Here is a 57170-nt window from a genome sequence, read left to right as displayed (position 1 = left end):
CCCACTTGTCGGGCCGGCGGTGCTGCGCAGTCACGTTCTGTCGATGCTTTACCGCGAGGTCCGTGAGGGGTCGCTGGACGAGAGGACGGCACGTGCTCAGCTGGAGGGGATCGCGAGGCTCAAGGTCCGGTTGCTCGGCGATCGCGTCTCCCGTGCGACCGCGTGGAAGCTCGCCCGAAAACTCGACTGGGATGACACCGCACAGGCCGAGTACCTCGCCGTTGCCGTCCTTCAGGCCGATGCGTTCGTGGCCGGCGACGAGCGCATCGCTGCGGCAGCGCCTGGCATCGTCCCGCTCGCCACCTACGACGACCTCAGCCAATAGCTCCCTCCGGCTCGCGGGTCAGCGTTCGCCAGCCATCGCGCGCACGAGGGCGCGCGTGATGTTCGCGGAGGCGCGCTTGAGGATTTCGATGATGGGCTTGGGCGAGGCCCCGTCGTTCGGGACGACGACCCCGATCGCCGCATAGACCGCACCATGCGGGCCGTAGACAGGAACGGCGACTCCGGTTGAGTCGGGATGGACGTGGCCGGGGAGCACCGCACATCCGTCTGCTTGCACTCGCGCTAAGACGGCGCGGAGTTCGCTCTCCGACCTGATGGTTGCACTGGTGAAGGCGCGGAATCCGGAGGAGACCACGGCTTGCACCGTCTCATCGGAGGCGTGGGCGAGCATGGCGATTCCGAAGCTGGAGGCATAGGCGGGTATCCGGCCGCCGATGATCGTGTGGTTGATGGCAGAGTCGCGCGCCGAGACGCGCTCGATGTAGAGCACGTCTGTGCCTGCGAGCACTGCGAGCTGCGTGTGCTGCCGGACCACCGACTGGACCTGGATGAGGAACGGGCGCGCCACTTCACGCAGGCCGAACGCTCCCGGTGCTCGGCTGGCGAGCTCGTAGAGCCGGGCCCCCAGCCGATAGGTACGGTCCGGCCAGCGCTCTACCAGCCCCTCGCGGCCGAGTTCCGCGAGGAGCCGATGAGTCGTCGACTTCGGGAGGCCCGCTCGCTCGGTGATCTCCGTCAGCGTCAGATACGGCGTCTTGGCGTCGAAGGCTTGGAGGATGCGCAGATTCTTCTGCAGCGCCGTCTCACCAGCGGACCCGCGTGCCACGCAGGCTCAGTCGTTAGCGCGGTAGGTGGTCCGTGCCCACTCGTGGTAAGGCGCCGGGGCGATGGTCGCCTTGATCCGAACCTGACGGTGCGTGGCGTCGACGCTGGCCTTCTGCGACACCGGATTCTCGCCCCAGACGATCTCGACTTCGTCGCCGTTCTGCAGCGCGACGTCGAGCGTGGCCAGTGAGAGGTAGTGCTGGTCGTATGCGATGTAGCCGGCGTCGGTCGAGATTCCGACGCGCGCGCCGTCCTTGAGGACCTCGTCCATTTGGTAGAAGCCGTAGCGGGCCTTCGGGAAGTCGAGCCACTTCGCGGGCGACCCTGGGACGAGCTGCGACCGGAGCACCTCGGCGACGTCGTCGGAGTTCCAAATGAGCGTGACCTTCCGCCGTTGCGGCGCCGCGGCATGCCGCTCAAGCGCGTCGCGGCCGTGGAAGTCGTGGTCGAACTTCACCGAGCGGCCGAGTCCGAGGTCGAATGGCGTCATGTAGTAGTCATGGACCTCGGTCGAGTACAGCGACCCGCCGATCGAGCCGATCCGCTCCGCCGGGAGCCAATCGCGGTAGTCGGCGAAGTCGTCGTCGAAGACCGCCGGGAAGGGCGTAGGCACCCAGCCCGACTCGAGCGGGGTCGCGGAATACGCCTTGGCGCCGATCCGGCGGATGCCGAAGTCGGCACCGGCATCAAGGATCGCGGAGCGCACGTCCTCGCCTTCGGCGTAGGGACCATAGAACTCGAAGCCGGGCTGGCCGGCCATGCCATGGCGGAGCCCTTGGAGTCGGTGCCCGGCGATCTCGAAGTCCCCGATGTGGAAGAACTTCAGGTCCGGGGTTGCGCGACCGATCAGCTTCTCCATGATGGCGTCGGCGCGAGGTCCCTGGAGCTGGTAGCGGTAGAACGTCGGGTCCTCGCCGCGCATGTGCGAGTTTGCCTCGAGCCGGTAGTCGGCGTCCTTGCCGGCCGCCTTCGCCTGCTCGAGGTTGTAGCGGACCCAGTCGATGAGAATGTGATGCCCGATGAGGACGAGCCCTTCGGGACCCGCGTGGTTGTAGAACAAGATCCCGTCGCCGATGAGGTAGCCGTCGGCGTTCACCGAGATGAGCTGCTTTGCGACGCCGACCCGGAAGTTCGCGAAGGTGTTGGGCGAGATCGCCTCGATCGTCGCGACCACATCGGCGCCGGTCATGAACAGCTGCGTCATGTGGTGCGACTGGTCCATGAGCGCGGCTGAGGTGTTCCAGGACCGCTCCTCGTCGCGCCAGTTCGTGAACTCCGGAGCAACCGGAAACGTGAAGGCGGGCCAGTTCTGGTTCCGGAGGAGTTCGATGGGGTTTCCGACACGGGCGATCGCCTGGGAGAGGGACTCAGTCATCATCGGCCTTTCTGTGTGATGGCCGTCATACAAACACCGCGGCCCGCACCCAGCGTTGGAAGGTTCCGTTCAATGGAACCGTGAAGCGCGGGCTGCGAGCACCAAGTGATGTCTGACCCGCCGCGTGTCCGTGGTGGCGAGGCGAGACATACCTCGAAGTGCTAGGTATTATCCCTTGTAGACCTAGGGATATGGAGCGACCCGTGCACATCGACAAGGATCTCGTCGCCGCGTCGGCGACACCGCTGGTCCTCGCCATCCTCGGTGAGGGTGATTCCTATGGATACGCGATCCTCAAGCGGATCCGGGAACTGTCGGGCGGTCACCTCTCCTGGACCGACGGGATGCTCTATCCGCTGCTGCATCGCCTCGAGCGGCAAGGGTTGGTGACGGCATCGTGGGACACGGTCGAGGGCCGCAAGCGCAAGCACTACGCGCTGACGGCCGCCGGTGGAGACGCGCTGGCCGAACGGCGCCAGCAGTGGCAGGTCGTGGCCGAGGCCCTCGATCGGGTCTGGCGCGATGTCGTGCCGCCCGCCACCGCAGGAGGGATGGCCTGATGGGCGCCACCACCGACGCTCGCGTCGACGAGTGGCGCCGCTACGTGCAGCGCAGGGCGGCGATCGCCGCCTCCGACGTCGACGAGATGGAGGCGCACCTGCGCGACCAGGTCGATGACCTGGTCGCGGTGGGCCTCGACGAGGACGAGGCCTTCCTCGTCGCGGTGAAGCGCCTGGGCAACGTCGACGCGCTCTCGCAGGAGTTCGCCCGCGAGCACGCCGACCGGCTGTGGAAGCAGCACGTGGCGAGCTCGCCTGCGGACGGCGAGAGGGCGCCCGAGTTCGGCGTCGTACTTCTGCTGGGGGTCCTTGCGGCGCTCGCGGTCCGTGTCGGCATCGCCGTACTCTCCGACCAGACGGTCGTGGGAAATGCTCCGTTGCTGGTGCTGCCCTTCCTGGGCGGCTACTTCGCCTGGAAGCGGCGCGTCTCCGTCACCGTCGCCTTGACCGGCCTCGTCGCCGTGGCCGCGCTTGCGGTGGTGCTGAACGCCTACCCGTTCGACGGCTTCAAGGGCACTCACGTGCTGGCCCTGGTGCACGCGCCGGTCCTGCTGTGGTGCCTGGTGGGTGTCGCGTACGGCGGCGGGCGCTGGCGCTCGCGCCGACGCCGGATGGACTTCGTGCGCTTCACCGGCGAGTGGGTGATCTACTACGCGCTGCTCGCGCTGGGCGGCATGGCACTCACCGGACTGACCGCCGCGGCGTTCGTGGCGCTCGGCCTGGAGCCGGACGCCGCGCTCGCGGAGTGGATCGTGCCCATGGGCGCCGCGGGCGCGGTGCTGGTCGCGGCGTGGCTGGTGGAGGCCAAGCAGAGCATCATCGAGAACATGGCACCGGTGCTCACCCGGGTGTTCACGCCGCTGACCGTCGTGCTGCTCGTGGCGCTCTTCGTGGGGCTCGTGGGCGGCGGCGACCTGAGCGCCGTCGACCGGCAGCTGCTGATGGTGATGGACCTGGTGCTGGTGCTCGTGGTGGGCCTGGTCCTCTACGCCGTCTCCGCCCGTGACCCGCTGGCGCCGCCGGGCTGGTTCGATCGGCTGCAGCTCCTGCTGGTGGTGTGCGCGCTGGCGGTCGACGCGGTCGTCCTGGTCGCCATGGTGGTCCGCATCGCCGACGCAGGACTCACCGCGAACAAGGTCGCCGCGCTGGGACTCAACCTCGTCCTGCTCGTCAACCTGCTGCGCAGCCTGCAGCTCTCGACCGCGTTCGTGCGGGGCCGGCGACCGTTCGACGCGCTCGAACGCTGGCAGACCGGCTACCTTCCCGTCTACGCCGCCTGGGCGGCCGTGGTCGTCATCGCCCTGCCGCCCCTCTTCCACTGGGCCTGACAACTCGACGCACGTCACAGACTCCGACGACCGGCACGGACAGAACCGCGTTGTTCGTCAACGCACCGCTCTCGGCGCAGGCTGACGCGCGGTCCCTGGCGCCGGGTATCCGTCGGCCGCGGACAAGGTCGCACGCAGGCGGTGGAGCGGGTCCCTGCCGGGCTAATGCAGCTCGTGCGCCAGCCGATCGGCGGCGGCGCGGACGGTGTTCGCCAACCGGGCCTCGTCGTCGAGCTCGAAGACCGAGACGCCGACGCTCATCGCGGGAGAGGCGCGTCGCGGGACCGCTGCCGAGAGCCCGTAGACCGACGGGATGATCTCCGAGAACGTCCGGGCATAGCCACGGGTCCTGGTCTCGGTGACCTCGTCGCGGTCGTCCGGCGCGGCGGGACGTGTGGCGAGGATGGCCAACCCGGCCGAGCCGCGGTGGATGCTGTCGAGCTGGCCGGCGCGGAAGGCGATGTGCACCGAGGCATGTCTCGGCTCGACCACGAGGAGGGCACGGACGTGGTCCGGATCCTCCTGGACGACGAGATGGGCGGTGGCGCCGGCCGCGTCGGCGAGCTCCTCGAGCACGGGGAGCGCAACGCTGCGTAGGTCGCGTGCGACGGGTTCTGCCAGGGGCACCAGGCCGGGTCCGGGATGGAACCGCTTGGCGCTGTCGCGGCGCACGAGGCGGTGGGCCTCGAGAGTGCGCAGCAGTCGGTGGGCCACCGTGCGGTGAACACCGGCCGCCTCGGCGACGGCGCCGACGGGAAGCCCACTGGGCGTGGCGCTGAGGATCTCCAGGATCACGAGTCCGGAGTGAAGGGTCTTCGACATGCCCGCGTCGAGAGTGACCGCCTCGTCGGGCCTCGGGCGGAACCGCTCGGCGGCGTGCCCTGCTGCTGGCATGCGATTTTCCCTCCTTGGTGATCGGGCTCACCCGAAGCCCTTGACGACCGAATTGTGACGTGTCTAACGTGACGCCCGACTTTAGCACGTGATGTCCGATTATCGCACTAACGAGAGGGTGGCTCATGGCGACGCAACAGCCGTTCGGCGGCGTAGATCAGATGACCGCGGTCGTCGTCGCGGCGGCGTACGCGCGCCAGTCCCGGCTGATCGACAGCGGGGAGGCTCGCGGGTGGGCGGCGACCTTCACCGCTGACGGCGTCTTCGACTCCCCGTCCTACCCCGAGCCCGTCATCGGCACAGAGGCCCTCGAGCGGTTTGCCCGGGAGTACGCCGACCGGGCGCGCGCCACGGGCGTCGTGATGCGCCACGTAGTCAGCAACCTTGAGGCGCTGGCCGGTCCCGATCCGGCCCGCCTCATGGTGCTGGGCTACCTGCAGATCGTCGCCACGCCACGCGGTAAGGACAGCCGGCTCGTGCGCTTCACGACCATCGAGGACGACCTGGTCCGCGACGAACGGGCCCCATCCGGCTGGCTCATCGCCCGTCGCGTCGTCCGTCGCGACGACGCCGGCCCCGAGGTGGTCCTTCGCGTCGGCCACCGACCAGCACTCTCGTTCCCGAACCACACAACCGCAGCACCCGAAGACCAGGAGATCGCACCACACATGAGCACCGTCACAAGCCCCGCCGCCCGGTCCGCCCTGAACGGGAGCGACCATCCAGGCCGCGTCCAGGGAGCCCCGATGGAGGTCGTCCACCCCGACCTCGCCGGCAAGGTCGCCGTCGTGACCGGAGCCGGACGTGGCATGGGCGCACGGTTCGCCGCAGCACTCGGCCGGCGCGGCGTGCACGTCGTCGGCGCGGACATCGACTCCGAGCTGATGTCGGGCACGGCGAGCGCCCTCGCCGAGGAGATCGAGCAGGTCGCGGGTGCCGGCGAGATCGTCGGGACCACCGTCGATGTCCGGGACCGGGAGGCGCAGCAGCGCCTGGCCGAGCTCGCGGTCCAGCGCTTCGGCCAGATCGACCTGTGGATCAACAACGCCGGGATCTTCCCCGAGGCGCCGGCCGCCGACATTCCCGTCTCGCAGATGCAGGCCACGCTCTCCATCAACGTGGAGGGCGTCCTTTACGGCGCCCAGGCGGCCGCCTCGGTGATGAAGCCCGGCTCCGCCATCGTCAACATGGCCTCGGTCGCCGCCGTACGGGTGCGCCGCGGCCGCGCGGCGTACTGCTCGTCGAAGGCCGCGGTCGCGCACCTCACCGAATGCCTCGCCGTCGAGTTCGGCGACCTCGGGATCCGGGTCAATGCCATCGCGCCGGGCTTCGTCGACACCGAGATGACCCGCTGGGTCCAGGACGACCCCGAAGCGCTCGCCCGCGCGCTCGACAGCGTGCCGCTGCACCGGCTGGGTTCGCCGGAGGAGATCGTCGGGCCGATGCTCTTCCTGCTGTCCGAGAGCGCCCGCTACGTGACGGGCCACATCCTCGCCGTCGACGCCGGATCGCGCCATGTCTGAGACCACCACCGTTCCCAGGGTCGTGCTGGTCACGGGCGCCGCCTCGGGGATGGGCGCGGGCCACGCCCGAGCGCTCGCCGCGGCCGGTTGGCGGGTCGCGCTGGCAGACGTCAGCGATCCCGGTCCCGTCGTCGCGGAGATCGAGGCCGCCGGTGGGCAGGCGTCGCGGCACGTGCTCGACGTCACCGAGCCCGAGCAGTGGACGAAGACGATCGACGAGGTCACGGCGGCGTACGGCGCGCTCCACGGGCTGGTCAACAATGCCGGCATCTCCCGCCGAATGCGGTTCATGGACACCTCAGAAGAGGTGTGGCGTCAGGTTCTGGCGATCAACCTCGACGGGCCGTTCTACGGCATCCGCGCCGCGGCACCGCTGATGCGTGAAAGCGGCGGCGGCTCAATCGTCAACATCTCCTCGATCTCCGGCCAGATCGGCTACTTCTCGCCGTCCTACTCCACCTCCAAGTGGGGCCTGCGTGGTCTGACGAAGTCGGCGGCCGGCGAGCTCGCCGGCTGGGGCATCCGCGTCAACTCGGTCCACCCCGGCCTGGTCGAGACGCCGCTGCTCGCCGGCGCGGACGGGTTTGTCGAGAGCGCCGTGGCGAGCGTCCCGCTGGGCCGGATGGCGAGGCCGGAGGAGATCACCGCCGTGGTCCGCTTCCTGCTCGAGGACGCCTCGTCCTACATGTCCGGGTCCGAGCTCACGGTCGACGGCGCGCTGGTATCCAACGGCCTCTACCACCGCATCCTCACCGAGATGGAGGGAGAACTGTCATGAGCGAGCCCGAGTACGACGTCGTGGTGATCGGCGCGGGAGGCGCCGGGCTGGCCGCGGCCGTCTCGGCGGCAGAACGCGGCGCGTCGGTGATCGTCTTCGAGTCCGAGGGCGAGATCGGCGGCTCCACCCAGCTCTCGGCCGGCATGTTCACCGCCGCCGCGACCAGCGTCCAGAAGGCGCTCGGGATCGACGACTCCGTCGACCGCTTCTTCCAGCACTACATGGACCTCAATCAGTGGCAGCTCAAGCCCGGACTGGTCAGGCGCTTCTGCGAGCTGTCCGGGCCGACGCTCGAGTGGATCCTCGAGCTGGGGGCGGAGATCCCCGCCCAGATCTCGACGAACGCCCACATGCCGGGGCTCACCCGCGCCGGCGTCGAGGACGTGTGGCGCGCGCACGTGCCCAAGGACCAGGGCTACGGCCTCGTGCAGGTCCTCGACAGGGCACGCCGTTCCCACGGGGTCGAGATCGTGTTGCATACCCGGGTCGAGCGGCTGCTGGTCGAGGACGGCCGCGTGAGCGGTGTCGTGGCCGATGGCGTCGAGCTCACTGCCGGCGCCGTCGTGGTCGCCACCGGCGGGCTCGCGCAGGACCCCGATCTCGTCGGTCGCTGGTTCCCGCGGGCTCTGGACGCCGGTGACTCGCTCTTCGTCGTCGCCGCCCCGGGTTCGCGGGGCGATCATCTCGGCTTCGGCGACCAGGTCGACGCCTCGGTCGCCGGCGACGGCTGGGGGCTGCTTCTGCCGACCGCCGAGTTCGTGCGCTACCACCACTGGCAGGCCGGCTTCCCGCCGGTCTCCCGGGTCCATGTCAACGGAGCCGGTCGGCGCTTCATGGACGAGGACGCCTCCTACGCCGTCTCGGGCGGCGAGATCCAGCTCCAGCAGGAGCTCCACGGCAAGCCGGTGTGGATGGTCTTCGACGAGCGTGCGCGCCGAGCGCTGCCGGAGGGGTACGCCGACTGGACGCCCGCCCGGGTTCTCGAGCACGTGGCCAGCGGTGCGGCGGTGGTCGCAGACTCCGTGGCGCAGCTGGCGGACCGGATCGGGGTGCCCGCCGACGTACTCGTCACGACCGTCGGCCGGTGGAACGACCAGCTCCCGGCAGGCAGCGACGTCGACTTCGAGCGCGATCGCACCCTCGCCGCCAAGGGGGTCACCGACTCGCCGGCGCCGATCGCCGAGCCGCCGTTCTATGCCACCAGACTCATCCCCGCCGAGCTGGTGTGCACCCACACCGGGCTCGAGGTCGACACCAACGCGGCCGTCCTGGACCTGCATGGACGGCCCGTGCCCGGCCTCTTCGCCGCCGGGGAAGCGGGTGCGGGGATCCTCGGCACCCGGTACGTCGGCGGCGGCAACGCCGTCGCCAACGCCCTGACCATCGGGCGTCTGGCGGGTCAGTCCGCCGCGGGGAGATAGCGCCCACGAGGCACGCGTGCATCCCCGATCCGAGAACGCGGCCGGCGTCCGCCGCACCGCCTGAACCAGGTATCAGCCCTGCCTCGGGGCAGACTCTTCAGGAGAACCCATGACCACCATCGCCCATGGCACCGGCGCCATCAGCGAGGACCACGTCCTCGCAAAGGTCCGCCGATCGGTGCTTCCGATCGTCTTTCTGCTCTACATGTTCAACTACATGGACCGAGCGAACATCGGCTACGCCCAGCTCAAGATGTCGACCGCCCTCGGCATCGACCTCGCCACCTTCGGCACCATCTCGGCGATCTTCTTCATCGCCTATGTCGTCTTCGAGATCCCGAGCAACATCATCATGAAGAAGGTCGGGGCGCGGCTCTGGCTGGCCCGGATCGGGGTCAGCTGGGGCATCGTGACGATCGCGACCGGCTTCGTGCAGAACACCACCCAGCTCTACATTGCCCGCATCGTCCTCGGGATCTGCGAGGCCGGTCTCTTCCCGGGTCTGCTGCTCTACCTGACCTTCTGGTTCCGCAAGCAGGAACGCAGCCGCGGGATCGCGGGGATGTCGCTGGCCCAGCCCGTCGCGCTGATCGTCGGCTCCATCACCGGCGGCTGGATCCTCGACCACATCGGCTGGTTCGGCCTCAGCTCCTGGCGCTGGGTCTTCGTGCTCCAGGGCCTGCCGCCGATCGTCATCGGGCTCTGGGTGCTGTTCTTCCTCGCCGACCGGCCCGCCAAGGCCAGGTGGCTCGCGCCCGCGGAGCGGACCTGGCTCGAGGCCGAGATCACCCGTGAGTACCGCGCCGAGGACGAGGGCAGCATGGAGATCGAGCTCGCCGCACTGAAGGATCCGAAGATCCTCTACCTCGCCTTCATCAACCTGCTCTACGCGGTCGGTCTCTACGGCATGACGTTCTTCCTGCCGCAGGTCGTGAAGCAGCTGCACAGCGGCTACTCGGCGACGAACATCGGACTCGTCGGCGCGATCCCCTACATCTTCGGTGCCATCGCGATGCTCCTCATCGCCCGCAGCTCCGACACTCGGGGAGACCGCAAGGTGATCGTGATGGCGCTGCTGTCGGTCGCGGTGCTGGGTCTGGTCATCACGATGGCCATGCGGCACCACCCGAACGTCGCACTCGTCGGGCTGTGCCTGCTCGCCATCGGGGTCTTCGGCTACCTCGGCCCGTTCTGGGCGCTGGCCAGCGAGGCACTCCCGCGCGCCCAGACCGCCGTCGGTCTCGCGGTGATCAACGCGATCGCCGCCGGTGGCGGCTTCTTCGGCCCGTACTTCATCGGCAAGACCTCCAAGGCCGACGACGTCACCTTCGGGCTTCTCTTCCCGGCGGTCTGCATGGCTATCGCAGTCGTCCTGCTGATCTTCGTCCGTCCCGTGCGCGATGAAGAGCTCCCGGCTGCAGCTTGAGCGCCCACCTGACGACGGCGGCTCCGGACATCCGTCCGTGAGCCGCCGTCGTCGTGCGCCTGTGTCTCCGCGCGTGCTCGCCCAGATGCGCTGACCGACCTGTTCGGTCAGCCGCGCTGCCTTGGCCTGACGACAGTAGTGATCTCCGTGGCCCTGCCGGACGCAGTGACGTTGACGGGTCTCCTCGTCTGACGCGGTCGTCCCGACGAAGCTGGGCGCGTTGGTGGCGTTCAGCCGCGGATGCGCTCGCGGATCCCGACGAAATGGTCGTGGATCGCTCGGGCGGCGCGGTCGGCATCACGGTCCGCGACGGCTGCGTAGATGGCGGCGTGGATGTCGTAGATGTCGTCGGGGTCCAGTCCGCTCGGCGGCAGCTCGTCCGCCAGCTCGTGGTAGACGTCCCAGAAGACACGCAGCAGCTGACTGGTCAGTTGATTCTCCAACGGCGCGAAGAGCTGTTCATGGAAGGCTCGATCGGCATCATCACCGGCCTGGCCCTGTCCGGCCACCTCCTTGAGCTCCGCCAGTCGCAGGCGCAGCTCCCGCAGGTCGTCCTCGCCGATCACGCTGATCAGCTGACCCACGAGTCCCGCCTCCAGGGCTTCACGCAGGTCGACGATCTCGTAGACGTCGTGACGGTCGCCCCGCAGGGACCGGCGGCCGCGGAAGATCAGAGCTTCGGAGAAGGGAGTGAGCGAGCAGGTGCCGACGTACGTTCCGAACCCGTGCCTGATCTCCACCAGGTCGATCGCTTGCAGGGCCTTGAGCGCCTCGCGCACCGAGTTCCGACTGACCCCGAGCCGATCGACCAGCTCGGCCTCTGTCGGCATGGGGTCCCCGGCGGCCAGTCCCTCAGTTAGGATGAGCTCCTTGATCTGGTCAAGGATGTCCTGCTGAGCCTGCCGCGAGCGGGTGGCCGGGATACGACGGGCGGCCCCCTGAACACTCATCTGAACCTCGCTCTGCTGGGTGGGTGCGGATCCGATGTTCTCAGAATCGGCAAGACGCCTGCTACGCAACGCGTTGTGTCGGGACCGTCGCCGCGCCGGCGTGGTCATGAGCGCCTCTCTTCGTTCCACGACCCGTCGGACATCACCTTGCGCACGCGGAGGTCCTCGCCCAGAAGGACGAGATCTGCCCGAAGGCCTGGCTCGATCGCGCCGGTCCGCCCCGTCAGGTCCACCACTGCGGCCGGGTTGCCGGAAGCCGCGCGCGACGCGGAGACGATGTCGGTTCCGTCGTGGACAGCCCGGCGTACGGCGTCATCGAGCGTGAGCACGCTGCCCGCCAGAGCCCCGCTGGAGCGCAACCGGGCCTCGCCGTCGCGCATCTCGACGTCGAGACCTCCGAGCAGGTAGCGGCCGGGGGCGGCGCCGGCCGCCGAGATCGCGTCGGTGACCCAGACCAGCCGCTCGGTCCCCCGAGCCAGCACCTCGGTGACCACGGCCGGGTGGACATGGACGCCGTCGTTGATGACCTCACACCAGGCATCGCTGTCCAAGGCCGCCAGGACCGGTCCCGGTTCACGGTGGTGGACGGGACGCATGCCGTTGTACAGATGGGTCGCCAAGGTGGCGCCACGGTCGAAGGCCGCGCGCGCTTCGTCATAGGTCGCGTCGGTGTGTCCGACGGCGACCACGATGCCGATGGCCAGCAGGTCGTCGATGAGGTCGAGCGCGCCGGGGAGCTCAGGTGCGATGGTGACGCACCTCAGGTGGCCCCGTGCCGCGTCGACCAGTTGCGAGAGGACGTCGTGATCGGGTCGGAGCAGGTGGTCGGGATGCTGGGCGCCGCAGCGGCTGGGGGCGAGGAAAGGGCCCTCGAGATGCGCGCCGAGCACATGGGGGTCGCGTTCGGCCAGGTCGGCGACCCACGACAGCTGCTCGCACAACGACTGGACCGGAGCAGTCACCAGCGAGATCAAGGTGGCGGCGGTTCCGTGACCGCGATGGAACTCGACCGCTGCGGCCATGGCATCGGGAGACGCGGTCACGTCGTGCCCGCCGCCCCCGTGCATGTGCAGGTCGACGAAGCCGGGCAGCAGCCATCCTCCGGCCAGGTCGTGGACAACGCCGTCGGGCAGCGGTCCCGTGCCGACGGCGGCGATGTGTCGGCCGGAGGTCTGCACCCATCCTGCTGGCAGCACGCCGCTGGGTGTGACGACCCGGGCGCCGACCAACACCGTGCCGGTCAGGTCGTCGTGAATCGAGGCCGGCGCCGTCACTGCTGCAACGCCTCCGCGAATCGAGCGGTGATCCAGGCGGGATCGGTGATCGCGGTACCGACGACGACCGTCGTGGCGCCGGCGACCACCGCCCGGGCCACGTCTGAGGGCTGGTGATAGCGGCCTTCGGCGACGATGACCGCCCCGGGGAGGGCGTGTCGGAGCGCGCCGACCAACGCCAGGTCCGGTTCTGTCTGGGTGAGGCTGTGGGGGGTGTAGCCGGACAAGGTCGTCGCGATGACGTCGGCCCCGGCGTGCGCGGCCGCGAGACCTTCGTCGAGGGTCGACACGTCCGCCATCACGAGGGCACCCGCCTCGTGGACCGCGGCGACCGTGTCAGCGAAGTCGCGGCCGTCCGGACGCGGACGCTGGGTCGCGTCCACGGCCACGACCGCCGCGCCGGCCGCTACGACGGCGAGCGCCGCCGCGACCGTCGGCGTGATGTAGACGCCTTCAGTGCCGTCCTTGGTCAATCCGACGACGGGGACGTCGACGGCTTCCGCGACAGCCCGGACATCGGGTACGCCGCCCACGCCGCCGCAGCGGATCGCGGCGGCGCCACCGGCCACCGCGGCGTGCGCCATCCGTACGACGGTCGCGGTGTCGCGCAGCGCATGCCCCGCCGGTGCCTGGCACGAGACGATGAGTCGTCCCCGCACGGCGCGCACGAAGTCATCGAGCGTCATCATCACACGGCCTCCGTTCTCGCAAGCCGGTCCGTGGCGAGCAGTGCGGCGCCGACGAGCGGTGCGTCGGTCCCCAACTCCGCCACGACGACATCGACGTCCGCCAGCGACGGGAGGACCTCGGCACGCAGCGCTTCGGCGAGGGGGTCGAGCAGCGGGGGACCGATCCGTGCGGCCCCGCCGCCGACGACGACGCGCTCGACGTCGAAGGCAGTGACCAGTCCGGCGATGGCCCGCCCGAGGGTGACGGCGGCCGCCCTGATCGTCGTAGCGGCCGCCGTGTCGCGGTCGCGCAGTCGGCTCGCGACGGTGATCAGGTCCAGAGCGTGATCGCCGGTGAGCTCTGCGTACCGTGCCGTGATCGCCGGCCCGCTCGCGACGGCCTCGAGATGGTCGGTTCGCCCACAGCCACAGGCGATCGCGCCGCGTTCCGGCACGAGGAGGTGCGCGATCTCGCCTGCCGTGCCGTGCCGCCCCGAGACGATGATGCCGTCGCGCGCGAATGCGCCTCCCACCCCGGTGCCGAGCGAGACGAACAGGACGTCACTGGCGCCCCGGGCGGCACCGAACGACAGCTCGCCGCGCGCCATCGCCCGCACATCGTTGTCGACCGCGACCGGCAAGCCGAGACGGCGCTCGAGCTCGGCGCGGACCGCCGTCCCGGTCCATCCGGGGAGGATTCCGGTGGCTGACACGACGACGCCACGTCGGGTGTCGACGACGCCGGGCGAGCCGATCCCGACGGCACGGATCGGAGCCTCGCCGGCCGGCGTCGCACGGACGAGCTCGTCGATCAGGGCGGCCACGGCGTCGAGCACCGGAGCGCCCCCGCCGCGGGGAGTGGCCCGAAGCCGACGGTCGACGACGCGGGCCGACGAGTCGACCCGCGCCGCGGCGATCTTGGTGCCGCCGATGTCGACCGCCGCCGCGGACCAGGGCTGGTCTGTCACAGCAGACCGGCTTCGATGAGGTGCGCGCGCACGAACGCGATCTCGGCGTCGTCGAGTGGGATCTGCGGGGGAGCCGTTGCGGCGCACGCGATGACGCCCCGCAGCTTGAGCGCCGCCTTGAATGCGCCGAGAGCGGATGAGCCGCGGCCCATCCGCGTGGACGGCGCGGCGTCGACCAGGCGCATCAGTCGCAGCAGCCGCTCCTGCTGCGTGCGCGCGGTCACCCAGTCACCGTCGCGGCAGGTCCGCAACAGCTGCACGTAGCCCTCCGGGTCGACATTGGCCAGACCCGGGACGGCCCCGTCGACGCCCATGGCGAGCGCCGCGTCGACCGTCGTCTCCGAACCGGTGAGCACACTGAACCCGGCAACGTCGGCACCCCTGTCGGCGCGCTGGACGAGCAGGTTGCGGAGCCCGGCGTCGTCACCCGAGGAGTCCTTGACCCCACACAGCACGCCGTCAGCGGCCAGATCGAGCAGCATGGCGCCGTCGAGCTTGGAGTGCACCGAGACCGGCAGGTCGTAGGCGAAGATCGGGAGGTCCACCGCGTCGTGCAGGAGCCGGAAGTGCCGCGCGATCTCCGCCGGGTGCGTGCGGGTGTAGAACGGCGCGGTCGCCACCATCGCATCGACGCCGATCTTGGCGGCCGTCTCGGCGTGCTCGATGACGCGCGGGGTGGTCATGTCGATGACGCCGGCCAGGACGGGCACTCGACCAGAGACCGATTCGACCACCGTCTCGGCGACCTGGGCGCGCTGCTCGGCGGTCAGGAAGGCGACCTCGCTCGTGGAACCGAGGACGAACAGCCCGTCCACACCGGCTCCGACCAGATGCTCGACCAGACGCCGAAGGGATGCCACGTCGACGCCGAGCTCAGGGGTCAGCGGTGTACAGACCGGCGGGATGATGCCGGTGAACCGGGGACGGGGGGTCTTCACATCTTCTCCTGACTGATGGGGGTTGCAAGATCGGCGTCGTCGAGGACGGGGTGATAGCAGCGGAACTCGTGCAGTGGCGTACTCAGATCGGCCTCGAAGGGCGGCATGGTCACGGCGCACTGCTCGCTCGCCCGCCAGCATCGAGTGCGGAAGGGGCAGCCGCTGGGCGGATGGACGGCCGAGGGGACCGGACCCTCGAGCGTGATCGGAGTCGTGTCGTGCAACAGGCTGGGCGTCGCCGAGAGGAGCGCGCGTGAGTACGGATGGCGGGTGCCCGTGATGACGGCCGGGGCGGGGGTGACCTCCACGATCCGGCCCAGGTACATCGTGATGATCCGGTCGGCCATTCGCCGTACCGTGGCGATGTCGTGGGAGACGAAGACCGTCGCCAGCCCGAGCCGCTCATTCAGGTCGAGCAGCAGGTTGAGGATCTGCGCTCGTACGGAGACATCGAGGGCAGAGGTCGGCTCATCTGCGACGAGCACGGCGGGCTCGAGCGCGAGGGCACGGGCGATCGCGACGCGCTGGCGCTGGCCGCCGGAGAGCTGGCTGGGCAAGAGATCGGCCACGCTCGCGGGCAGACCGACCAGTGACATCAGCTCCCGAACCCGTTCCTGTCGCGCCGCGGCGTTGCCATGGCGATGGACATCGAGAGGATCACGCAGGATCGCCCGCACGGGCAGCCGCGGATTGAGTGCGGTGGAGGAGTCCTGGAAGACCATGCCGACCGTCGACCCGATCACACGGCTGCGAGCTCGGCCGGTCAGGCCGGCGAGATCCGTGCCGTTCACCGCCACCGTCCCGCTCGTCGGCCGCTGGAGACCGATGAGCACCCGAGCCAGCGTGGACTTCCCGCATCCGGACTCACCCACCACGCCGACCGTCTCGCCCGGCGCGACAGCGAGACTGACGCCCGTCAGGGCGTGGACACGGTCGCGGGAGAGCAGCGAGCCGCCGCGGGCCGGGAGTCGTACGTCGACGTCGCGGACCTCGAGCACCGGTGTTGACGTCTCGGATCGTGGGTCAGGCATGGTGCGCCGCCTCCAGGTCGGCGTCCGCCGACGCGATGCCGGCGGGATGGTGGCACGCGAATGCGTGATGGTCGGCAGAACCTCGGAGAGGAGGCGTCGTGGTCACGCAGATCGCTGTCGCTGCCGGGCACCGGTCCGAGAACCGGCATCCGGCGGGGAAGTCGGCGGGGGAGGGCACGACGCCGCGCACCTGGCTGAGCCGTTCGTGGGCCGCCTCGAGGGAGAGCACCGAGGCCAGCAGACCGCGGGCGTAGTGGTGCTCCGGACTCGCCAGCAACTGGGGTGTCGCACCACACTCGGCCACCTGTCCGCCGTACATCACCACGACCCGGTCGGTGATCTCCGAGACCAACGCAAGGTCGTGGGAGACGAAGATCAGCGAGAAGCCGAGCTCCTCCCGCAGCCGCAGCAGGAGCGCGACCACCTGCGCCTGCACAGTCACGTCGAGTGCCGTGGTGGGTTCGTCGGCGATGATCAGCCGCGGGCTGCGCGAGAGCGCCATCGCGATCACGACACGCTGCCGCTGGCCGCCGGAGAGCTCATGGGGATAGGACCTCAGCGTCCGGGACGCGTTGAGCCCGACCAGCTCGAGCAGCTCGGCAGGACTGCTGGTGCCGCCACGACGGGTGAGCTGGCGCAACTGCGCCCCGATCGTCATCGCCGGATTGAGCGCGGAGAGGGCGTCCTGGTACACCATCGCGATATCGCGGCCCATCAGCCGGCTCCGGTCGCGGCGCGACATCGTGAACAGTTCGGTGCCATCGAAGCGGGCCTTGCCGGTGATCCTGGCTCCGGCCGGCTGCAACCCGGCGAGGGTGAGCGCGGTCAGGGATTTGCCGCACCCCGACTCGCCGACCAGCCCGAGCACCTCCCCGGGCCGTACGTCGAAGCTCACGCCGTCCACGATGTCGATGCCCTCATGGCGGTCCGGGAAGCCGATGCGCAGATCGCGAACGCTGAGCAGCGGCTCACCCGACGGCAGCGGACGAGCTCGCGAGGCGAGGCGCGCGGACGCCTCGGCGAGGCCCGGAAGGGCAGCGACCTGCCCGCTCCCGGGCCGGGCGGCCTCGAGGGGGTCGGCCGCCACGGCCTTCGCCGCGCTCACGCCACGACGCGTCGCGGGCGCGGCGAACACGTCGGAGATGCCCTCGGAGAGCATGTTGAGCGCCAGGACGGTCACCAGGATGACCAGGCCCGGGAAGAAGGTTGCCCACCAGCCGTGGCTGGCGAGCAACTGCTGGCCGTAGGCGATCACGCTGCCCCACGAGGAATCGGCGTCCTGCCCCTGCAGCCCCGCGCCGATGAACGACATCGAGGCCTCGAAGACGATGGCGTTGGCCACCATCACGGTGGCGAACACCAGGATCGGCGCGGCGCAGTTGCGGATCACATGGCGGAGCAGGATGTGCATCCGCCGGGCGCCGATGACGTGCTCGGCCGCGACATAGTCCTCGCCGTACTGCGCCTGGACGTTGGCTCGCACGATGCGGGCCATCTGCGGCATGAAGACGAACGCGATGGCGAGCACGAGGACGAGCAGGTTGTCCTTGCCGTAGGCGATCACCAGAACGGCCGCCAGCACGATGGTGGGGAAGGCCATCACCACGTCGAGCAGGCGCATGATCACCTCGTCGACCATCTTGCGGCTGGTGGCCGCCACCGCACCGAGCACGCCTCCTGCGACGAGCGCCAGCGCCGAGGCGCCGAATCCCACGATCAGGGAACGTCGGGTGCCGGCGACCATCCGCGAGAAGACATCGCGGCCGAGACGGTCCACTCCGAACCAGTAGCTTCCGCTGGGGCCCTGCGTGGGCGGTGCCTCGGCGACGTGGCTTGGATCCTTGGTCAGCAGCAGGGGAGCGAAGATGCCGACGAGGACGACCAGCGTCATGAACAGCAGGCCCAGTCTCGCGGTCACGGGCAGTCGGCGCAGCGGACTGATCACAGCCGCGATGCGCGCGAAGCGACGTCGTGTCATCAGTGACCTCCTCGCAGTCTCGGGTTGATGACCAGGTAGAGCACGTCGACGAGGAAGTTGACGACGATGAAGCCCAGCGCGATGACGATGACCACGCCCCGGGCGAGTCCGGCGTCGTTCTGGGTCACCGCCGACATGATCTGGGTGCCCATCCCCGGGAGGGAGAAGATCGCCTCGATGATGACCGCGCCACCGATGAGGTAGCCGATCTGGAGGCCGAGGGCCGTGAGCGGGGTGACCATGGCGTTGCGCAGCACGTTGCGGCCGATCACCACCTGCGGCGGGAGACCGGCCCCGATCGCGGTCCGGACGTAGTCCTTGTCCAGCTCCTCGACCATCGATGTGCGCACCACGCGGGCCAGGGCGCATCCGACGGGTACGCCCAGAGCGATCGCCGGCAGCACCATCGACATGAACCAGCCGTGGAGGGAGGTCGAGGGGGCGACGTACCGGCCACTCGGGAACGGGCCACCGCCGACCGCGGAGAGCCGCTGGATCAGCAGGATCGCCAACCAGAACGACGGCATCGCGATGCCGGCGATCGACACCACGCGCGTCAGCTGGTCGGGCCACCGGTTGCGGTAGAGCGCTCCCACCATGCCGAGCGCCAGTGCCACCACGAGCGCACCGACGACGCCGAGAGCGGTCAGCTGGAGAGTGATCGGCAAGGCGCTCGAGATGATCTGGGAGATCGGTTTGTTGAGCGCGTAGGTGGTGCCCATATCGCCGTGCAGCAAGTCTCCGAGATAGGTGACGTAGCGGACGAGCAGCGGACGGTCGAGCCCGTGCGCGTGGTTGAACGCGCTGATCTGGGCGGTGGTCGCGTGGTCACCGAGGGCCGCGATGGCCGCGCTGTTCGGCGACAGCGCGAGCACCACGAAGATGAACAAGATGATGCCGAGCATCAGCGGGACCAGCGTGAGCAGGCGCCGCAGGATGAGGCTGGCGATGAGGCGCACTCGGCCCTCCTTCAAGGATCGCGGCCGCGCGGCCGCGGCGAGATGGTCGGTCCCGGCCGTCGCCACGGGTGCGGCCGGGACCACTCATCGGGTCAGTCCTGGCGTCCGACGCCGAGGAAGTACAGGCCGGTGGTGGCGGCGCCGTGGAAGTTGGTCAGGGACGTCGGGTCCGAGGCTGTGACCGTCTTGGTGTGCAGCACCGGGTAGAGCGGCGCTTCGTCGGCCACAAGGTCGAAGACCTGCTTCCACGCCGTCGTCTGGGCTGACCCACTGCTCCGGGCAGCCTGGTCGAGCAACCTGGTGGCCTTCTGCTGGGCCGGCCCCGACCACCGCATCCGGTCCTTGACCCAGGTGTCGCCGTAGTAGTACCAGCGCAGCAGCAGGTCGGCGTCGACACCGAAGACCGAGGGGTCGCCGGACGCGGCCAGGACCCGGAAGCTGTTCGCCGGGACGATGTTGCCGTAGACCGCCGCAGACGGGTTGGTGTTCAGTCGTGCGGTGACGCCGATCTCCTTCCAGGCGTCGATGATGATCGGCGCACAGTCGGTGACGAACCCGGTGTCGGTGGTCACCAGTTCGAAGGAGAGGTTCGAGGCTCCAGCGGCGGCAAGCAGCTGCTTGGCCTTGTCGGGGTCGTAGTCGTAGACGGTCGACGCCTTCTGGTAGTTCGCGTTTCCCTCATCGAGATAGCTGGTGGCCGGGGTTCCATAGCCGGAGAGGGCGGCGTCGATGACCTTCTGGGTGTCGATGGCGTAGAAGAGCGCCTGGCGCACGCGCTTGTCGTTGAACGGGGCTGCGGAGCAGTTGAACATCAGGAACAAGCAGTTGAAGGCCTGCTTGTCATCGACCTGGAAGGAGTCGCCGAGCCCCGAGACGTCGAGGTAGGGGACCGCCTCGATGGCCTGCGACTGTCCACCGCGGAGATCGTTGAGCCGGGCCGCGTTGTCCGTGGAGGTGTTCAGGACGATCTTGGTGACCAGGGCGGGCCGGGGACCGGTGTACGCGGCGTTGTTCGACATCACGCAGCCGGAGGTCGCCGATGAGCTGTCCAGCTTGAAGGGGCCCGATCCGATCGGGTTCGTGTCGAACGCCTTGGCCAACGCCGGCGTGGCGGTCTTGGCCTTCGGCACGATCTTGATGACCGAGATCCGCTCGCTGAAGAGCGGGAAGGGGCTCTTCAGCTTGAAGGTGACCTGATTCTTCCCCGACGCCTTCACCGAGTCGATGAAGGAGATGAAGCTGGCGCACAGGGCTGCGTTCTTGGGGTCGAGGGTCCGGGTGAAGGACCAGGCCACATCGTCGGCCGTGACCGGAGCGCCGTCACTGAAGACGGCATCGTTGCGCAGCCTGACCGTCCACGTCAGCCCGTCCTTGCTCGGCTGGGGCTGCGCAGCAGCCAGCGCGAGGTACGGCTTGCGGGATACGGGGTCAAGGTCGATGAGGGCCTCGAAGATGTGCTGGTTCACGGCCGTGGCGACCGCGCTCGAGGCGTTCATCGGATCGAATCCGCTGGAGAGCAGGAAAGCGGCGGTTGCCGTGATGGTGCCCGCCGGCTTCGCGGCCGTACCGAGCGGCTTCCCGGAGCTGTTCGTGCTCCCGGTGCTGCCGCACGCGGCCAGGCCGGCGCTGATGCTCACCGCCGCCCCGAGAATGCCGGTGTACTTCAGGAAGTTGCGCCGGTTCAGTGCGCTCCCTGTCAGGTCCTGATCGAAGTTGCCCACCTGAGACTCCTCGTTCATGGGGTGGTCGATGTGAGGGGATGTTGGACATCCCATGTCCGCGCTAGGGTGTGGACGCTATGCCGCCGGAGCGTGCCCGTCAAGGGTCGTCGCCCACATTTGCCGGCGGAGTCGCCGATAGGAATCGAGGAGCTCATGTCGCAGTCGCCAGCGGCCGTCCCGGCCGCGTTCATGCGTGCAGAGATCGCTGAACAGCCCGATGTCTTCCGCCGCATCCTGACCGCCTACGACACCGAGATCGCGCCGGTGAGGCAGGCGATCCAGCGGCGCCGACCTCGGCTGGTTCAGTTCGTCGCTCGCGGCAGCAGCGACCACGCCGCCCTCTATGCCAAGTACGTCGTCGAGGTGCTCGGCGAGGTCCCTGCCGGCCTGATCTCGGCCTCGACGTTCACGGTCTACAGGCGCCGGCCCGACCTGAGCGACGCCCTGGTCGTCGCGGTCAGCCAGTCCGGAGGGTCGCCCGACCTGGTCGAGTCGGTGCGTCAGGCGCGGTTGGCGGGCGCATTCACCGTCGCCGTGACCAATGCGCCGGGATCCGCGCTGGCCGAGGCCGCCGACCGGCACGTCACTCTCCATGCCGGCCCGGAGCGCTCGGTCGCGGCCACCAAGTCCTATACCGCCGAGCTGCTCACGCTCTACCTGCTGCTGGCGCCCGAGATCGGGGGGCTGGCCGGTCTGCCGGACGTCGCCGCGGCGGTCATCGCCGGCTTCGGCGACATCGCCGCCGGCCGGGACTTGTGCAGCGGCGTCACGCGCCTGGTGACCACGGGGCGTGGCTACGCCTACCCGACGGCGCGCGAGGCGGCACTGAAGCTGATGGAGACCTGCTACATCTCCGCACAGGCGTTCTCGGCCGCTGACCTGATGCACGGTCCGCTGGCGATGATCGACGACTGTGTGCCGGTGATCGGTGTCCTCCCTCCGGGGGAGGCAGGCGCTGCCATGGCGCCTGTCCTCGGTGCGATCCGCGACCGCGGCGCGCCGATCTGGACCGTCGGTGCCAAGGGTGACTTCACGATCGACAGCGCGGGACTTCCGGATGCGCTGAGCCCTCTTCTCGAGATCCTGCCGCTGCAGCAGCTGGCGATGAGCGCGGCGCTCGATCGGGGCATCGACCCGGACCGACCGCGGGGGCTGCGCAAGGTGACGCAGACACGCTGAGGCGGCGTCCGCGCGTCCTTCTCGGGGGTTGACGTGTGATTTGGGCCACCCTACGGTCATAGGACATCCCACGTCCTGCCTATCGGGAGGTTCCATGCAACGCCCCTCACCCTTCGCTGTGGCCGCCATCGCGGCCGCAGCGCTTCTTCTGGTCACGAGCCCCGCGCTGGCCGCAGCGCCACACCGCGCGACCTCGGACCGGACCCGCTCACCGCACCACGCCTCAGGCTCGGTCGACGCGACCGGGCTGCGGAAGACGGATCTGGCGACGAGCGGGGTCGGATCGCCCGTCTATCGCATCGCTGCCTTGACGGTGACCAACCGCGGCACCCTGATCGCGGCGTACGACGCCCGTCCCGGCATGTCCGATCTGCCCAGCAACATCTCCGACGTCATCCGGCGCAGCACCGACGGCGGACGGACCTGGACGGACCAGCAGGTCGTGCAGGCCGACCCGGCCCCGAAGGGCTACGGCGACCCGAGCCTGCTGGTGGACCGTCGGACCGGTCGGATCTTCGACTTCTACGCCGCCGGCGTCAATCAGGGCTTCGCCGGGTCGCACACGGGCAACGACCCCGACGATCCGGACGTGCTGCAGGCGGACTACAGCTATTCCGACGACGACGGTCTCACCTGGCACCACCGTCGGATCACCCCGCAGATCAAGGATCCCTCGTGGGGCGGCATGTTCGCCGCATCCGGTCAGGGGATCCAGCTGAGCACCGGCCCCTACGCCGGGCGGCTCGTCCAGCAGTACGTCGTACGGATCAACGGAGCCAACTACGCAGCGAGCGCGTACTCCGATGACGACGGAGGCACGTGGCACATGGGAACACCGGTCGGCCCCGGCGCGGACGAGAACAAGACCGTCCAGCTCGCGAACGGCGACGTGCTGCTCGACTCCCGAGCCACGCCCTACCGGCTCACCGCGCTGTCCCACGACGGCGGGCAGACCTATTCGACCCTCACCCCCAACGCCGACCTGGTCGATCCGGGTGACAACGGTTCGATCATCCGCTACGCGCCGCACGCCAACCCGCGCAGCCCGCAGGCGCACTGGCTGCTGGAGAGCAACAACGCGAACCCGTCGAGCCGGGAGAACCTCGTGGTCAAGATGTCGTGCGACGACGGTCGGACCTGGCCGGTCACGAAGGTCGTCGAGCCCGGCGCCGCGGCGTACTCCACCCTGACGAACCTGCCCGATGGTCGCTTCGGACTGCTCTATGAACGCGGTGACTACGAGCACATCACCTACACCTCGTTCGGACGCGACTGGCTGCGACCCGCGTGTGCCAGCATCGCCAGTGCGACGACTGCACCGGTCGTGCTGCGCTCCGGCGGCGGACAGAGCCTGGCTGTCACGGTGACGAACACCGGTGACCGGACGCAGCCGGCCGGCGTCCTGCGGCTGACTCCCGGTCCCGGCGTGACCGGCGGCCGCGCCCGGCTCGCACCGCTTGCGCCGGGGGCGAGCCGGACGGTGCGACTGCCCGTGGCGGTGGCTGCGGATGCGGCGGCGGGGCCGCGGGATCTCACGGTCACGTTCCACCAGTCCCGCGGGATCTCGCAGGGCACCGTGCCGGTCACGCTGCAGACCGGCACGACAGTGTGGTCGACCCCCGGTCCGGTGACGGCCGACGGAGTGCACGCCACCGACGAATCGGCCGCGCTCCCCGCGTTGGCGTCCCTCGCCGACGGCATGGTCGCCGTGCGGTTCCGCACCACACAGACGACCCCGGCGGGAGTCCTGGTCTCCGCTGCCGACCCGGCCAGCACGGTGAAGGACCTCATCCTCTCGGTCAACGCCGGGGCGGCGTACGCCGAGATCCGCACCGCGACCTCCGCCTATCCCGTGCGCATCGCGACCGGCGTTCGCGTCGATGACGGCGCCGAGCATCTGATGACGCTCAGCGTCTCACCCTCGGGCACCACACTCGGCGTGGACGGCCACGTGGTCGGGACCTCGTCCGCACAGGCGTTCTTCAACAGCGTCTCTGGCCTGGGCAACCTCACGCTCGGCGCCAATGTCGCGGCCAATGGCACGCGGTGGCAGTTCGCCGGCACCATCGAGTCGGTGACCGTGACGCACTGACCCGAGTCGCCTGGTGGTCCACCCGGCCTTGGGCGGCCGGGTGGACCACCCATGACGGCAGCACTCGCCAGCGCTCGATGACGTCCAGCGTGAATCCGCCACGCGGTCATGTCCCGACCGGTGCCGCGCACGGTCTTTGGCCCTATCCAGGCCCGCCGGGTGGCCGCCGCTGCCGTGGGCGGATGACGCCGCTGCGCATCCGCCGAAGACCTTGCATGTCGCGGCGAGGGACGCCACTGATGCAACGCGGTTGCGCAATTGGGAGTAGTGGACCGCGATATCGCTGCGTCGGATGGCGCTCAATCCGCGCGCAATGCGGATCTGCCCCTTGACAGCGATACGGACCGTCCTTAGCGTCGCAACATCGTTTCGCACACTGCAACGATCATTCTCTTGGACGGTCAGTATGAGCACCGAGCCCGCGCCTCCCACTCCTGGCGACTTGCCCCTTCAGCCCTTCGAGCCGACGATGCCCGCCCTCGATCAGGCCCAGATCCGCAGCACGCATCGACGCGTGGTCGCGGCGAGCTTCGTCGGCAACTTCGTGGAGTGGTTCGACTACGCGTCCTACGGCTACCTCGCAGCCACCATCTCCACCGTGTTCTTCCCGAGCTCGGACCGCAGTGCCGCGCTGCTGGCGACGTTCGCCGTCTTCGCGGTGTCGTTCTTCATCCGGCCTCTCGGCGGCTTCTTCTGGGGTCGCATGGGGGACCGGGTGGGCCGTCGCTCGGCGCTCTCGCTCTCGATCGTGGTGATGTCGGCCTCGACGTTCTGCATCGCGCTGCTCCCGACCTACGCGATGGTCGGGCTCCTGGCTCCGCTCCTGCTGCTCATCGTCAGGGTGGTGCAGGGCTTCTCGGCGTCGGGGGAGTACGCCGGCGCTTCGGCCTTCCTCGTCGAGTACGCGCCCTCGCACCGCCGGGGTCTGTACGCCTCGGTCGTGCCGGCGAGCACGGCGAGCGGGCTGTTGCTCGGCTCGTTGCTCGCCGCACTGCTCACCGGCCTCCTCGGTGATGACGCTCTGCACTCCTGGGGATGGCGCCTGCCCTTCCTGCTGGCGGCGCCGCTCGGGCTCATCGGGCGCTACATCCGGCTGCGCATCGAGGACACGCCCGTCTTCCGCGCTCTCGAGGAGAGCCGCCAGGTGGTGCCCACGCCGGTGCGCGCGTTGTTGGTGACCCACCGGGCGGCCCTGCTGCGCGCGCTCGGCGCCGCCCTGCTCAATGCGGTCGCCTTCTACGTCTTGTTGAGCTACATGCCGACCTACCTGACCGAGGAGGTCGGGTTCGGCGACACCGAGTCGTTCCTCGCCACCACGATCGCGCTGGTGACCTACATCTGCTTCATCTTCGGCACCGGCGCTCTCTCCGACCGGTTCGGACGCAAGACGATGCTCACGGGGGCCTCGGCGCTGTTCGTCCTGCTGACGGTGCCGGCCTTCGCGATGCTGGACCTCTCGGGCTTCGCGACGGTCGTGGTGATCCAGGTCCTGCTCGGTGGAGTGCTCACGCTCAACGACGGCACCCTGCCCAGCTTCCTGGCCGAGATGTTCCCGACCTCGGTCCGCTACACCGGCTTCGCCGTCAGCTTCAACGTCGCGAATGCGCTCTTCGGCGGTACGGCGCCCTTCGTCGCCACCTTGTTGATCACGCTGACCGGCAGCCAGCTCGCCCCTGCGTTCTACCTGGTCGCCGCCGCACTCGTCTCGCTCGTCGCGGTCGTCCTCAGCCGCGAGACGTGCCGCCAGCCGCTCGTCGACTGAGCACGTCACCCATCCGCTACATCCCCACCTCGAAAGGAATCACCGTGTCCGTCACCGATCTCGAACGCCTGAAGTCCATCAAGAACGGCCAGAAGGAGCAGCTCACCTTCTCCGACGCGGAGATGGAGCGTCGGCTGGCCTCCCTCCGAAAGATCATGGCCGATGCCGGAGCCGACGTCGCGCTGCTCACGTCGTACCACAACATCAAGTACTACTCCGACTTCCTCTACACGTCCTTCGGGCGCCCGTACGCGCTGGTCGTGACCCAGGACGACCAGTACACCGTCTCGGCGAACATCGACGCCGGCATGCCCTGGCGCCGCACCTTCGGCGACAACGTCGTCTACACGGACTGGCACAGGGACAACTTCATCTGGGTCATCCGGGAGAGCCTGCGCCAGCGGGGCATCGACCCGGCCCGTATCGGAGTCGAGGACGACGCCGTGCCGCTCGAGCTGCGACAGAAGTTCGAGGCCGCCTTCCCCGACGCCGCCCTGGTCGACGTCTCGAAGTCGGCGATGCGACAGCGGATGATCAAGTCCGAGGAGGAGATCGAGGTCATCAAGCACGGCGCCCGGATCGGCGACCTCGGGGGCTTCGCCATCCGCGACGCGATTCGTGAGGGCGTCGCGGAGTACGAAGTCGCACTCGCTGGCACCAACGCCATGGTCCACGAGATCGCGGAGACCTTCCCGCACACCGAGATCCGCGACACCTGGGTCTGGTTCCAGTCGGGCATCAACACCGATGGGGCACACAACTGGCCCACCACGCGGAAGGTCCAGCGCGGCGACATTCTCAGCCTGAACTGCTTCCCGATGACCTCGGGGTACTACACGGCGCTGGAGCGGACGCTCTTCTTCGGTGAACCCGACCAGCGATCGCTCGAGCTGTGGAACATCAACGTCGAGGTGCACCGCGCCGGGATCGAGCTCATCAAGCCCGGGATCTCGTGCGCGGAGATCGCCCACAAGCTCAACGAGATCTACATCGGCTACGGCCTGTTGCCGAACCGGACCTTCGGCTACGGCCACTCGTTCGGCGTTCTCAGCCACTACTACGGCCGCGAGGCCGGCTTGGAACTTCGTGAGGACATCGAGACGGTGCTCGAGCCGGGGATGGTGGTCTCGATGGAGCCGATGATCATGATTCCCGATGGCGAGCCGGGTGCCGGCGGCTACCGCGAGCACGACATCCTCGTGGTCGGCGAGAAGGATGCGGAGAACATCACGAAGTTCCCCTTCGGGCCCGAGCACAACATCCTCGGAGTGTGACTCCGCGACGGCGCCGCCCCGTTCCGTGCGGGGTGGCGCCGTCGCGGTTGGTGGGTGATGGGGAATGATGAACGAGATATGAGTGGCGCGGATGAGAACGGCACCGATTCCCGGGGCATTGCCGCACTCAAGAACGGCATCGCCGTGCTGCGCGCCTTCTCCGTGGAGGAACCTCTGCTCGGCGTGTCCGAGATCGCTGCCAAGATCGGCCTGCACAAGAGCACGGTCTCGCGGATCCTCTCCACGCTGGAGGCGGAAGATCTCGTGGAACGCGACGAGGCCAGCAAGAGGTTCCGCCTGGGGCTCGGCATCATCGGCATGGCCGGTCCGCTGCTCGCCGACCTCGACGTACGGCGGGTCGCCTACCCCTATCTCGGTGACTTGAGCCGACGGGTCGGCGAGACGGTCGCGCTGATGGTGTGGGACGGCAGCGAGGCGGTGTGCGTCGAGCAGGTGCCCAGCCGTCGGCAGGTGAAGCACACCACCCCGCTCGGCACGCGCTACAACGATGCGGCGAGTTCGTCGGTCCAGGTCTTCCTGGCGCACTTCGACGCGGTCGCCGTACGCCGGCTGCTCACCGCCGGTGCGATCGAGCTGTCCGGCGTCAGCGAGGCGACGCTCGAGGCCTATGCCGGGCGTCTTCGCGACGTGGTCGAACGTGGCTACGCCATCAACTATGGCGAGACCTCGCTGGAGGAGGTCGGGGTTGCCGCTCCCGTCGTCGACCACCGCGGCGATGCCGTCGCGGCCGTCCTCGTCTCCGCGCCTCGGTTCCGAGTCTCGCGCGAGCAGGCGACGGTGATCGCCGAGGCCGCCCGCGACTGCGCGCGCGAGATCGGCAAGCGGCTCGGCGGCCAGTCCGACTGAGGCGTCACGCAGGCTCGCCGCCGAGCCGGAGCGCGTGGCGAAGCTTGAGCGCGAGGTGGAGCGCCAGCGCGCGATCGGTGCCGGTCGGGTCGCCACCGAGCAGGCGGAACACCCGCTCGAGCCGTCCGTAGAGGGACTGGCGTTGCAGATGCAGCGCCTGGGCGGTGCGGGTCTTGTGACAGCCGTGGTCGAGATACGCCTCCAGAGTGTCGAGGAGAACGTCGCGCTCGGCCCGCGGCGCCGCTAGCAGCATCGCCAGCTGGCCTTGAACGAGGCGCTGCGCCTGAGTGCGCAGCGCGTCCGAGCACAGCCAGTCCACCGCCATCGTCGCGGACGCGTCCACCACGACGCCGGGTCCGCGCGTCGCACGACGCTCCAGGCAGCTCTCGGCCGCGCCCATCGAGGCGCTGAGAAGTCGTAGGGACGGCACCAGCGGGCCGACGGCCACCACGAGATCGCTCTGGTGGCGCGCCCACTCCTCCAGGTCGGCGATGAGCCGCGCGCGAATCTCCCCGGCCTGAGGCAACTGGCGGATCGAGAGCACGACTCGTGCCTGGCTCGCAGCGGTGTCGATGGCCACGGAGCCGTGGCGCCAGAGAAGTCCGTCGAGGCCGTGCAGGCCGGAGATGGTCGAGCCGCCGATCGCGATACCCAGTGCCGGCGCATTGCGCGCGAACCCGATGATCTCGCCGAGCCGGTCGATCCGTCCACGGTGCTCGTCGCTGCGCGCCGCCAGTCGTGCCAGCTCGCTGGCGGCGAAGTCTCGTGCCGAGGGCGGGCGCACCCGAAGAAGTGCCAGGGCGAGCGCCTCCCCGGCTCGCTCGCCGGCGATGGCGAGGAGGTCGAGATCGGCATCGGGACCGGGGTAGAACGCGAGCGTCGCTGTGGGCGTCCCGCGTACGGCGATCCGCGAGGTGACCGCTCCGGTCAATGTCGGCGAACCCTCCCAGGCCGCTTCCGACGTCTGGGCGATCGGATCCCCCGCGCGGTCGAAGAGTACGACGGAGGCGCCGGTGCGCACACGGAGCTCGTCGAGCAGGGCCTGGACGTCGCCACCGTCTCCCAGGATCGCCGACAGAGCGCGGGCCAGGTCGCCGCCGTACTCCAGCCTCTTCACGGAGTCGTTGACCAGCTCCGCGTTCAGGGACTCGGCGACGCCGACGAACGGGACCACCCGCCTCAGCTCGACCACGGGGAACCCCATCGCGTCGGCTTCCTCGAGCAGCGCGGCCGGAATCACAGGTAGATGCGGTCCCGTCTCGATCGCGACGGCGGCGACCTGTCGTTCGGCAAGCTCGCGGACGTAGCGCCGTTGCTCGAAGGGCGATGCCTTCGCGAGCATCTCGCCGCCGGTGAGCAGAAGCTCCCCGCCGCGCAGAAGCGGAGCGATCTCGATGACCTCGGTGGAGTGGATCCAGCGCACGCGTCGGTCCAAGGCACCCGCGCCGGTCCGGACGATGGGGTCGGCTTCGGCCAGGCTCGGACGCCGAAGTGCGGCCGCCAATGTCAAAGACATGACGATTTGTCCGTTGATCGCCGCAGCACGCCTGACAGTATGCACCTTGTTCTGTGTGATCTGGGCCATACACGATGAAGCCTCAGTCCGAGTCCTGCTCCAGTGCTCGAGAAGGGTTCCCGATGTCCACCTCACAGCATGCGCCGGCAGAGATCGCCGACCTCGAACAACAACTGCAACCGATCCCCGAGGCCTCTCGGTCCCATCGGGTCTCGGGGCAGTTCTGGATCTGGTGCGGCGCCAACATCGCCCCCATCAACTGGGTGCTCGGGGCCCTCGGCGTCGAACTGGGCCTCGGCCTCTGGGACACCGTCTTGGTGCTCGTGGTCGGAAACCTGATCGGCATGTCGCTCTTCGGCTTGTTCGTGCTGCTCGGGCAGCGCACCGGGGCCACGGGCATGGTGCTGTCGCGGGCGGTGTTCGGCCGCGTCGGCAACTACCTGCCCGCCACGATCCAGGCGTGTCTCGCCATCGGCTGGTGTGCCCTCAACACCTGGATCATCCTCGACCTCGTGATGGCCCTGCTGGGAAAGATCGGCATCGTCGACCCGGGTGCGTCGAACAACGCCGCGAGGATCCTGGTCGCCGCTCTGATCATGTCCGCCCAGGTCGTCATCTCCTGGCTCGGCTACCGCGCGATCGCCGCCTTCGAGCGGTGGACGGTCCCGCCGACCATCGTCGTGTTGGTGGCGATGTCGATCACCGCTTGGTTCTTCCTGCACATCGACTGGTCCTACGCCGGCCCCGTCGGTCATGTGTTGACCGGCTCCGACCGCTGGGCCGCCATGACCGGGGTGATGACGGCGATCGGCATCGGCTGGGGCATCACCTGGTTCACCTACGCCGCCGACTACTCCCGCTTCGTGAGCCGCGACGTCCCGCGCGCCAAGCTCTACCTCGCCAGCACCTTCGGACAGTTCCTCCCGGTGGTCTGGTTGGGCCTGCTCGGCGCGACGCTCGCCACCAAGAGCGCCTCGGTCGACCCGGGCCAGCTCATCGTGGACAACTTCGGAGCGCTGGCCATCCCCGTGCTGCTGCTCGTGGTCCACGGCCCGATCGCCACCAACATCCTCAACATCTACACCTTCTCGGTCGCGACCCAGGCGCTCGACCTGAAGGTCCCGAGGCGGGCTCTCAGCCTGATCGTCGGCGTCTTCGCGATGCTGGTCGTCGTCTTCTTCATCTACCGAGGCGACTTCGCCAACACGCTGGACTCGTTCCTCTCCGGCATCGTCGCCTGGGTCGCGACGTGGGGAGGCATCATGCTCGTGCACTACTACTGGCTCCTGCGCGGCACCCAACCCGACACCGCCAAGCTGTTCGAGCCGGTGGGCACGGCCTCCCTGCCGGCGATCAACTGGGCCGGCATGGCTGCCTTCTTCAGCGGTGTCGCGATGACGTGGCTCTTCATGTACGGCATGGTCCCCGCTCTCCAGGGCAGCGTCGCTCGCGCCATGCATGGTGTGGATCTCTCGTGGCTGGCCGGCGGCCTGACCAGCGCGCTCGTCTATGCAGCCCTGGGCCCCGTCGTCGCCCGCCGGTACGACGGCATGCCGCAGCCCCTCGCGCCGGCGATCACCGTGAAGGGGGTCGTCTCGTGACGTTCACCTGGCCCGACAGCATGCGCGCCGCCGCAGCCTTCAGCTTCGATGTCGATGCCGAGTCGTGCGTTCTTGCCCACGACCCCGCGTCCTCCGCGCGGATGTCCCTCATGACCCACCAGGCCTACGGGCCCCGGGTCGGCGTGCCGCGGCTCCTTCGTGTCCTCGAGCGGCGGGGCGTCACGGCCACGTTCTTCGTGCCGGGATTCACGGCCGACACCTACCCGGACATGGTGCGCCGCATCGCCGACGGGGGGCACGAGATCGCGCACCACGGCTACCTCCACGAGCCGATGCAGGGCATCTCGGCCGAGCAGGAAGCCTCCTACCTCGATCGCGGGCTCGAGGCACTCGGCCGGCTCGGGATCACGCCGGCCGGCTACAGGGCACCGTGGTGGGAGCTCAACTGGCATTCGGCTGACCTGCTGGTCGAGCGTGGCTTCCGCTACGACTCCAGCCTTCTCGACGGCGACGTGCCCTACCGCTTCACCGGAGAGAGCGGTCGCGGCTCGCTCGTCGAGATCCCGGTCGACTGGACGCTGGACGACTGGGAGCAGTACGCCTTCTATCCGGGTTGGACCGGCAGCGGCGTGATCGAGAGCCCGGCCAAGGTCCATGAGATGTGGTTGCTGGAGGCGGAGGCGCAGCACGCCGAAGGCGGTTGCTTCGTACTGACCAACCATCCCTTCATCTCGGGCCGGCCGTCCAAGGCCGTTGCCCTCGAGAGGCTGATCGCCGACGTCCAGGCGATGGACGGCATGTGGGTCACCACCCTCGCCGAGATCGCCCGCCATGCCGAGACCGCGGTGGCGGACGTGCGCTCGATCGCTCGGGTCGAGGCGCCGACCGGCGCCCGCGGCCGCGCCCCGCTGGAAGCCGTTGACCTGGAAGCCGTTGACCTGGAAGCCGTTGACTGAGGCGCGACCGGCACGGTTCGCGCCACGGCTTACGACGTGACGGCCGACCTCCCGGTCGCCCGTGTCACAGGACCTTGCGGATCTCGCTCTCGAAGCCGGCGACGTGGTCGCGGGCCAGCTGCTCGGCGCGGTCGGCGTCCCCGTCGGCGATCGCGTCGAGCAGGTCGGCGTGCTCGGTGATGTGGTGTGCGAGGTCGGGGAGGCGGTCCATGACGAGGCACCAGATGCGGGTGGCGAGGTTGTCGTAGCGGATGAGCACGTCCTCGAGATGAGGATTCCCGGTCGCCCGGTAGATGAGCCGATGGACCGAGGTGTCGAAACGCATGAGCGTGTTCCGGTCGTCGCCGAGTGCGTCGAGGCCGCGTACCTCCGCGGCCTTGGCGCGCAGCTCCTCGCGCACCTGCGGGAGCGCGTTCTCGGCCGCGCGCCGAGCCGCGAACGGCTCGAGATGTTGTCGGAGATCGGAGATCGAGCTGAGCTCGGTGACGTCGATGGCGGTGGCGAAGGTGCCGCGGCGTGGGAACGAGACCACGAGGTGGTCCCTCTCCAAGTGCTTCAGTGCCTCCCGCACCGGCGTGCGGCCGACGCCGATCTCGGCGGCGAGCTTCCCGTCGTTGATCGGCTCCCCGGGGCGGATGTCGAGCATGATCAGCCGATCCCGGATGCGCTCGTAGGCGAGATCCGCATACGACCCGGACGCCTCAGTGACGACCGAGCGGGACGCCTCCTGTGTGGCCATATCGCGCGCACCTCCACATGGTCGAAAACTGTTGACACCGCTGTTCGACGTCAGCATACTCCTGGAGTACCACTGATATATCAATCGCATACTAAAGCTGAGGAGCCCTACTGTGTCTGATGTGCTGACCCGCTCCCTTGCGGAGACGGACCCGCAGATCCGGGCGATGATCGATGCCGAGCTGAGCCGGCAGCAGCAGACGCTGGAGATGATCGCGTCGGAGAACTTCGCGCCGACCGCCGTCATGGAGGCGCAGGGCTCCGTGCTGACCAACAAGTACGCCGAGGGCTACCCCGGCCGCCGCTACTACGGCGGCTGCGAGCACGTCGACGTGATCGAGCAGCTCGCCATCGACCGGGTGACGTCGCTCTTCTCGGCCCAGTTCGCCAACGTCCAGCCGCACTCGGGCGCCCAGGCGAACGCCGCGGCGATGTTCGCGCTCCTCCAGCCGGGAGACACGATCCTCGGGCTCTCGCTGGCTCACGGCGGCCATCTCACGCACGGGATGAAGATCAACTTCTCCGGCCGGCTCTACGACGTGGTGCCCTACGAGGTCGCCCGCGACACCATGCTCATCGACATGGCCGAGGTCGAGCGCCTCGCCCTCGAGCACCGGCCCAAGCTCATCGTCGCGGGCTGGTCCGCCTACCCACGCCAGCTCGACTTCGCCGCCTTCCGGCGCATCGCCGATGCGGTCGGCGCCTATCTCATGGTCGACATGGCCCACTTCGCGGGCCTGGTCGCCGCCGGCCTGCACCCCAACCCGGTGCCGTACGCCGACATCGTGACGACGACGACGCACAAGACCCTCGGGGGCCCGCGCGGCGGTGTCATCCTCACCAACGACGCCGCCATCGCGAAGAAGGTCAACTCCGCGGTCTTCCCGGGGCAGCAGGGCGGCCCGCTCGAACACGTCATCGCCGGCAAGGCCGTGGCGTTCAAGCTGGCCGCCGACGAGGAGTTCCGTGAGCGTCAGGAGCGGACGCTGCGCGGTGCGCGGATCATCGCCGATCGGCTCCTCTCCGACGACGTCGCCGAGGTGGGGGTCTCGGTGGTGAGCGGCGGCACCGACGTCCACCTGGTCCTCGTCGACCTGCGCGACTCCGAGCTCGACGGCCAACAGGGGGAGGACCGGCTCCACCGGGTCGGCATCACGGTCAACCGCAACGCGGTGCCGTTCGACCCGCGCCCGCCGATGGTGTCCTCCGGTCTTCGGATCGGGACACCGGCGCTCGCGACCCGCGGCTTCGACGACGCTGACTTCACCGAGGTGGCCGACATCATCGCGGCCGCGCTGACCGCCGACTTCACCGACGAGCTCGTGGCGGAGCTCCGCGGCCGAGTCGAGGCGCTCGCCGACAAGCACCGGCTCTATCCCAACCTTGCCGACCCGAACGGAGCCGAGTGATGGCCGACCTCCTGCCCGAGCACCCCGACTTCCTCTGGCGCAACCCCGACCCCAAGCCGTCGTACGACGTCGTCATCGTCGGTGGCGGCGGCCACGGACTCGCGACGGCGTACTACCTGGCGAAGAACCACGGCCTGACCAACATCGCCGTGCTGGAACGCGGTTGGCTCGCCGGCGGCAACATGGCGCGCAACACCACGATCATCCGGTCGAACTACCTCTGGGACGAGTCGGCGGCCATCTACGAGCACTCCCTCAAGCTGTGGGAGGAGCTGCCCGACGAGCTGGAGTACGACTTCCTCTTCAGTCAGCGCGGCGTGCTCAACCTCGCGCACACCCTGCAGGACGTGCGCGAGTCCGTGCGGCGCTCCGAGGCCAACCGCCTCAACGGCGTCGACGCGGAGTGGCTCGACGTCGACCAGGTCAAGGAGGTCTGCCCGATCCTCAACACCAGCGACAACATCCGCTACCCGGTGATGGGCGCGACCTACCAGCCCCGCGCCGGCATCGCCAAGCACGACCACGTCGCCTGGGCGTTCGCCCGCAAGGCCGACGAGCTCGGTGTCGACCTGATCCAGGACTGCGAGGTGATCGGCTTCGTCAAGGAGGGCAACCGCGTCACCGGCGTTCGCACGAGCCGGGGCACGATCGCGACCGGCAAGGTCGCGCTCTGCGCGGCCGGCCACTCCAGCGTGCTCGCGAGGCTCGCCGGCTTCGACCTGCCGATCCAGTCCCACCCGCTGCAGGCGCTCGTCTCCGAGCTCCACCAGCCGGTGCACCCCACCGTCGTGATGTCGAACCACGTCCACGTCTACGTGTCGCAGGCCCACAAGGGCGAGCTCGTCATGGGCGCGGGCGTGGACTCCTACAACGGCTACGGCCAGCGTGGCGGCTTCCACGTGATCGAGGAGCAGATGGCCGCGGCCGTCGAGCTCTTCCCGATCTTCGCCCGGGCGCACCTGCTGCGCACCTGGGGCGGCATCGTCGACGTCACCCCGGACGCGTCGCCGGTCGTGGGGAAGTCCCCGATCGACAACGTCTACGTCAACTGCGGCTGGGGCACGGGCGGCTTCAAGGGCACCCCGGGTGCCGGCTGGACGATGGCCCACACGGTCGCCCACGACGAGCCCCACCCGCTCAACGCGCCGTTCGCGCTGGAGCGGTTCGCCACCGGGGCCCTCATCGACGAGCACGGCGCAGCCGCCGTGGCGCACTGAAAGGACGCGCGATGATCCTCATCGACTGCCCGAACTGCGGGCCGCGTGACGAGACCGAGTTCCACTACGGCAGCCAGGCACACGTGGCCTATCCCGAGGACCCCTCGGCACTGACCGACGAGGAGTGGGGGCGCTACCTCTTCTACCGGGAGAACACCAAGGGCCTGTACGCCGAGCGGTGGGTCCACTCCGGCGGCTGCCGCAAGTGGTTCAACGTCCTCCGCGACACCGTGACCTACCGCATCGCCGCCGTGTACGCCGCGGGCGAGCCTCGCCCGACCCTGGATGGAGGAGACCTGTGAGCACCACCTCTTGCCGCCTCGCCGAGGGCGGCCGCATCGACCGGGCGAGCGAGCTCGCCTTCACCGTCGACGGCCGCGACTACCGCGGTCACGCCGGCGACACCCTCGCGTCCGCGCTGCTCGCCGCCGGCGTCATCGAGACCGCGCCGTCGATGTACCGCGGCCGGCCGCGCGGCATCGTCGCCGCCGGTGTCGAGGAGCCGAACGCCCTCGTGAAGGTACGCCGGCCGGGCGACTCGGTCACCGAGTCGATGCTGACCGCCACCACCGTCGAGCTGGTCGACGGCCTGCGCGCCGACTACCTGTCCGGGCAGGGCGATCTCGACCCGGGCGAGGACACCGCGCTCTACGACAAGTCCTACGTGCACGCCGACGTCCTCGTGGTCGGCGGCGGCCCCACCGGTCTGGCCGCGGCCCGGAGGGCGGCGGGCTCCGGGGCGCGCGTCATCCTCATCGACGACCAGCCCGAGCTCGGCGGATCGCTCCTCTCCGCCCCGGGCGCCGAGATCGACGGCGTCGACGCGCAGGCATGGGTCGCGTCCGTGGCCGCCGAGCTCGCCGCGGCGCCGGAGGTGACTGTCCTCTCCCGGACGAACGCGTTCGGCAGCTATGACGCCAACTACGTCATCGCCCTGCAGAACCGCATCGACCACCTCGACGCCGACGCCAAGGCGCAGCTGCCCGGCGTCTCGCGGCAGCGGCTCTGGCACATCCGAGCCAAGCAGGTCGTCCTCGCCACCGGCGCACACGAGCGGCCGCTCGTCTTCCGCCACAACGACCGACCCGGCGTCATGCTCGCCTCCGCGGTGCGCACCTACCTCAACCGGTACGCCGTCGCCGCGGGCTCCCGGGTCGTCGTGGCGACGACCAACGACAGCGCCTACGACCTCGTCGCGGACCTCCAGCGGGCGGGCGTGGAGGTCGTGGCGGTCGCCGACGCGCGGACCGAGCCCTCACCGCGGGCCCGCGACGCCGCGGAGTCCGGCGTCGAGGTGCGTCTGGGCTCGACCGTGGTCGACACCGAGGGCGCTCCTCGCGTCACCGCGGCGACGGTCAGCGAGATCGACGCCGACGGCGTCCCCACGGGCGAGCCGGTGACGGTCGCCTGCGACCTGGTCGCCGTGTCGGGCGGCTGGAGCCCCGTCGTACACCTGCACAGCCAGCGCCAGGGCACGCTGCGGTGGGACGAGGATCTGGTCGCCTTCGTGCCCGACGGCCACGTCCTGGATCAGCAGGTCGTGGGCTCGGCCCGCGGCAGCTATGGCCTGGCAGCCTGTCTTGCCGAAGGTCGGCACGCGGGCGCGCTCGCGGCGTACGCCGCCGGCGTCGGTCCTGCCCAGGGGCTGCCCGGGACGTCGCTGCCACGGCCCGCGGCCGACGCGCCCACACGCCCGTTGTGGGTCGTGCGGGACCGGGACGGCGGCTTGGCGTCGCTCGACGAGCACTTCGTCGACCTGCAGCGCGACCAGACCGTCCATGACGTCCTCCGCGCCACCGGTGCGGGGATGCGCAGCGTGGAGCACATCAAGCGCTACACCTCGATCAGCACCGCCAACGACCAGGGCAAGACTTCCGGCGTCAACGCGATCGGTGTGATCGCCGCGGCCCTCAACCAGGGCCGCACCCCGGGCGAGATCGGCACGACGACCTACCGTGCGCCCTACGCGCCGGTGCCGTTCATCGCGCTGGCCGGGCGCGAACGCGGCGAGCTCTTCGACCCCGCCCGGATCACGTCGATCCATCCGTGGCACGTCGCCCACGGGGCCGAGTTCGAGTTCGTCGGCCAGTGGCTGCGGCCGTGGTACTACCCGCGGCCCGGCGAGTCGATGGACGATGCCGTCCTGCGGGAGTGTGCCGCCGTGCGGAGCTCCGTCGGGATGATGGACGCCACGACGCTCGGCAAGATCGAGGTCTGGGGCAGCGACGCCGGCGAGTTCCTCAACCGCATCTATACGAACGCGTTCAAGAAGCTCGCTCCGGGCTCGGCCCGCTACGGCGTCATGTGCACGCCCGACGGGATGATCTTCGACGACGGCGTGACGCTGCGCATCGACGAGAACCGCTACTTCATGACCACGACGACCGGTGGCGCGGCCAAGGTCCTCGACTGGCTGGAGGAGTGGCACCAGACCGAGTGGCCCCACCTGGACGTCAGCCTCACCTCGGTCACCGAGCAGTGGACGACAATCGCCGTGGTCGGGCCGAGGTCGCGCGACGTCATCGCCGCGATCGCCCCCGACCTCGACGTCAGCAACGAGTCCTTCGGCTTCATGACCTTCCGCGAGACCACGCTCGCCTCCGGGGTCCCGGCCCGCATCTGTCGCATCTCGTTCTCCGGCGAGCTGGCCTTCGAGGTCAACGTCGCGACCTGGTACGGCCACGATGTCTGGCAGGACATCTACGCCGCGGGCGAGCCGTACGCCATCACTCCCTATGGGACCGAGACGATGCACGTGCTCCGCGCCGAGAAGGGCTATCCGATCGTCGGCCAGGACACCGACGGCACGGTGACGCCGCAGGACGCCGGCATGGAGTGGATCGTCTCGAAGGCGAAGGACTTCGTCGGCAAGCGGTCCTACAGCCGCCCCGACACCGCCCGGCCCGACCGTAAGCACCTCGTCTCGGTGCTCCCGGTCGACCCCTCGATCCGGCTCCCCGAGGGCACCCAGCTCGTCGACGTCGGCGTCCCGATCACGCCGGAGTCGACGCCGGTGCCGATGGAAGGGTACGTCACCTCCAGCTATCTCAGCGCCGCGCTGGGGCGGTCGTTCGCGCTCGCCCTGGTCAAGAACGGCCAGAACCGGATCGGTCAGCGGCTGGCAGCCGCGGTCGGCGGCCAGCTGGTCGATGTCGTTGTCGGCGACACCGTTCTCTACGACCCCGAAGGAAGTCGACGTGATGGCTGATCACTCCACGCTTGCCCCCGCTCCGCGCACCGTCGCCGAGCGCCGCACCAGCCCCGCAGAGCACCTCGCCGCGCTGTTCGAGGCCGCTGAGGTCACCGGCCCGCGCGCGGTCCGGCTCCGCGAGGAGCGGTACGTCGCCATGGTCGGCGTCCGCATCGCGCCGACGGCGCCGGAGCGGGGCGAGCTCGAGGCCCGGCTGGGCACCGCGCTGCCTGGCCGCTGCGGTGCCGTCTCCACAGGGGATGACGTCGCCGTGCTGTGGCTCTCCCCGGACGAGTTCCTCGTCCTCTCCGACGTCGTCGAGGCCGAGCGGCTCACCGAGCGCCTCGCCCCCGCGCTGCCGGGCTCGGCGACCGCGGTGGTCGACCTCTCGGCGAACCGGGCAACCTTCCTGCTGGAGGGCCCCTCTGCCCGGAAGGTCCTCGAGAAGGGCTGCCCGCTCGACCTCCACCCGCGCGTCCTCGAGGCCGGGACGGCGTACGTCACGAACCTCGGCAGGGTTCCCGTGATTCTTCAGAAGACGGGCGAGGAGGCCTACCGGGTGATGCCGCGTGCGTCGTTCGCAGACTTCCTCGGGCGCTGGCTGGTCGACGCCATGGCCGAGTTCAAGGCGCCGGGGCTGACCTGATGGCGCTCAGCGTCTTCGACATGTTCTCGGTCGGCATCGGCCCGTCGTCCTCGCACACGGTCGGGCCGATGCGGGCGGCGGTGCTCTTCACCGATGCTCTCCGCACGGAAGGGCTTCTTGACGATGTGGACCGCGTCGAGGTGGAGCTCTATGGCTCGCTCGGCTCCACCGGCCACGGTCACGGCTCCGACAAGGCGGTCATCCTCGGTCTCGAGGGCAACCGGCCGGAGACCGTCGACACCGACGCCGCGGACGAGCGCGTCGCCCAGGTGACGAGCTCGCGACGCCTCCACCTCGCCGGGACGCGGTTCGTGGCGTTCGAGCGCGACACCGACCTGGTGATGCACCGCAGGAAGAGCCTGCCCGCCCATCCCAACGGGATGACGTTCCGGGCGTACGGCGCCGACGGTTGCCTGCTGCGCGACAGCACCTTCTACTCGGTCGGCGGCGGCTTCGTCGTCGATGAGGCCGCCGCCGGCGTGGACCGCATCGTCGAGGACGACACCCCGGTGGCGTACCCCTTCACCACCGCTGCCGAGCTGCTCGCCATCTGCGAGCGGGAAGGCCTCCGCGTCAGCGACGTCATGATGGCCAACGAGCTCGCCCGGCGGAGCGAGGAGGAGCTTCGCGCGGAGCTGCTCGCGATCTGGGCGGTGATGAAGGAGTGCGTCCACAACGGGTGCACGCGGACCGAGCCGCTGCTGCCGGGCGGTCTCAAGGTGCCGCGGCGGGCGCCCAGGCTGCTCCGCGACCTCGAGGCCACCGGCGACGAGGTGGACCCGATCCGGGCGATGGACTGGGTGAACCTCTTCGCCCTCGCCGTGAACGAGGAGAACGCGTCGGGTGGGCGGATCGTCACCGCGCCCACCAATGGCGCCGCCGGGATCGTCCCGGCCGTCCTGCACTACTACGAGCGGTTCGTCCCCGGCGCCGACGACGACGGGATCGTGCGCTTCCTGCTCACCGCGGCGGCGATCGGCATCCTCTTCAAGGTGAACGCCTCGATCTCGGGGGCCGAGGTCGGTTGTCAGGGTGAGGTGGGGTCGGCCTGCGCGATGGCCGCCGGTGCGTTGTGCGAGGTGACCGGCGGCACCGCCGGACAGGTGGAGAACGCCGCCGAGATCGGCGTCGAGCACAACCTCGGCCTCACCTGCGACCCAGTCGGTGGCCTCGTGCAGATCCCGTGCATCGAGCGCAACGCCATCGCGAGCAACAAGGCGATCAACGCCGCCCGGATCGCGTTGCGCGGCGACGGCAGCCACCACGTGTCTCTCGACGCCGCGATCAAGACCATGCGCGAGACCGGGGCGGACATGAAGATCAAGTACAAGGAGACCGCGCGCGGCGGCCTCGCCGTCAATGTCATCGAGTGTTGACGGACGGCCTCGGAGGAGTGCCCGTTCTTGAGGCGTAGGACGGCGCCGAGCTCGGCAGGAACCCGCCATCGCGGGAAGGTGCGCGGTGCGGTACGGCCGGTGACCGGCGCCGGCGCGCCACGGTGGGAAAGTGCCGTCGGTGTGCCGGTGTGCCGGTGTGCCGGTGTGCCTAAGGGAGCCGGACCACCTGTGCGGCGTAGGCGAGCCCGGCGCCGAAGCCGACGAGGAGGGCGGGCGCGCCGGGCGCGACCTCGTGGCGGTCAAGCAGCCGCGAGACGGCGAGGGGGACCGACGCGGCCGAGGTGTTGCCGGCGGTGACGATGTCCTCCGCGACGACGGCGTTCGCGGCTCCGATGGCGCGGGCGATGGCGCGGATGATCCGCAGGTTCGCCTGGTGGGGTACGACGGCGGCGAGCTCGGCCGGGTCGACGCCGGCGCGGCGGCAGGCGTCGAGCGCCACCGGCGCGATAGCGCTGGTGGCCCACCGGAAGACGGCCTGCCCGTCCTGCGCGAGGTACGACGCCCGCGACCCGATCATCAGCTTGTCGGCGTGGCTCCCGAGGCTGCCCCAGACCGTCGGGCCGATCCCGGGCTCGTCGGCGCCGGTCACGACCGCCGCGCCGGCGCCGTCGGCGAAGATCACCGCGGTGCTCCGATCGTCGGGATCCACCCACTGCGACATCTTCTCGGCGCCGATGACCAGCGCGGAGCCCGTCGTGCCGCTGCGCACCAGGCCGTCGGCCGTCCCGAGTGCGTAGCAGAACCCGGCGCAGGCGGCGTTGAGGTCGAAGGCACCCGGCGCCTCGATCCCGAGCCGGTGGGCGACGGTGGGTGCGTGGGCGGGCATCGGCGACTCCGCCGAGCAGGTCGCGACGATCACGAGGTCGATCTCGGCGGGGGAGAGGCCGCTGCGGGCGAGGGCCTTGCCGCCCGCCTCGACGGCCATGTCGACGATGCCCTCCTCGGGTCCGGCGATCCGGCGCTCGGCGATGCCGACGCGGGACCGGATCCAGTCGTCGCTCGTGTCGAGCCGGGTGGCGAGGTCGTCGTTGGAGACGACGGTCGCGGGCTGGTGGGCGCCGAAGGCGAGAATGCGTGCGCCGGCCCGGGTCGCGGGACGGGCGAAGGCAGGGATGGGCATGGGGATGACGGCTCCTGGGGTCCGGTGACGTCGAGCGCCCGCGCGGGGTGGGCAGGCGGCCGTGCCTCGACGCTAAGGGTGACCCGGGAGTAGTGGAAGCGGGCTCCGCTTCAGCCGTGCGCGGCGAGGCGCGAGCGCGCCGGGAGCAGGAAGCCGCGCGCCACGGCGAGGGCCGACGTTCCTCCGCTGACCCATCGATCGCCAACCTAAATGTTTCCTGAGGAACCGCTTACCTGGGTCTTAGGGCCGTTGACCCGCACGCGCTCACAGGGATTGGGTCCCAACTATCCCCCTTCACCTACTCGGGAAGGATCTCCCGTATGCACGTCACCCCTCGGGCGAGGATGGCCGCGGCGCTCGCCGCCACGGCCACCGGGCTCGCCCTCACCGCGGTGGGCGCCCCGGCCCACGCCGCCACCCATGCGTCGTCGACGTCACACCGCCACCCGCTCACCCAGAGCAAGCCGCGCTGGCTCTCCAACGCCACGAGCGAAGGCGCCGTCGCCGACGGCACCTCGCTCCACTTCTCCGTGCTGCTCCATCTGCGTGACCAGTCCGGCGCAGAGTCGCTGGCCCAGCAGCTGAGCGACCCGTCCAGCGCGTCGTACGGGAAGTGGCTCTCGACGAAGCAGTTCCGGGCCCGCTTCGCCCCCACGGCCGCGCAGGCGAAGGCGGTGAAGAGCTGGCTCACCAGCCAGGGCTTCACGGTCGACTCCACGATGCCGAGCCGGATGCTCGTCTCCGCCCACGGCAGCGCCGCAACCGTGGAGAAGGTCTTCGACACCCAGATGCGGAACTACCGCTTCCAGGGTCACAAGGTCCACGCCAACGCCACCGCGCTCTCGCTGCCGGCGGCCACCTCCAGCAGCGTCGCAGGTGCCATCGAGGGCATCGTCGGGCTCGACCAGGGCAGCCTGCTCAAGAAGCCGGCCGACACGCTCCCCGGCCCGCCGGAGGGAGCGCGCTACGGCGTGCAGCCGTGCTCGTCGTACTTCGGCCAGAAGGCGGCCACTAGCCTGCCCCAGGAGAACGGCAAGACCCAGCCGTACGCCGTGTGCGGCTACGGCCCGTCCCAGCTGCAGTCGGCGTACGGCGTCGCCCCGCTGATCAAGAAGGGAATCGACGGCCGCGGGATCACCGTCGCCATCACCGACGCCTACGCGTCGCCGACGATCTTGAAGGACGCCAACACCTACGCCGCGACCCACGGCCAGCCGCGGTTCAGGCGCGGACAGTTCTCCCAGATCACGCCGGCGCCGGACGGCTACGGCCTGATCGACGAGTGCGGTGGCAACGGCTGGTACGGCGAGGAGACGCTCGACGTCGAGGCGGTCCACGCGCTCGCGCCCGGCGCCAAGGTCGTGTACGTCGCCGGCGCCGACTGCTCGACCGGGCTGGACGAGGCCTGGGCGTCGACGATCGACAACCACGTTGCCGACGTCATCACGAACTCGTGGAGCGACAGCATCGACGACCCCGACGAGCTCGGTCAGTCCTACATCGACTACTACTCCGAGTACGCCCTCGAGGCGGCGCTGACCGGCATCACGGTCAGCTTCTCGTCGGGTGACAGCGGTGACCACACCGCCGGCGGGACCAACCCGTCGGCGAAGACGGCGGAGTTCCCCTCCGACGTCCCCTACGTCACCGGCGTCGGCGGGACCAGCCTCGAGGTCGGCAAGAAGGGCCAGTGGCTCGGCGAGTACGGCTGGCAGAGCGCCTACGCGCCGCTCGACGGCAGCCAGTGGGGCGCCTTCACCTACAGCTCCGGCGGTGGGGGTGGCGTGAGCCAGATCTTCTCCGAGCCGTTCTACCAGCGCGGCGTCGTGCCGACCTCGCTCTCGGGCCGCGGCTCGTCGGCGATGCGGGTCGTGCCCGACGTGTCGCTCGTCGGCGACCCCAACACCGGCATGGAGGTCGGCGAGACCCAGGTCTTCCCGGACGGCACCTACTACGACACCTACCGGATCGGCGGGACGAGCCTCTCCTCGCCGCTCTTCGCGGGCGTCGCGGCGGTCGCCGGCCAAGCGGCCGGGCGGCCGATCGGGTTCGCCAACCCGCTGCTCTACAGCCTCAGCGGGAGTCGCGCGCTCCACGACGAGGTGGCGCCGCGGAAGCCCGTGTATGAGGTTCGCACCGACTACGTGAACGGCCTCGACGCCAGCGACGGTCTGCTCTACAAGCTGCAGCAGATCGACGTCCAGACCTCCACGCTGCACGACGTGCGAGGGTATGACGACGAGACGGGCGTCGGCAGCCCCAACGGGCCGACGTTCTTCGCCGCCGTCGCCCAGCGGCTCGGTCACGGCCACGGCGGGCCCGGCGGCCACGGCCACGGTCGCTGATCGAACCCACGAGGGACACGCCTCAGCTCGACGGGCCGGTCTCCGGAGCCATCCGGAGGCCGGCCCGTCGGCGTAGCACCGCGACGACGGCCAGGCCGGCGGCCAGCGCCCAGAACGCCGCGCCCACGCCGAGCAGCGTGACGCCGCTCGCCGCCACGAGGAAGGTGACGACTGCGGCCTCCCGGCCGTCCATCGAGGAGAGCGCGCCGGAGAGGGAGGAGCCGAGGGTGGCGAGCAGGCCGAGACCGGCGACCGCCTCGGCGACGCCGGCCGGCGCGGCGGCGACGAACGAGGTGAGCGCGGCGGAGACGACGGCCAGCACGAGATAGGCCCAGCCCGCGGTGTGGGCGGCGACCCAGCGGCGGCGCGGGTCGGGGTGGGCCTCGGGTGAGGCCGAGAGCGCCGTGGTGATCGCCGCGAGGTTGATCGCGTGGCCGCCGGCAGCCGCGCCGACCGCCGTGCCGACGCCGGTCACGAGCATCGTCTCGCGCCACGGCACGTCGAAGCCGTACGACGCCATCACCGCGACCCCGGGGACGTTCTGCGACGCCATGGTCACGACGTAGAGGGGCACGGCGATCCCGATCACCGCACCCCAGGTGAAGCTCGGCGTCGTCCAGGCGAGATGCGGGACGAGCGGGCCGTCGAGCCCGCCGGTGCGGGCGATGTCGACGCCGATCGTGACCAACGCGGTGCCGAAGGCCGCCGGGACGGCCCACCGCGGCGCGACCCGGAGGAGCGCCAGCCAGACGACCACGGCCGGGCCGACGACCAGCGGGTGGTCGACCACACCGCGCACGGGTGCGAGGCAGAGCGAGAGCAGGACCCCCGCGAGCATCGCCTGCGCGATCGGGGCCGGGATCGACGCGATCAGGCGCCCGAGCGCGGGCCAGAGCGCGGTGAGCAGGACCAGTCCGCCGACGACGAGGAACGCACCGACCGCCGCGTGCCAGCCGCCGTCGACGCCCCCGCTGCTCGCGAGCACCGCCGCGCCCGGGGTCGACCAAGCGAGCGTCAGCGGAAGCCGGTGGCGACGGGTGAGCCAGAGGATCCCGACCCCCTGGAGCGCGCAGAGCGCGAGCAGCCCCGACGCCGCCTCCGCCGGCGTCGCGCCGACGGCGCGGAGCCCGGCGAGGACCACCGCGAACGAGCTGGTGAAGCCGACGATCGCCGTCAGCAGTCCGGCCATGACCGGTCGGGTCATGCGTCCTCCTCGGGTTCTGCATCCGGAACGTTCTGTATCCGGAACCCTAACGCCATTCGTTCTGTATTCGGAACCGACGGCTAGAGTGCGGGCATGACCAGCGACCTGGCCGCCGTCGTCGGCGAGCGGTTGCGTACGACGCGCCGCGACCGCGGGCTCTCGCTCGCCGCCCTCGCGGAGCAGGCCGGGATCGGGAAGGGGTCGCTCTCCGAGATCGAGAACGGCTCGCGCAACGCCACGCTCGGCACCCTCTATGCGCTCGCGGGCGCGCTCGGCGTCCCGCTCGCCACCCTGCTCGCCGAGCGGGTCGGTGCGGAGGTCGCGTCGCCGGGGATCTCGGCGCGTCTGCTCGAGACCCAGCGACTCGAGACCGGCGTCGTCGAGGTCTACCTGCTCCACCTCGACGCCGGCGCGCGGCACGAGTCGCCCGGCCACGGCCGCGGCGTCGTCGAGCACCTTCTCCTCACGCGGGGCCGCGCGGCGGTCGGTCCGGTCCGGCGGATGACCGAGGTCGGCGTCGGTGAGACGGCCACCTGGGAGAGCCGCGGGCGGCATCGCTACCGCGCCCTCGGCGACGGACCCGTCGACGCGGTCCTCGTCATCCGGTCCTGTGGATAACGTCCGACGCGTCCTCCGCGGGCGGCCTCACCTGGCACGGTCTCGGGAACCAGGGGAGTGCTCATGCGGAGTGTCGTCAGGGGCGTGGTGGTCGTGCTCGGGGCGGTGGTGCTCGTCGCCGGCCTCGTCGCGTCTGGACCGCACCGGCATGATCGACGCATGCGACGCCTCCTGTTCCGGCTCTCCCGCAGCCGCCCGATGGGTCCGCTGGTCCGGTGGATGTTCGCGCACGCGGCCTGGCTGCTGCCGCTGCGGGTCGTGGCGAGGACGCGCCGTGCGGTGGTGTTCGACCATCCGCAGCCGACCTGCGAGGGTCACCTGCTGGTCGTGCCGCGACGGGCCATCCGCAGCCTCACCGCGGTGACTGCGCAGGACGGCCCATGGCTGCGCGAGCTCTGGGAGCTGGCCTTCGCCCGGGTCGCGGCCGAGCCGTCCTTGGCGCTGGTCGTGATCAACGCCCACGCCTGGCAGGACGTGCCACAGCTCCACGCCCACCTGCTGCCGGCCGACGAGGTGCCACCGCGGGTGCATGAGCTCGCGATCGAGCTGGCCGATGCGGAGACCACGCTGCGTCGTGCGCAGGTCGTGATGCGCTCCGAGGTCCCGCAGGGGCGGGGGTGCGCGCTGGTCCTCGACCCGGCCGCGCGCACCGCGTCGGTCGTGTGGGGACGCGAGCGCGCCCGGGAGGACCCGACGCGTCGTCAGCGGTGAGCGGCGCGGAACTCGCGTCGCTCCGCGCGGGCGGCGGCGCCCTTGCGGGAGAGCAGCTGACGCCGCTCGTCGCGGGAGAGGGCGGCGAGCTCCTCGGCCACCGCGACCGGATAGCTGGTGACCTCCGGCGCGTCGGCGAGCGGCAGCACCGAGTGGACGACCGGCGCGCCCGGGACGCCGCCGGCGTCCTCGTCGTACAGGTGGACCGCGGCGATCGCCTGGTGGCCGTCGACGGCGGAGTAGAACTTCCCGGGTGTCGCCAGCGCGATGGTGTAGCAGCTCGCCGAGGCGACCGAGACGGGGATGCCGACGAAGGTGGAGTACGACGAGTAGTGCATGTGGCCGGCGAGGATCGTGCGCACGTCCGACCCGGCGAGGACGTCGGCGAGCCGGTCCTGTGCGTCGAGCTCGATGGTGACGGTGGCGTCGTCGAGGGGGAGCGGCACGGGCGGGTGGTGCATGGCGAGGACGGTCCCGTGCGCGGCCGGGGTGGCGAGCACGTCACGCAGCCAGGCGAGCTGGTCGTCGTCGACCTCGCCGTGGTGCCAGCCCGGCACGCTGGTGTCGAGCGAGACGATGCGGAGCCCGTCGACGTCGTACACCCGGTCCTGCGGCGCGCTCGACGCCTCGCCGAAGAACGCCGAGGAGAAGGCGGAGCGCTCGTCGTGGTTGCCCATCACCCAGACGATCTGGGCGCCGAAGCCCGCCGCGACCGGCTCGACGAGCTCGCGCAGCCGGGCGTACGCCGCGGGTTCGCCCAGGTCGGCGAGGTCGCCGGTGAGGACGATCGCCTGCGGTGGCGTCGGCAGGCCGGCCAGCCGGTCGAGAGCCTGGAGCAGCCCCGGCTCGGGGTCCACCTCGCCGTACTGACGCCTCCCTCCCGTCAGCAGGTGCGTGTCCGAGAGGTGGGCGAGCGTATGACGTGGGGCTGGGTACTGGCCGAGCTGCACGGCTTCCAGCCTAGGTCGGTGCCGGGAGACGGCGGGGGAGTGTTCACCCTGTGTCGCCCGGTCGGCGGCCTCGCGTTCAGCGGCCGCGTCACGCCCCTGGCTAGCGTCGCGGAGCGTGGTCGGCCGGGGACTCGTGGGCAGCATGCTGGTCCTCCTCGGCGGGTGGGTGCTCGCGTCGTTGCCGGTCGGGATGGACCTTCCGGCGTCGCTCGATGCCCTCCGCGCGAGCCCGGCGTCGGAGCCGGTGGCCCTCGCGGTCGTGCTGTTCGGCCTGGTCCTGCTGGTGCTGGCGTGGGTGGAGCTGCTGCACGCCAGCCACGTCGTCGGTGACCTGGCGCTGGTAGTCCGCGCGGCGGTCGCCTGGATCGCGCCGTTGGTCGTGGCGCCACCGCTCTTCAGCCTCGACGGGTGGGCGTACGCCGCCCAGGGCGCCCTCGCCGCGGCCGGGTTGTCGCCGTACGAGCACGGGCCGAGCGCGCTCGGCGGGCCGCTCGCGGCGTCGGTGGATCCACGCTGGCAGGACACGCCGGCGCCGTACGGTCCGCTGCCGTTGATGTATGGCGCCCTTCTGGCCCACGTCACCGCCGACCCGCTGCTGCTGGCGCTGGGGCACCGGCTCGCCGCGGTGGCCGGGCTGCTCCTGGTCGCGTGGGCGCTGCCGCGGCTGGGGCGGCTGACCGGGGCGTTCCCGGCGCCGGCCGCCGCGGTCACGCTGGCATCGCCGCTGATGCTGGCCGTCGGCGTCGCAGGGCTCCACAACGACCTGCTGATGATCGGCCTCGCGACCGCCGGCCTCGCCGTCGGCGTCGAGCGGCACTGGGTGGCCGGGGCGGCGCTGGTCGGGCTCGCCGCGGGCGTGAAGGCGCCCGCGGTGCTGGTCGGGCTCGGCGTCGCGCTGCTGACGCTGCCGCCGGGTGCCGCGGTGCTCGCCCGTCTGCGCAGGCTCGTCGGCGTCGGGCTCGTGGTCGTCGCCACCCTCGTCGGACTGGGGCTGCTCAGCGGCCTGGGGATGGGCTGGATCCCGGCGCTGCGGGTGCCCGGCACCGGTCTCACCCACGCCTCGCCCCTGCGCCTGGTCCCGACGTCGGTCCGGCCGGTCGTCCAGGTGCTTCCGCTGGTCGCGGCCGCCGTCGCCGCCTTCCGTACGCCGGCCGGCGACCCGGTCCGCGGCCTGCGGGCGCTGGCCGTGGTGCTGCTCGCGGGCGGGCTGCTCTTCTCGGCCCTCCGGCTGTGGTACCTGCTGTGGCCGGTGCCGCTGCTCGCCGTCGTACCGCTGCCGACGTGGGGACGGCGCCTCTTCGTCGCGCTGCTCGCGTTGCTCGGCCTGCTCGCGCCGTTCACCGCGGTGCCGGGCGGGACCGTTCTCGGTTGCGTCGGGATCCCCGTCCTGGCCGTGGCGGGTGCCGCGGTGCTGCTCGGCTGCGGGCGGCTGCGCCGCCGGCTCCTGGTCTCGCGGGCGGTGGTCGCCGGCCCGGTCGCCGCCAGGGCCGGTCGGCCCCTCTGACACCAGGCGGAATGTCAGGGCGACGGAGCCGACGACGCTGCTACGTTGCTCTAAACGGAGGGTGTGACCGGTACGACGACGCAGGAGGCGACGATGCGGCTCGCGGGCGGCGTCTCGCTCGTCACGGGTGCCTCGGCCGGCATCGGCGCGGCCGTCGCACAGCGCCTCGCGCTCACCGGCACCCACGTCCTCGCCCACGGCCGTGACCCGGAGCGCACGGCCGCCGTGGCGGAGTCGACCGGCGGCGTACCTCTCCTCGCCGACCTGCGCGATCCGGCGGCCGTCGACCGGCTCGCCGACGAGGCGCTCGCGGTGCATGGCCGGGTCGACCTCCTCGTCGCTAACGCCGGCTGCGGTCACTCCGGGCCCTTCGACGTCATGACCGCCGACGAGATCGACGACCTGCTCGCGGTCGACCTGACGTCTGCCGTCCGGCTGACCCACCGGCTGCTGCCGGGCATGATCGAGCGTCGGATCGGCCACCTGTGCTACGTGACGAGCATCGCCGGGCGGACGGGCGTCGCCGGGGAGGCGGTGTACGCCGCGGCGAAGGCCGGCCTGGACGCCTTCGCCGAGAGCCTACGGCTGGAGCTGGTCGGCTCGGGCGTGGGCGTGTCCGTCATCGTCCCCGCCGTCGTCGAGACGGGCTTCTTCGAGCGCCGCGGCCGTCCCTACGAGCGGCGGAGCCCGCGCCCGGTGAGCGCCGACCGAGTCGCCCGCGCCGTCGTCGACGCCGTCGAGACCGGGCGGGACGAGGTCTTCCTGCCCGGCTGGACCCGCGTCGCGCCGGCGGTGCGCGCCGTCGCGCCGGCGCCGTACCGCGCGCTCTCCCGCCGCTTCGGGGAGCAGGTGAGGAGCGCAGGGACCCCCGAAGGACGGTCGTCGTGACGCGCGCCTACGTCGTCCTCGTGCTCGGCCTGGCGGCCGCCTTCGGCTTCGCGCTGTCCGCCTGGCTGCAACAGCGCGCCAGCACCCACCTCGCCGGCCGGCCGGGTGCGGCGCTGGCGCGGAAAGGCCTGCCCGGCGCCGTACGCCTGCTGGGACGGCTAGTGCGGAGCCCGGCCTGGTTCTTCGGCTGGTTCGTCAACCTGCTCGCGTTCTTCGTCCAGGCCGCCGCCCTGCGGCTGGGGTCGGTGGTCGCCGTGCAGCCGTTGATGACGACGCAGGTCCTCTTCACGATGCCGTTGGCCTCCTGGGAGTCGCGGCGCTGGCCCAGGCCGCTCGACTGGATCTCGGGGCTCGCGATCTGCGGCGGGGTCGCGCTGCTCATGCTCGTCGACGGTGCCGCGCCGTTGACGGGGGAGGCCGACCGGCCGCTGGTCCTGCTCGTCACCCTCATCGCGATCGGCGTGGTCGCCGTCCTGGTCGTGGCGAGCCGCTTCCGGCCCTCGCCCGCGCTCGCCGCGATCCTGCTCGCCTGCGCGGCCGGCGTCTGCTTCGCCATGACCGCCATGTTCATGAAGCTCACCGCCGACGACCTGCTCGACGACGGCGTCGGGGCGACCGCGCGCGACTGGGTCGGCTACGCGCTCGCCGGCAGCACCGGCATCGGCCTCGCCCTCGGCCAGCTCTCCCACGCGGCCGGCCCGCTCCCGTGGTCGGTCTCGGCGATGAACATCGTGAACCCGCTCGCCAGCTACGTCGCCGGCATGGTCGCCTTCCGTGCCGACCCGCCGACGACCCCGGGCGCGCTCGCCGGTCTCGCCGGGGCAGGCGCGCTTCTCGTCCTCGGCGTGATAGGTCTGGTGCACTCGCCGTCCTTGAGCGCCTGGAACCCCACCGAACCCGAGCCGGAGGCGAAACGTGCCTGACCAGTCCGTGGAGACACGACGACCGCGGGTCGTCGTGTGGCAGCAGGTCGTCCTCGGCCTGGTGGTCTTCGGCTACTACCTGGTCGTCGACTCGCTGCACTCACCCGGGCGCCGGGCTGCGGCCGACCGGCACGGCCTCGACATCGCGCGCCTGGAGGACTGGCTCCACCTCGACGTCGAGAAGTGGCTCAACGACTGGCTCGCGGGTCACCACACGCTGATGGTGATCGCGAACTATGAATACGCCTTCACCTACATCCTGAGCGCCATCGCCACCCTCGCCTACCTCGTCTGGCGGCACCCCGAGGTCTGGCGTCGAGCGCGGACGTCGTTCGTGATCGTCACGGTCGTCGGCATCACCTGCTTCGGGCTCTATCCCACGACGCCTCCGCGGATGTTGCCCGGCAACGCCTTCTTCGACACCGTCGCCAACCACCACACCTGGGGCTCGTGGGGCTCGCCGCTCGTGAGCGGCGCCAACGAGCTCGCCGCGATGCCGTCGCTCCACATGGGCTGGGCGCTGTGGGTCAGCGTCGCGCTGCTCTGGGCCGGGGTGCCGCGGTGGGTCCAGTGGCTCTCGGCGCTGCACGTGACGGTGACTCTCGTCGTCATCCTGGCCACCGCCAACCACTACCTGCTCGACGCCGTCGCGGCCTTCGTCCTGGTCGTGCTCGCCGACCGGGTCGCGCTCTGGATCCATCCCTACTGGGAGGGCTCGCTGGTCCCGTCCGCGGACGCCTTCTTCCTCCACGTGGAGGAGACCGGCCATCCGCAGATCGTCGGCGGGCTGGTCTTCTGGGACCCCGCCCAGCGGCAGCCGGTCCGGCAGGACCTGGTCGACCTGGTCGCGAGTGAGCTCGGCAGCCTGCCGCGGTTCAGCCAGCGGATCGAACAGCGCGGCCGCTGGCGCCGCGCCCGTTGGGTGGTCGCGCCGCCGCTCGACTGGGACTGGCACGTCGTGGAGTGGCAGGTGCCCGGCCGTCGCGGTGTCGACGAGGCGGTCGCTCGCATCGCCGCGGAGCCCTTCCCTCGCGACCGGCCGCTGTGGCGGATCGTCATCCTCGACATGGGCGACGGCTCCAAGGCGCTCCTCTTCCTGCTCCACCACGCCATCGCCGATGGGATCGGCACCGTGCTGCAGGCGATGCAGATCCTGCGCCCGCGGATCAGCCTGCCCGAGCCGGCCTACCGGCCGAGCGGGCTGCAGACCGCGGCGGCCACGGCCCTGGGCTTCGCCCAGTTGGCGACGGACGGCAGCAAGCCGGGCGGCAAGCACGCTGGCCTCGGCGTCGCCGGTCAGGACCGAGACTTCGCCACCGGCGGGCTGCCCCTCGCCGAGCTCAAGGAGGCCTCCCGGCCCCACCGGGTCACCGACCTGGTCCTTGCGTTGACCGCCGGCGCCGTCGCCGAGAGCCACCCCGAGCTCGTCGCCGCCTCCGCGGGGCGGATCCGGGTCGCCGTACCCCTCATGGTGCGGGAGCCCGGCGCCGCCGCCGAGGGCAACGCGACCGCCGCCGTGATGGTCGACGTACCCCTGCGCGCCGACGACACCGGCGCGCTCATGGACGAGATCGCCACCGTGACCGCGCGGCTGCGCCGCCCGACGCGCGCCCTCGCGAGCCGGTGGGTGATGGCCCACCTGCTGCGGATCTTCCCGGAGCCCTGCGTCGGCTGGTTCGCGCGGACGGTCTACGGCCACCGGTTCTTCGACGGGATCGTCTCCAACATGCCGGGGCCCACCCAGCAGCTCTCCATGGCCGGATCCGACCTCGTCGAGGTCTACCCGATCCTGCCGCTCGCGCCGGGCGCGCCGTTCGTCGTGGGTGCATTGAGCTGGGACGGCGTCCTGGGTGTCGGGCTCGCCACCGACCCCGGGCTCGTCGATGCCCGAGCCGTCACCACCGCGATGGAGCGACGGCTCTGTGCGCGGCTCGCGCAGCTCCGCGAGGCCCAGGGCCGAGGTTCGTCGTACGACGACGCGTCGGGCGCCGTGGTCTGACCTCCCGTCCCGGCGCGATGTCGCCGTTCGCAGCGTTCTTGTCGCTGCGGTCCGTCGCGATGTCCGTGCTGCGTGCCAGGGTGGTCACATGCGCTCGACCTGTTCGCTCTACATCGATGCCGGCTATCTTCTGGCCGCGGCGGCGACCCGCGTCACCGGCACCTCGCTGCGCAGCGGCATCCACGTCGACTACGCCGCGCTGGTCGGCTCGCTCGTGGAGGCCGCCGAGGCTCGCTCGGGCGTGCCGGTGCTGCGCGTGCACTGGTATGACTCGGCTCGCAACGGGGTCCCCGACCCTCAGCAGGAGCGCATCGGCGAGCTGTCCAAGGTCAAGCTCCGGCTGGGGCGGTTCGGCGTCGACGGCCAGCAGAAGGGCGTCGACCTGCGGATCGGGCTCGACCTCGTGGCCCATGCCCGCAACGGCGCCTCCGACGTGTTCCTCCTCGTCTCGGGCGACGACGACCTCACCGAGGCGGTGGAGGAGGCCCAGGTCCACGGCGTCCAGGTGGTGCTGCTCGCGGTGCCCACCACGGCCGGAAAGCCGCACGGCGTCAGCCGACACCTCATCCGGGCCGCCGACGAGCTCGACACCATCGACGGTGCAGCGATCGACGCCGCGGTGATGAAGGTCGAGGTGCCTCGAGGGCCGGCGGCCGCGCCGAGCGCACCGGCAGCGTCGGTTCCGACACCGGTGCCGAGCCCGGCTGCGCTCGCCTCGCGGGCGGCGGGTCGCAGCCCGCGCGACGTCGCGGCCCTGGTTCACGGTCCGACCCCGCCGGTGCGCCCGGTGAGCGTGCTCGCCTACAGCGGCTCGACCGGATCGCCGTCGCGGGTGCTGCCCGGCTATGAGGAGGGGAGCGACGATCACGACGAGCTGATCGACGAGGTCGTCGTGCGCGTCCTGGCGTCGTTCCGCAAGAGCGCCTCGCCTGACGACGAGGCGGAGCTGACGCGGGCCCGTCCCTCGATCCCGCGCGAGATCGACCGCGCGCTGCTCCTGGACGCCTCCGACGCCTTGCAGCTCTATGACCTCAACGAGCGGATCCGCTCCCGGCTGCGCGCCCGCTTCTGGGAGAAGTACGACGAGTGCTGAGTCGGGGAGGCGCCGGGCCACATGCCCTGCCGGGACCGACGCGTCAGGACCAGTTCAGCGCGAGCAACAGCCGCGACCGCTCGCGCGGCGAGTCGAGCGCGTCGCCGAACAGCTCGCGCAGACGGTTGACCCGATAGCTCACCGTCTGCGGGTGGACATGGAGCTCCTGGGCCACGGCGGTGCGGTCGCCCTGGTGACGCAGCCACCACACGAGCGTGTCGGTGAGGCGCTCACGGGCGCCGACGGGGAGCCCCTCGAGTGGGGCGAGCACCTGGTCGCGCAGGAACGCGAGCAGCCGATCGTCGCGGTGGACGATGATCGTGTCGAGGTGGTCGTCGACGAAGACCGGGCAGCCGCCGAGGACCCCGTCGCGGGCGAGACCGAACGCGATCTGCGCCAGCTCGACGCTGCGGGCCGCGAGCTCGACCGGAACGGTCAGACCGATGACGCAGCGCACGCCGCGCAGCGTGCGGGCGAGCCGCTCCCGGTCGATCGGGTCGGCGATGATCGCGCCGGCGAGGTCGCCCTGGCGGACCGGCAACGTGGAGGCGTCCAGACGCGAGAGCAGCTCGCCCTCGTCGTCACCCAGGAGCAGGGCCACGCGCGCGGGCAGCCGCCAGCGGGCGCGGTCGGCCGCCGCCCGGACCGCCGACATCGTCGAGCGCTCCGAGAGCAGCAGGTCGACGAGGTCCGCGCGCTGACGGTCGCGTGCCCGGGCGTCGGCGCGCTGTGCCTGGACGTATCCCTGGGTCGAGGCCTGGGAGAGATGGTTGACGAAGTCGAAGACCGACTCGGCGAGGCCGGCGATGAGGTCGCCCGGGAGGTCCATCGCGGAGGCGCACTCGGCCACGTGGCGCCAGGCGACGCGGGCGCCGACCTGGTAGGCCGTCAGCAGTCTGGTCAGGTCGTGGCCGAGCTCCCACTGGCGGCCGCCGATCTGCTGGAAGACGACCTGCACCGCCTGCTCGTCCTCCAGGGGACGGGCCCCGTCGTTCAGCCCGCTGGTCGCGAGCACCATCAATCGGTGCAAGAAGAGGCCCGCGCCGTCGCGGATCTCCTCGAGGTCCTCGTCCAGGAAGGCGGCGTAGTCGGGCCATCCGGTGAGCAGCCGGTCGCGGACGTCGAGCAGCAACTGGGGGAGGCGCTCGGCGATCCGGGCCTCGAGCCGTTCAGCGACGAGCAGATCCTGCGCCATGACGACCTCCGGGGCATGCGCTGAGACGGGTGGGACGAGAAATTATAACCGCGTGACAAGTTCCCGGGCCGAAAAGGTGCGGCGCGGGGACAGAGACGGAGAGCCTGTCCGGTGTTTGATGGTTGCATGGCCACAGTCGTGTCGGAGACGTCCTGGGAGACGCGGGAGGCCGGTGAGAACTTCCCGGTCGCGCTGCGGCTCCTGCCGCGCCGACACCGCGAGCACCTCCACGCGGTCTACGGCTATGCCCGGCACGTCGATGAGCTCGGCGACTCGCTTCCCGGGGGTCCCGCGGCCAGGGTCGCCGCGCTCGAGGACTTCCGCGCGCAGACCCGGGTGATCTGGACCGGTGGTGAGGTGGCGACACCGCTCCTGCGCCGGCTGGCGGCCACGGTCGCCGACGCCCGGCTCAGCGAGCAGCCGTTCCTCGACCTGGTCGAGGCCAACCTGCAGGACCAGCGCGTCTCCCGCTACTCGACCCGCGCCGACGTGCTCGCCTACTGCCACCTCTCCGCCGACCCGGTGGGTCGGATCGTGCTCGAGCTCTTCGGGGCCTCGACGCCGGCGCGTATCGCGCTCTCCGACCGGGTCTGCACCGCCCTGCAGATCGTCGAACACCTCCAAGACGTCGGCGAGGACCGGCGCGCGGGCCGCGTCTACCTCCCGCAGGAGTCGCTGGCGTCGTACGACGTCGACGAGCACGCGCTCGACGCGCGACCGGCGCCGGGCGTCACCCCGCCCGCTCTGCGGGCGCTCGTCCTCGCCGAGGCCGACTGTGCGGCGGAGATGCTCCACGAGGGCAGCGCGCTGGTCGGACAGCTCCGCGGTTGGGCACGGACCGCGGTCGCGGGCTTCGTCGCCGGTGGCCTCGCGGTCGTCGACGCGCTCCACCGGATCGACGGCGACGTCCTGGGTCGGCACGCCGCGCCGGCGAAGCGCGACGTCGTACGCCACGCGCTCACCGCGCTCGTCAGGGGCCGCGCATGACCACCCGGACGCCGCCGACCGGCACCCTCGCCGACGCCTATGCCGAGTGCGAGCGGATCACCCGGACCGAGGCCGGCAACTTCTACTACGGCATCCGCCTGCTGCCCGAGCACAAGCGGACCGCGCTGTGCGCGGTCTACGCCCTGGCCCGGCGCGTCGATGACATCGGCGACGGCGACCTGCCGCGCGAGACGAAGCTCAAGGACCTCGCCGCGGTCCGTCAGGACCTCGACGCGCTCCAGGTCGGCGGTGCGACCGGTTCCGACCCGGTCCTGGCCGCGCTGGGGGACGCCGCGACCCGCTTCCCGATCCCGCTCAGCGCGTTCGGTGAGCTCGTCGACGGCGTGGAGACCGACCTTCCCGACGACGTCCGGATCGCCGACTGGGACGCTCTCGTCGTCTACTGCCGCCGGGTCGCCGGCTCGATCGGACGGCTGTGCCTGTCCATCTTCGGCAGCGATGCCGCCGACCCGCGGGTGGCGCTCTTCGCTGACCAGCTCGGGATCGCGCTGCAGCAGACCAACATCCTGCGCGACATCCGCGAGGACCTCGGCAACCGGCGGATCTACCTGCCGCAGACTGAGCTCGCCGAGTGGGGCGTCGAGCTGCGCACCGACGCCATGGGCGACCTCGACGACCCGGAGGGGCGGCTGGCGGCGTACATCAGGTTCGCCGCAGCGCGCGCCGAGGACTGGTACGCCCTCGGCATGCGGCTCGTGCCCCACCTCGACCGGCGCAGTGCGGCCTGTTGTGCGGCGATGGCGGGGATCTACCGCCACCTGCTCCGGACGATCGCCGCCGACCCGGTGCAGGTCTACGACAAGCGGCTCAGCCTCTCCACCGCGCACAAGGCACGGGTCGCGCTCGGGTCCCTGGTGGGTCGCGGATGAGCGCCCCCAGCAGCGCGCGCCCCACGGCGCGCCGTC

General features: G+C 70.6%; 49 protein-coding genes (2 of these 49 cut by a window edge). 31 read left to right on the top strand and 18 right to left on the bottom strand.

From position 1 onward, the window contains the following. Window positions 1–325, top strand: partial view of a hypothetical protein gene (locus tag AB3X52_RS07180; protein WP_367992730.1) — the 3' portion only. 92 nt of this gene lie to the left of the window's left edge; the window shows 325 of its 417 coding nt (coding positions 93–417); its start codon lies beyond the left edge, outside the window; its stop codon occupies window positions 323–325. Between the two features lie 18 nt (window positions 326–343). Here AB3X52_RS07180 and AB3X52_RS07175 read toward each other — a convergent pair whose 3' ends face one another. Beyond that, window positions 344–1111, bottom strand: a complete 768-nt coding sequence (locus AB3X52_RS07175) for an IclR family transcriptional regulator (RefSeq protein WP_367992728.1) — start codon at window positions 1109–1111, stop codon at window positions 344–346. Between the two features lie 6 nt (window positions 1112–1117). Beyond that, window positions 1118–2488, bottom strand: a complete 1371-nt coding sequence (locus AB3X52_RS07170; protein WP_367992726.1) for a hypothetical protein — start codon at window positions 2486–2488, stop codon at window positions 1118–1120. Between the two features lie 200 nt (window positions 2489–2688). On the opposite strand from AB3X52_RS07170, the gene AB3X52_RS07165 reads away from it, so the two are divergent. Then, the gene (locus AB3X52_RS07165) at window positions 2689–3045 is read left to right on the top strand and encodes a PadR family transcriptional regulator (RefSeq protein ID WP_367992724.1); all 357 of its coding nucleotides are present in this window, start codon (window positions 2689–2691) and stop codon (window positions 3043–3045) included. Continuing rightward, the gene (locus tag AB3X52_RS07160) at window positions 3045–4373 is read left to right on the top strand and encodes a permease prefix domain 1-containing protein (RefSeq protein WP_367992722.1); all 1329 of its coding nucleotides are present in this window, start codon (window positions 3045–3047) and stop codon (window positions 4371–4373) included. Before AB3X52_RS07165 ends, AB3X52_RS07160 begins: the two co-directional genes overlap by 1 nt. A gap of 162 nt (window positions 4374–4535) precedes the next feature. On the opposite strand, the gene AB3X52_RS07155 is transcribed toward AB3X52_RS07160, so the two are convergent. Next, entirely contained in the window at window positions 4536–5267 is a 732-nt protein-coding gene (locus tag AB3X52_RS07155) for an IclR family transcriptional regulator (protein ID WP_367992721.1), read from the bottom strand. 125 nt (window positions 5268–5392) lie between these two features. Between AB3X52_RS07155 and AB3X52_RS07150 the strand changes: the two genes are divergently transcribed. The 4 genes from AB3X52_RS07150 (at window position 5393) to AB3X52_RS07135 (ending at window position 10415) form a co-directional block, all read left to right on the top strand. Then, window positions 5393–6790, top strand: coding sequence for an SDR family oxidoreductase (locus tag AB3X52_RS07150; protein ID WP_367992719.1), 1398 nt, complete (start codon window positions 5393–5395; stop codon window positions 6788–6790). Beyond that, window positions 6783–7568 (top strand): SDR family NAD(P)-dependent oxidoreductase, encoded by a 786-nt coding sequence (locus tag AB3X52_RS07145; protein ID WP_367992717.1) that lies wholly within the window; start codon window positions 6783–6785, stop codon window positions 7566–7568. Before AB3X52_RS07150 ends, AB3X52_RS07145 begins: the two co-directional genes overlap by 8 nt. Then, window positions 7565–8989, top strand: coding sequence for an FAD-dependent oxidoreductase (locus tag AB3X52_RS07140; protein ID WP_367992715.1), 1425 nt, complete (start codon window positions 7565–7567; stop codon window positions 8987–8989). The genes AB3X52_RS07145 and AB3X52_RS07140 overlap by 4 nt, the downstream gene beginning before the upstream one ends. A gap of 109 nt (window positions 8990–9098) precedes the next feature. After that, on the top strand, window positions 9099–10415 hold the full coding sequence (locus tag AB3X52_RS07135; RefSeq protein ID WP_367992713.1) for an MFS transporter: 1317 nt from the start codon (window positions 9099–9101) through the stop codon (window positions 10413–10415). A gap of 230 nt (window positions 10416–10645) precedes the next feature. Here AB3X52_RS07135 and AB3X52_RS07130 read toward each other — a convergent pair whose 3' ends face one another. The 9 genes from AB3X52_RS07130 to AB3X52_RS07090 form a co-directional block, all read right to left on the bottom strand. Next, window positions 10646–11473 carry a FadR/GntR family transcriptional regulator gene (locus AB3X52_RS07130; RefSeq protein ID WP_367992711.1) on the bottom strand — a complete coding sequence of 276 codons (828 nt, stop codon included), beginning with the start codon at window positions 11471–11473 and terminating at the stop codon, window positions 10646–10648. Next, complete coding sequence (gene nagA, locus AB3X52_RS07125) at window positions 11470–12639, bottom strand: N-acetylglucosamine-6-phosphate deacetylase (RefSeq protein WP_367992709.1); 1170 nt, start codon at window positions 12637–12639, stop codon at window positions 11470–11472. Before nagA ends, AB3X52_RS07130 begins: the two co-directional genes overlap by 4 nt. Then, a complete protein-coding gene (locus AB3X52_RS07120; RefSeq protein WP_367992707.1) occupies window positions 12636–13325 on the bottom strand; it encodes an N-acetylmannosamine-6-phosphate 2-epimerase in 690 nt (229 codons plus the stop codon). The genes nagA and AB3X52_RS07120 overlap by 4 nt, the downstream gene beginning before the upstream one ends. Before the next feature lie 2 nt (window positions 13326–13327). Next, window positions 13328–14275 carry an ROK family protein gene (locus tag AB3X52_RS07115; protein ID WP_367992705.1) on the bottom strand — a complete coding sequence of 316 codons (948 nt, stop codon included), beginning with the start codon at window positions 14273–14275 and terminating at the stop codon, window positions 13328–13330. Further along, on the bottom strand, window positions 14272–15213 hold the full coding sequence (locus tag AB3X52_RS07110) for a dihydrodipicolinate synthase family protein (protein ID WP_367992703.1): 942 nt from the start codon (window positions 15211–15213) through the stop codon (window positions 14272–14274). The genes AB3X52_RS07115 and AB3X52_RS07110 overlap by 4 nt, the downstream gene beginning before the upstream one ends. Continuing rightward, window positions 15210–16244: an oligopeptide/dipeptide ABC transporter ATP-binding protein gene (locus AB3X52_RS07105; protein ID WP_367992701.1), complete on the bottom strand. Its 1035-nt coding sequence runs from the start codon at window positions 16242–16244 to the stop codon at window positions 15210–15212. Before AB3X52_RS07105 ends, AB3X52_RS07110 begins: the two co-directional genes overlap by 4 nt. Next, a complete protein-coding gene (locus tag AB3X52_RS07100; RefSeq protein WP_367992698.1) occupies window positions 16237–18222 on the bottom strand; it encodes a dipeptide/oligopeptide/nickel ABC transporter permease/ATP-binding protein in 1986 nt (661 codons plus the stop codon). The genes AB3X52_RS07105 and AB3X52_RS07100 overlap by 8 nt, the downstream gene beginning before the upstream one ends. Next, window positions 18222–19181: an ABC transporter permease gene (locus AB3X52_RS07095; RefSeq protein WP_367992696.1), complete on the bottom strand. Its 960-nt coding sequence runs from the start codon at window positions 19179–19181 to the stop codon at window positions 18222–18224. The genes AB3X52_RS07100 and AB3X52_RS07095 overlap by 1 nt, the downstream gene beginning before the upstream one ends. Before the next feature lie 92 nt (window positions 19182–19273). Then, complete coding sequence (locus tag AB3X52_RS07090; protein ID WP_367992694.1) at window positions 19274–20902, bottom strand: ABC transporter substrate-binding protein; 1629 nt, start codon at window positions 20900–20902, stop codon at window positions 19274–19276. 153 nt (window positions 20903–21055) lie between these two features. On the opposite strand from AB3X52_RS07090, the gene AB3X52_RS07085 reads away from it, so the two are divergent. The 5 genes from AB3X52_RS07085 (at window position 21056) to AB3X52_RS07065 (ending at window position 28076) form a co-directional block, all read left to right on the top strand. Next, window positions 21056–22081 carry an SIS domain-containing protein gene (locus tag AB3X52_RS07085; RefSeq protein WP_367992692.1) on the top strand — a complete coding sequence of 342 codons (1026 nt, stop codon included), beginning with the start codon at window positions 21056–21058 and terminating at the stop codon, window positions 22079–22081. Between the two features lie 94 nt (window positions 22082–22175). Next, entirely contained in the window at window positions 22176–24173 is a 1998-nt protein-coding gene (locus tag AB3X52_RS07080; RefSeq protein ID WP_367992690.1) for an exo-alpha-sialidase, read from the top strand. Window positions 24174–24642: 469 nt separating this feature from the next. Further along, entirely contained in the window at window positions 24643–25935 is a 1293-nt protein-coding gene (locus tag AB3X52_RS07075; RefSeq protein ID WP_367992688.1) for an MFS transporter, read from the top strand. 44 nt (window positions 25936–25979) lie between these two features. After that, window positions 25980–27209 (top strand): aminopeptidase P family protein, encoded by a 1230-nt coding sequence (locus AB3X52_RS07070; protein ID WP_367992686.1) that lies wholly within the window; start codon window positions 25980–25982, stop codon window positions 27207–27209. A gap of 78 nt (window positions 27210–27287) precedes the next feature. Beyond that, on the top strand, window positions 27288–28076 hold the full coding sequence (locus tag AB3X52_RS07065) for an IclR family transcriptional regulator (RefSeq protein ID WP_367992684.1): 789 nt from the start codon (window positions 27288–27290) through the stop codon (window positions 28074–28076). Window positions 28077–28080: 4 nt separating this feature from the next. Here AB3X52_RS07065 and AB3X52_RS07060 read toward each other — a convergent pair whose 3' ends face one another. After that, on the bottom strand, window positions 28081–29592 hold the full coding sequence (locus AB3X52_RS07060; RefSeq protein ID WP_367992682.1) for a PucR family transcriptional regulator: 1512 nt from the start codon (window positions 29590–29592) through the stop codon (window positions 28081–28083). 122 nt (window positions 29593–29714) lie between these two features. Between AB3X52_RS07060 and AB3X52_RS07055 the strand changes: the two genes are divergently transcribed. Continuing rightward, window positions 29715–31193 carry a purine-cytosine permease family protein gene (locus AB3X52_RS07055; protein WP_367992680.1) on the top strand — a complete coding sequence of 493 codons (1479 nt, stop codon included), beginning with the start codon at window positions 29715–29717 and terminating at the stop codon, window positions 31191–31193. Next, window positions 31190–32110 (top strand): polysaccharide deacetylase family protein, encoded by a 921-nt coding sequence (locus tag AB3X52_RS07050; RefSeq protein ID WP_367992678.1) that lies wholly within the window; start codon window positions 31190–31192, stop codon window positions 32108–32110. The genes AB3X52_RS07055 and AB3X52_RS07050 overlap by 4 nt, the downstream gene beginning before the upstream one ends. 64 nt (window positions 32111–32174) lie before the next feature. Here the strand turns inward: AB3X52_RS07050 and AB3X52_RS07045 are convergent, their stop codons facing one another. Continuing rightward, window positions 32175–32849 (bottom strand): GntR family transcriptional regulator, encoded by a 675-nt coding sequence (locus AB3X52_RS07045; RefSeq protein WP_367992675.1) that lies wholly within the window; start codon window positions 32847–32849, stop codon window positions 32175–32177. Window positions 32850–32961: 112 nt separating this feature from the next. On the opposite strand from AB3X52_RS07045, the gene glyA reads away from it, so the two are divergent. The 6 genes from glyA to AB3X52_RS07015 are packed head-to-tail and all read left to right on the top strand — an operon-like array spanning window position 32962 to window position 40686. Further along, window positions 32962–34257 carry a serine hydroxymethyltransferase gene (gene glyA, locus AB3X52_RS07040; RefSeq protein WP_367992674.1) on the top strand — a complete coding sequence of 432 codons (1296 nt, stop codon included), beginning with the start codon at window positions 32962–32964 and terminating at the stop codon, window positions 34255–34257. Then, window positions 34257–35474 (top strand): sarcosine oxidase subunit beta family protein, encoded by a 1218-nt coding sequence (locus AB3X52_RS07035; protein ID WP_367992671.1) that lies wholly within the window; start codon window positions 34257–34259, stop codon window positions 35472–35474. The genes glyA and AB3X52_RS07035 overlap by 1 nt, the downstream gene beginning before the upstream one ends. Before the next feature lie 11 nt (window positions 35475–35485). Next, window positions 35486–35776 carry a sarcosine oxidase subunit delta gene (locus AB3X52_RS07030; protein WP_367992669.1) on the top strand — a complete coding sequence of 97 codons (291 nt, stop codon included), beginning with the start codon at window positions 35486–35488 and terminating at the stop codon, window positions 35774–35776. Further along, the gene (locus AB3X52_RS07025; RefSeq protein ID WP_367992667.1) at window positions 35773–38682 is read left to right on the top strand and encodes a sarcosine oxidase subunit alpha family protein; all 2910 of its coding nucleotides are present in this window, start codon (window positions 35773–35775) and stop codon (window positions 38680–38682) included. Before AB3X52_RS07030 ends, AB3X52_RS07025 begins: the two co-directional genes overlap by 4 nt. Beyond that, the gene (locus AB3X52_RS07020; protein WP_367992665.1) at window positions 38675–39310 is read left to right on the top strand and encodes a sarcosine oxidase subunit gamma; all 636 of its coding nucleotides are present in this window, start codon (window positions 38675–38677) and stop codon (window positions 39308–39310) included. Before AB3X52_RS07025 ends, AB3X52_RS07020 begins: the two co-directional genes overlap by 8 nt. After that, a complete protein-coding gene (locus AB3X52_RS07015; protein ID WP_367992663.1) occupies window positions 39310–40686 on the top strand; it encodes an L-serine ammonia-lyase in 1377 nt (458 codons plus the stop codon). The genes AB3X52_RS07020 and AB3X52_RS07015 overlap by 1 nt, the downstream gene beginning before the upstream one ends. A gap of 169 nt (window positions 40687–40855) precedes the next feature. Here AB3X52_RS07015 and AB3X52_RS07010 read toward each other — a convergent pair whose 3' ends face one another. After that, window positions 40856–41827 carry a beta-ketoacyl-ACP synthase III gene (locus AB3X52_RS07010; protein ID WP_367992661.1) on the bottom strand — a complete coding sequence of 324 codons (972 nt, stop codon included), beginning with the start codon at window positions 41825–41827 and terminating at the stop codon, window positions 40856–40858. A gap of 320 nt (window positions 41828–42147) precedes the next feature. Here AB3X52_RS07010 and AB3X52_RS07005 point away from each other — a divergent pair, with 320 nt between their 5' ends. Next, window positions 42148–44172, top strand: a complete 2025-nt coding sequence (locus AB3X52_RS07005; protein ID WP_367992659.1) for a S53 family peptidase — start codon at window positions 42148–42150, stop codon at window positions 44170–44172. 22 nt (window positions 44173–44194) lie between these two features. On the opposite strand, the gene AB3X52_RS07000 is transcribed toward AB3X52_RS07005, so the two are convergent. Beyond that, window positions 44195–45376 carry a benzoate/H(+) symporter BenE family transporter gene (locus AB3X52_RS07000; protein ID WP_367992658.1) on the bottom strand — a complete coding sequence of 394 codons (1182 nt, stop codon included), beginning with the start codon at window positions 45374–45376 and terminating at the stop codon, window positions 44195–44197. Between the two features lie 93 nt (window positions 45377–45469). Here AB3X52_RS07000 and AB3X52_RS06995 point away from each other — a divergent pair, with 93 nt between their 5' ends. Next, the gene (locus AB3X52_RS06995) at window positions 45470–45994 is read left to right on the top strand and encodes a helix-turn-helix domain-containing protein (RefSeq protein WP_367992655.1); all 525 of its coding nucleotides are present in this window, start codon (window positions 45470–45472) and stop codon (window positions 45992–45994) included. Between the two features lie 159 nt (window positions 45995–46153). Beyond that, window positions 46154–46705 (top strand): HIT family protein, encoded by a 552-nt coding sequence (locus AB3X52_RS06990; RefSeq protein ID WP_367992653.1) that lies wholly within the window; start codon window positions 46154–46156, stop codon window positions 46703–46705. On the opposite strand, the gene AB3X52_RS06985 is transcribed toward AB3X52_RS06990, so the two are convergent. After that, window positions 46696–47655 (bottom strand): metallophosphoesterase, encoded by a 960-nt coding sequence (locus tag AB3X52_RS06985; RefSeq protein WP_367992651.1) that lies wholly within the window; start codon window positions 47653–47655, stop codon window positions 46696–46698. The genes AB3X52_RS06990 and AB3X52_RS06985 overlap by 10 nt on opposite strands. A 115-nt stretch (window positions 47656–47770) precedes the next feature. Between AB3X52_RS06985 and mptB the strand changes: the two genes are divergently transcribed. The 5 genes from mptB (at window position 47771) to AB3X52_RS06960 (ending at window position 54062) form a co-directional block, all read left to right on the top strand. Further along, the gene (gene mptB, locus AB3X52_RS06980; protein WP_367992649.1) at window positions 47771–49159 is read left to right on the top strand and encodes a polyprenol phosphomannose-dependent alpha 1,6 mannosyltransferase MptB; all 1389 of its coding nucleotides are present in this window, start codon (window positions 47771–47773) and stop codon (window positions 49157–49159) included. A gap of 63 nt (window positions 49160–49222) precedes the next feature. Next, window positions 49223–50047 (top strand): SDR family NAD(P)-dependent oxidoreductase, encoded by an 825-nt coding sequence (locus tag AB3X52_RS06975; RefSeq protein WP_367992647.1) that lies wholly within the window; start codon window positions 49223–49225, stop codon window positions 50045–50047. Further along, window positions 50044–50970, top strand: a complete 927-nt coding sequence (locus AB3X52_RS06970; RefSeq protein ID WP_367992645.1) for a DMT family transporter — start codon at window positions 50044–50046, stop codon at window positions 50968–50970. The genes AB3X52_RS06975 and AB3X52_RS06970 overlap by 4 nt, the downstream gene beginning before the upstream one ends. Next, complete coding sequence (locus AB3X52_RS06965) at window positions 50963–52969, top strand: bifunctional phosphatase PAP2/O-acyltransferase family protein (RefSeq protein WP_367992643.1); 2007 nt, start codon at window positions 50963–50965, stop codon at window positions 52967–52969. The genes AB3X52_RS06970 and AB3X52_RS06965 overlap by 8 nt, the downstream gene beginning before the upstream one ends. Window positions 52970–53057: 88 nt before the next feature. Continuing rightward, window positions 53058–54062 carry an NYN domain-containing protein gene (locus tag AB3X52_RS06960; RefSeq protein WP_367992641.1) on the top strand — a complete coding sequence of 335 codons (1005 nt, stop codon included), beginning with the start codon at window positions 53058–53060 and terminating at the stop codon, window positions 54060–54062. Window positions 54063–54105: 43 nt separating this feature from the next. Here the strand turns inward: AB3X52_RS06960 and AB3X52_RS06955 are convergent, their stop codons facing one another. Continuing rightward, entirely contained in the window at window positions 54106–55257 is a 1152-nt protein-coding gene (locus tag AB3X52_RS06955) for a PucR-like N-terminal domain-containing protein (RefSeq protein WP_367992639.1), read from the bottom strand. A gap of 126 nt (window positions 55258–55383) precedes the next feature. On the opposite strand from AB3X52_RS06955, the gene hpnC reads away from it, so the two are divergent. The 3 genes in view from hpnC to hpnE are tightly spaced (each overlapping or abutting the next) and all read left to right on the top strand, a layout consistent with a single transcriptional unit that may run on beyond the window. Then, window positions 55384–56244 carry a squalene synthase HpnC gene (gene hpnC / locus AB3X52_RS06950; RefSeq protein WP_367992637.1) on the top strand — a complete coding sequence of 287 codons (861 nt, stop codon included), beginning with the start codon at window positions 55384–55386 and terminating at the stop codon, window positions 56242–56244. After that, window positions 56241–57134 (top strand): presqualene diphosphate synthase HpnD, encoded by an 894-nt coding sequence (gene hpnD / locus AB3X52_RS06945; RefSeq protein WP_367992635.1) that lies wholly within the window; start codon window positions 56241–56243, stop codon window positions 57132–57134. Before hpnC ends, hpnD begins: the two co-directional genes overlap by 4 nt. Then, window positions 57131–57170, top strand: the 5' end (the start) of a protein-coding gene (gene hpnE / locus AB3X52_RS06940; RefSeq protein WP_367992633.1) for a hydroxysqualene dehydroxylase HpnE. The gene runs 1316 nt beyond the window's last position; 40 of the gene's 1356 nt are visible here — the first part of the coding sequence; it begins with the start codon at window positions 57131–57133; its stop codon lies beyond the right edge, outside the window. Before hpnD ends, hpnE begins: the two co-directional genes overlap by 4 nt.

This window comes from Nocardioides eburneus (genome assembly GCF_040838215.1).
GTDB classification, from domain to species: Bacteria; Actinomycetota; Actinomycetes; order Propionibacteriales; family Nocardioidaceae; genus Nocardioides; species Nocardioides eburneus.
The sequence above is the reverse complement of the archived record's forward strand: the minus strand, read 5'-3'. Positions and strand labels throughout refer to the sequence as shown.

What these genes read in the sequence shown, in the direction of transcription:
- AB3X52_RS07170 (WP_367992726.1), bottom strand. Translation starts at nt 2,488, where the DNA reads ATGATGACTGAGTCCCTCTCCCAGGCGATCGCCCGTGTCGGAAACCCC.
- AB3X52_RS07160 (WP_367992722.1), top strand. Translation starts at nt 3,045, where the DNA reads ATGGGCGCCACCACCGACGCTCGCGTCGACGAGTGGCGCCGCTACGTG.
- AB3X52_RS07155 (WP_367992721.1), bottom strand. Translation starts at nt 5,267, where the DNA reads ATGCCAGCAGCAGGGCACGCCGCCGAGCGGTTCCGCCCGAGGCCCGAC.
- AB3X52_RS07150 (WP_367992719.1), top strand. Translation starts at nt 5,393, where the DNA reads ATGGCGACGCAACAGCCGTTCGGCGGCGTAGATCAGATGACCGCGGTC.
- AB3X52_RS07145 (WP_367992717.1), top strand. Translation starts at nt 6,783, where the DNA reads ATGTCTGAGACCACCACCGTTCCCAGGGTCGTGCTGGTCACGGGCGCC.
- AB3X52_RS07140 (WP_367992715.1), top strand. Translation starts at nt 7,565, where the DNA reads ATGAGCGAGCCCGAGTACGACGTCGTGGTGATCGGCGCGGGAGGCGCC.
- AB3X52_RS07135 (WP_367992713.1), top strand. Translation starts at nt 9,099, where the DNA reads ATGACCACCATCGCCCATGGCACCGGCGCCATCAGCGAGGACCACGTC.
- AB3X52_RS07130 (WP_367992711.1), bottom strand. Translation starts at nt 11,473, where the DNA reads ATGACCACGCCGGCGCGGCGACGGTCCCGACACAACGCGTTGCGTAGC.
- AB3X52_RS07120 (WP_367992707.1), bottom strand. Translation starts at nt 13,325, where the DNA reads ATGACGCTCGATGACTTCGTGCGCGCCGTGCGGGGACGACTCATCGTC.
- AB3X52_RS07105 (WP_367992701.1), bottom strand. Translation starts at nt 16,244, where the DNA reads ATGCCTGACCCACGATCCGAGACGTCAACACCGGTGCTCGAGGTCCGC.
- AB3X52_RS07100 (WP_367992698.1), bottom strand. Translation starts at nt 18,222, where the DNA reads ATGACACGACGTCGCTTCGCGCGCATCGCGGCTGTGATCAGTCCGCTG.
- AB3X52_RS07085 (WP_367992692.1), top strand. Translation starts at nt 21,056, where the DNA reads ATGTCGCAGTCGCCAGCGGCCGTCCCGGCCGCGTTCATGCGTGCAGAG.
- AB3X52_RS07080 (WP_367992690.1), top strand. Translation starts at nt 22,176, where the DNA reads ATGCAACGCCCCTCACCCTTCGCTGTGGCCGCCATCGCGGCCGCAGCG.
- AB3X52_RS07075 (WP_367992688.1), top strand. Translation starts at nt 24,643, where the DNA reads ATGCCCGCCCTCGATCAGGCCCAGATCCGCAGCACGCATCGACGCGTG.
- AB3X52_RS07065 (WP_367992684.1), top strand. Translation starts at nt 27,288, where the DNA reads ATGAGTGGCGCGGATGAGAACGGCACCGATTCCCGGGGCATTGCCGCA.
- AB3X52_RS07060 (WP_367992682.1), bottom strand. Translation starts at nt 29,592, where the DNA reads ATGTCTTTGACATTGGCGGCCGCACTTCGGCGTCCGAGCCTGGCCGAA.
- AB3X52_RS07055 (WP_367992680.1), top strand. Translation starts at nt 29,715, where the DNA reads ATGTCCACCTCACAGCATGCGCCGGCAGAGATCGCCGACCTCGAACAA.
- AB3X52_RS07045 (WP_367992675.1), bottom strand. Translation starts at nt 32,849, where the DNA reads ATGGCCACACAGGAGGCGTCCCGCTCGGTCGTCACTGAGGCGTCCGGG.
- AB3X52_RS07035 (WP_367992671.1), top strand. Translation starts at nt 34,257, where the DNA reads ATGGCCGACCTCCTGCCCGAGCACCCCGACTTCCTCTGGCGCAACCCC.
- AB3X52_RS07030 (WP_367992669.1), top strand. Translation starts at nt 35,486, where the DNA reads ATGATCCTCATCGACTGCCCGAACTGCGGGCCGCGTGACGAGACCGAG.
- AB3X52_RS07020 (WP_367992665.1), top strand. Translation starts at nt 38,675, where the DNA reads ATGGCTGATCACTCCACGCTTGCCCCCGCTCCGCGCACCGTCGCCGAG.
- AB3X52_RS07015 (WP_367992663.1), top strand. Translation starts at nt 39,310, where the DNA reads ATGGCGCTCAGCGTCTTCGACATGTTCTCGGTCGGCATCGGCCCGTCG.
- AB3X52_RS07010 (WP_367992661.1), bottom strand. Translation starts at nt 41,827, where the DNA reads ATGCCCATCCCTGCCTTCGCCCGTCCCGCGACCCGGGCCGGCGCACGC.
- AB3X52_RS07005 (WP_367992659.1), top strand. Translation starts at nt 42,148, where the DNA reads ATGCACGTCACCCCTCGGGCGAGGATGGCCGCGGCGCTCGCCGCCACG.
- AB3X52_RS07000 (WP_367992658.1), bottom strand. Translation starts at nt 45,376, where the DNA reads ATGACCCGACCGGTCATGGCCGGACTGCTGACGGCGATCGTCGGCTTC.
- AB3X52_RS06995 (WP_367992655.1), top strand. Translation starts at nt 45,470, where the DNA reads ATGACCAGCGACCTGGCCGCCGTCGTCGGCGAGCGGTTGCGTACGACG.
- AB3X52_RS06990 (WP_367992653.1), top strand. Translation starts at nt 46,154, where the DNA reads ATGCGACGCCTCCTGTTCCGGCTCTCCCGCAGCCGCCCGATGGGTCCG.
- AB3X52_RS06960 (WP_367992641.1), top strand. Translation starts at nt 53,058, where the DNA reads ATGCGCTCGACCTGTTCGCTCTACATCGATGCCGGCTATCTTCTGGCC.
- AB3X52_RS06955 (WP_367992639.1), bottom strand. Translation starts at nt 55,257, where the DNA reads ATGGCGCAGGATCTGCTCGTCGCTGAACGGCTCGAGGCCCGGATCGCC.
- hpnC (WP_367992637.1), top strand. Translation starts at nt 55,384, where the DNA reads ATGGCCACAGTCGTGTCGGAGACGTCCTGGGAGACGCGGGAGGCCGGT.
- hpnD (WP_367992635.1), top strand. Translation starts at nt 56,241, where the DNA reads ATGACCACCCGGACGCCGCCGACCGGCACCCTCGCCGACGCCTATGCC.